50 protein-coding genes, 1 other RNA gene and 1 pseudogene (2 of these 52 only partly in view) are annotated in these 57,164 nt (G+C 73.1%); 20 read left to right on the top strand and 32 right to left on the bottom strand.

All coding sequences use genetic code 11. The features are described 5' to 3' along the window. Window positions 1-170, top strand: the end of a protein-coding gene (locus tag GA0070618_RS18710) for a SigE family RNA polymerase sigma factor (protein WP_088982785.1). It extends 370 nt beyond the left edge of the window; 170 of the gene's 540 nt are visible here — the last part of the coding sequence; its start codon lies off the left edge, out of view; it ends in the stop codon at window positions 168-170. Next, a complete protein-coding gene (locus GA0070618_RS18705; RefSeq protein ID WP_088982784.1) occupies window positions 167-1,495 on the top strand; it encodes a hypothetical protein in 1,329 nt (442 codons plus the stop codon). The genes GA0070618_RS18710 and GA0070618_RS18705 overlap by 4 nt, the downstream gene beginning before the upstream one ends. On the opposite strand, the gene GA0070618_RS18700 is transcribed toward GA0070618_RS18705, so the two are convergent. Next, window positions 1,492-1,887, bottom strand: coding sequence for an RDD family protein (locus GA0070618_RS18700; RefSeq protein ID WP_088982783.1), 396 nt, complete (start codon window positions 1,885-1,887; stop codon window positions 1,492-1,494). The two genes, GA0070618_RS18705 and GA0070618_RS18700, sit on opposite strands and share 4 nt — an antisense overlap. 259 nt (window positions 1,888-2,146) lie before the next feature. Here GA0070618_RS18700 and glnA (GA0070618_RS18695) point away from each other — a divergent pair, with 259 nt between their 5' ends. Beyond that, a complete protein-coding gene (gene glnA, locus GA0070618_RS18695) occupies window positions 2,147-3,571 on the top strand; it encodes a type I glutamate--ammonia ligase (RefSeq protein ID WP_088982782.1) in 1,425 nt (474 codons plus the stop codon). A 92-nt stretch (window positions 3,572-3,663) separates the two neighbouring features. Here the strand turns inward: glnA (GA0070618_RS18695) and mptB are convergent, their stop codons facing one another. The 4 genes from mptB to GA0070618_RS18675 form a co-directional block, all read right to left on the bottom strand. Next, window positions 3,664-5,193, bottom strand: a complete 1,530-nt coding sequence (gene mptB / locus GA0070618_RS18690; protein ID WP_143740197.1) for a polyprenol phosphomannose-dependent alpha 1,6 mannosyltransferase MptB — start codon at window positions 5,191-5,193, stop codon at window positions 3,664-3,666. Window positions 5,194-5,262: 69 nt separating this feature from the next. Further along, a complete protein-coding gene (locus tag GA0070618_RS18685) occupies window positions 5,263-6,945 on the bottom strand; it encodes a hypothetical protein (RefSeq protein WP_231931367.1) in 1,683 nt (560 codons plus the stop codon). Next, window positions 6,938-9,919: a bifunctional [glutamine synthetase] adenylyltransferase/[glutamine synthetase]-adenylyl-L-tyrosine phosphorylase gene (locus GA0070618_RS18680; RefSeq protein WP_088982781.1), complete on the bottom strand. Its 2,982-nt coding sequence runs from the start codon at window positions 9,917-9,919 to the stop codon at window positions 6,938-6,940. Before GA0070618_RS18680 ends, GA0070618_RS18685 begins: the two co-directional genes overlap by 8 nt. A 4-nt stretch (window positions 9,920-9,923) precedes the next feature. Beyond that, complete coding sequence (locus GA0070618_RS18675; protein WP_231931366.1) at window positions 9,924-10,691, bottom strand: type 1 glutamine amidotransferase; 768 nt, start codon at window positions 10,689-10,691, stop codon at window positions 9,924-9,926. A gap of 178 nt (window positions 10,692-10,869) precedes the next feature. Between GA0070618_RS18675 and GA0070618_RS18670 the strand changes: the two genes are divergently transcribed. Together GA0070618_RS18670 and GA0070618_RS18665 are read left to right on the top strand one after the other, a co-directional pair. Further along, window positions 10,870-11,745 carry a S66 peptidase family protein gene (locus tag GA0070618_RS18670; protein ID WP_088982779.1) on the top strand — a complete coding sequence of 292 codons (876 nt, stop codon included), beginning with the start codon at window positions 10,870-10,872 and terminating at the stop codon, window positions 11,743-11,745. Window positions 11,746-11,909: 164 nt separating this feature from the next. Continuing rightward, on the top strand, window positions 11,910-12,347 hold the full coding sequence (locus tag GA0070618_RS18665) for a hypothetical protein (protein WP_088982778.1): 438 nt from the start codon (window positions 11,910-11,912) through the stop codon (window positions 12,345-12,347). Window positions 12,348-12,383: 36 nt separating this feature from the next. Here GA0070618_RS18665 and GA0070618_RS18660 read toward each other — a convergent pair whose 3' ends face one another. From GA0070618_RS18660 to glnA (GA0070618_RS18650), 3 genes are all read right to left on the bottom strand, one after another. Continuing rightward, complete coding sequence (locus GA0070618_RS18660; RefSeq protein WP_143740192.1) at window positions 12,384-15,833, bottom strand: NACHT domain-containing protein; 3,450 nt, start codon at window positions 15,831-15,833, stop codon at window positions 12,384-12,386. A 199-nt stretch (window positions 15,834-16,032) separates the two neighbouring features. After that, window positions 16,033-16,458 (bottom strand): DUF350 domain-containing protein, encoded by a 426-nt coding sequence (locus tag GA0070618_RS18655; protein WP_088982776.1) that lies wholly within the window; start codon window positions 16,456-16,458, stop codon window positions 16,033-16,035. Window positions 16,459-16,536: 78 nt separating this feature from the next. Beyond that, window positions 16,537-17,886 carry a type I glutamate--ammonia ligase gene (gene glnA, locus GA0070618_RS18650; protein WP_088982775.1) on the bottom strand — a complete coding sequence of 450 codons (1,350 nt, stop codon included), beginning with the start codon at window positions 17,884-17,886 and terminating at the stop codon, window positions 16,537-16,539. Window positions 17,887-18,108: 222 nt separating this feature from the next. Here glnA (GA0070618_RS18650) and GA0070618_RS18645 point away from each other — a divergent pair, with 222 nt between their 5' ends. Continuing rightward, the gene (locus GA0070618_RS18645; protein ID WP_088982774.1) at window positions 18,109-19,872 is read left to right on the top strand and encodes an NAD+ synthase; all 1,764 of its coding nucleotides are present in this window, start codon (window positions 18,109-18,111) and stop codon (window positions 19,870-19,872) included. Window positions 19,873-20,108: 236 nt separating this feature from the next. Continuing rightward, the gene (gene panB / locus GA0070618_RS18640; RefSeq protein ID WP_088982773.1) at window positions 20,109-20,984 is read left to right on the top strand and encodes a 3-methyl-2-oxobutanoate hydroxymethyltransferase; all 876 of its coding nucleotides are present in this window, start codon (window positions 20,109-20,111) and stop codon (window positions 20,982-20,984) included. 91 nt (window positions 20,985-21,075) lie between these two features. Here panB and npdG read toward each other — a convergent pair whose 3' ends face one another. Both npdG and GA0070618_RS18630 read right to left on the bottom strand, forming a co-directional pair. After that, complete coding sequence (npdG, locus tag GA0070618_RS18635; RefSeq protein WP_088982772.1) at window positions 21,076-21,774, bottom strand: NADPH-dependent F420 reductase; 699 nt, start codon at window positions 21,772-21,774, stop codon at window positions 21,076-21,078. A 68-nt stretch (window positions 21,775-21,842) separates the two neighbouring features. Continuing rightward, window positions 21,843-23,267 (bottom strand): RNB domain-containing ribonuclease, encoded by a 1,425-nt coding sequence (locus GA0070618_RS18630; protein WP_088985645.1) that lies wholly within the window; start codon window positions 23,265-23,267, stop codon window positions 21,843-21,845. 147 nt (window positions 23,268-23,414) lie between these two features. On the opposite strand from GA0070618_RS18630, the gene GA0070618_RS33530 reads away from it, so the two are divergent. From GA0070618_RS33530 to GA0070618_RS18600, 5 genes are all read left to right on the top strand, one after another. After that, a complete protein-coding gene (locus tag GA0070618_RS33530; RefSeq protein WP_157748958.1) occupies window positions 23,415-24,845 on the top strand; it encodes a hypothetical protein in 1,431 nt (476 codons plus the stop codon). A gap of 305 nt (window positions 24,846-25,150) precedes the next feature. Continuing rightward, the gene (locus tag GA0070618_RS18615; RefSeq protein ID WP_088982769.1) at window positions 25,151-25,522 is read left to right on the top strand and encodes a hypothetical protein; all 372 of its coding nucleotides are present in this window, start codon (window positions 25,151-25,153) and stop codon (window positions 25,520-25,522) included. After that, window positions 25,519-26,001: a roadblock/LC7 domain-containing protein gene (locus GA0070618_RS18610; protein WP_088982768.1), complete on the top strand. Its 483-nt coding sequence runs from the start codon at window positions 25,519-25,521 to the stop codon at window positions 25,999-26,001. The genes GA0070618_RS18615 and GA0070618_RS18610 overlap by 4 nt, the downstream gene beginning before the upstream one ends. Window positions 26,002-26,225: 224 nt before the next feature. Then, a complete protein-coding gene (locus GA0070618_RS18605) occupies window positions 26,226-27,173 on the top strand; it encodes a TauD/TfdA family dioxygenase (protein WP_088982767.1) in 948 nt (315 codons plus the stop codon). Next, on the top strand, window positions 27,170-27,688 hold the full coding sequence (locus GA0070618_RS18600; protein WP_088982766.1) for an OsmC family protein: 519 nt from the start codon (window positions 27,170-27,172) through the stop codon (window positions 27,686-27,688). Before GA0070618_RS18605 ends, GA0070618_RS18600 begins: the two co-directional genes overlap by 4 nt. A gap of 67 nt (window positions 27,689-27,755) precedes the next feature. Here GA0070618_RS18600 and GA0070618_RS18595 read toward each other — a convergent pair whose 3' ends face one another. Continuing rightward, on the bottom strand, window positions 27,756-28,232 hold the full coding sequence (locus GA0070618_RS18595) for a DUF6194 family protein (protein ID WP_088982765.1): 477 nt from the start codon (window positions 28,230-28,232) through the stop codon (window positions 27,756-27,758). Between the two features lie 101 nt (window positions 28,233-28,333). Next, the gene (locus GA0070618_RS18590; RefSeq protein ID WP_231931365.1) at window positions 28,334-28,786 is read right to left on the bottom strand and encodes a winged helix-turn-helix transcriptional regulator; all 453 of its coding nucleotides are present in this window, start codon (window positions 28,784-28,786) and stop codon (window positions 28,334-28,336) included. Between the two features lie 142 nt (window positions 28,787-28,928). Here GA0070618_RS18590 and GA0070618_RS18585 point away from each other — a divergent pair, with 142 nt between their 5' ends. Then, window positions 28,929-29,528, top strand: a complete 600-nt coding sequence (locus GA0070618_RS18585; RefSeq protein WP_088985644.1) for a dihydrofolate reductase family protein — start codon at window positions 28,929-28,931, stop codon at window positions 29,526-29,528. Between the two features lie 172 nt (window positions 29,529-29,700). Continuing rightward, a pseudogene (locus GA0070618_RS18580) lies at window positions 29,701-30,092 on the top strand (hypothetical protein). Window positions 30,093-30,171: 79 nt separating this feature from the next. On the opposite strand, the gene GA0070618_RS34735 reads toward GA0070618_RS18580, so the two are convergent. Next, window positions 30,172-30,867 (bottom strand): immunity 51 family protein, encoded by a 696-nt coding sequence (locus tag GA0070618_RS34735; protein ID WP_231931364.1) that lies wholly within the window; start codon window positions 30,865-30,867, stop codon window positions 30,172-30,174. Window positions 30,868-31,273: 406 nt separating this feature from the next. Between GA0070618_RS34735 and GA0070618_RS18570 the strand changes: the two genes are divergently transcribed. Continuing rightward, window positions 31,274-31,771: a YcxB family protein gene (locus GA0070618_RS18570; protein ID WP_088982763.1), complete on the top strand. Its 498-nt coding sequence runs from the start codon at window positions 31,274-31,276 to the stop codon at window positions 31,769-31,771. Between the two features lie 158 nt (window positions 31,772-31,929). Here GA0070618_RS18570 and GA0070618_RS18565 read toward each other — a convergent pair whose 3' ends face one another. From GA0070618_RS18565 to GA0070618_RS18555, 3 genes are read right to left on the bottom strand one after another with little or no spacing between them, the layout of a single operon-like run. Continuing rightward, on the bottom strand, window positions 31,930-32,820 hold the full coding sequence (locus GA0070618_RS18565) for a phosphotransferase family protein (RefSeq protein ID WP_231931363.1): 891 nt from the start codon (window positions 32,818-32,820) through the stop codon (window positions 31,930-31,932). A 56-nt stretch (window positions 32,821-32,876) separates the two neighbouring features. Beyond that, window positions 32,877-34,103 carry a helix-turn-helix domain-containing protein gene (locus GA0070618_RS18560; protein ID WP_231931362.1) on the bottom strand — a complete coding sequence of 409 codons (1,227 nt, stop codon included), beginning with the start codon at window positions 34,101-34,103 and terminating at the stop codon, window positions 32,877-32,879. Continuing rightward, window positions 34,100-34,243: a hypothetical protein gene (locus GA0070618_RS18555; RefSeq protein WP_231931361.1), complete on the bottom strand. Its 144-nt coding sequence runs from the start codon at window positions 34,241-34,243 to the stop codon at window positions 34,100-34,102. The genes GA0070618_RS18560 and GA0070618_RS18555 overlap by 4 nt, the downstream gene beginning before the upstream one ends. Before the next feature lie 222 nt (window positions 34,244-34,465). Here GA0070618_RS18555 and GA0070618_RS18550 point away from each other — a divergent pair, with 222 nt between their 5' ends. From GA0070618_RS18550 to GA0070618_RS18545, 3 genes are all read left to right on the top strand, one after another. Next, on the top strand, window positions 34,466-35,260 hold the full coding sequence (locus tag GA0070618_RS18550; protein ID WP_088982760.1) for a GntR family transcriptional regulator: 795 nt from the start codon (window positions 34,466-34,468) through the stop codon (window positions 35,258-35,260). A gap of 263 nt (window positions 35,261-35,523) precedes the next feature. Then, a complete protein-coding gene (locus GA0070618_RS33525) occupies window positions 35,524-35,694 on the top strand; it encodes a hypothetical protein (RefSeq protein WP_157748957.1) in 171 nt (56 codons plus the stop codon). A 334-nt stretch (window positions 35,695-36,028) separates the two neighbouring features. Next, the gene (locus GA0070618_RS18545; protein WP_088982759.1) at window positions 36,029-36,373 is read left to right on the top strand and encodes a hypothetical protein; all 345 of its coding nucleotides are present in this window, start codon (window positions 36,029-36,031) and stop codon (window positions 36,371-36,373) included. A gap of 158 nt (window positions 36,374-36,531) precedes the next feature. On the opposite strand, the gene rnpB is transcribed toward GA0070618_RS18545, so the two are convergent. Together rnpB and GA0070618_RS18535 are read right to left on the bottom strand one after the other, a co-directional pair. Beyond that, window positions 36,532-36,950, bottom strand: an RNA gene (rnpB, locus tag GA0070618_RS18540) — RNase P RNA component class A. A gap of 109 nt (window positions 36,951-37,059) precedes the next feature. After that, window positions 37,060-38,520 (bottom strand): hypothetical protein, encoded by a 1,461-nt coding sequence (locus GA0070618_RS18535; RefSeq protein ID WP_088982758.1) that lies wholly within the window; start codon window positions 38,518-38,520, stop codon window positions 37,060-37,062. 103 nt (window positions 38,521-38,623) lie between these two features. Here GA0070618_RS18535 and GA0070618_RS18530 point away from each other — a divergent pair, with 103 nt between their 5' ends. Next, entirely contained in the window at window positions 38,624-39,385 is a 762-nt protein-coding gene (locus tag GA0070618_RS18530) for a sulfite exporter TauE/SafE family protein (RefSeq protein WP_088982757.1), read from the top strand. A 37-nt stretch (window positions 39,386-39,422) separates the two neighbouring features. Here the strand turns inward: GA0070618_RS18530 and GA0070618_RS18525 are convergent, their stop codons facing one another. The 12 genes from GA0070618_RS18525 to GA0070618_RS18470 form a co-directional block, all read right to left on the bottom strand. Beyond that, a complete protein-coding gene (locus GA0070618_RS18525; RefSeq protein WP_088982756.1) occupies window positions 39,423-40,919 on the bottom strand; it encodes a phospholipase D-like domain-containing protein in 1,497 nt (498 codons plus the stop codon). Beyond that, a complete protein-coding gene (locus GA0070618_RS18520) occupies window positions 40,912-42,084 on the bottom strand; it encodes a hypothetical protein (protein WP_088982755.1) in 1,173 nt (390 codons plus the stop codon). The genes GA0070618_RS18525 and GA0070618_RS18520 overlap by 8 nt, the downstream gene beginning before the upstream one ends. Then, on the bottom strand, window positions 42,081-45,341 hold the full coding sequence (locus GA0070618_RS18515) for an AAA domain-containing protein (protein ID WP_088982754.1): 3,261 nt from the start codon (window positions 45,339-45,341) through the stop codon (window positions 42,081-42,083). Before GA0070618_RS18515 ends, GA0070618_RS18520 begins: the two co-directional genes overlap by 4 nt. Continuing rightward, the gene (locus tag GA0070618_RS18510) at window positions 45,338-46,789 is read right to left on the bottom strand and encodes a TIGR02710 family CRISPR-associated CARF protein (RefSeq protein WP_088982753.1); all 1,452 of its coding nucleotides are present in this window, start codon (window positions 46,787-46,789) and stop codon (window positions 45,338-45,340) included. Before GA0070618_RS18510 ends, GA0070618_RS18515 begins: the two co-directional genes overlap by 4 nt. Before the next feature lie 224 nt (window positions 46,790-47,013). Beyond that, window positions 47,014-48,669, bottom strand: a complete 1,656-nt coding sequence (mctP, locus tag GA0070618_RS18505) for a monocarboxylate uptake permease MctP (protein ID WP_088982752.1) — start codon at window positions 48,667-48,669, stop codon at window positions 47,014-47,016. Window positions 48,670-48,727: 58 nt separating this feature from the next. After that, window positions 48,728-48,988 (bottom strand): DUF3311 domain-containing protein, encoded by a 261-nt coding sequence (locus tag GA0070618_RS18500; RefSeq protein WP_088982751.1) that lies wholly within the window; start codon window positions 48,986-48,988, stop codon window positions 48,728-48,730. Between the two features lie 269 nt (window positions 48,989-49,257). After that, on the bottom strand, window positions 49,258-50,472 hold the full coding sequence (locus GA0070618_RS18495; protein WP_088982750.1) for a bifunctional RNase H/acid phosphatase: 1,215 nt from the start codon (window positions 50,470-50,472) through the stop codon (window positions 49,258-49,260). Further along, entirely contained in the window at window positions 50,469-51,206 is a 738-nt protein-coding gene (locus tag GA0070618_RS18490) for a zinc ribbon domain-containing protein (protein WP_088982749.1), read from the bottom strand. The genes GA0070618_RS18495 and GA0070618_RS18490 overlap by 4 nt, the downstream gene beginning before the upstream one ends. After that, window positions 51,203-52,186, bottom strand: a complete 984-nt coding sequence (locus tag GA0070618_RS18485) for a Nif3-like dinuclear metal center hexameric protein (RefSeq protein WP_088982748.1) — start codon at window positions 52,184-52,186, stop codon at window positions 51,203-51,205. Before GA0070618_RS18485 ends, GA0070618_RS18490 begins: the two co-directional genes overlap by 4 nt. Before the next feature lie 221 nt (window positions 52,187-52,407). Continuing rightward, window positions 52,408-52,962 carry a M23 family metallopeptidase gene (locus GA0070618_RS18480; protein ID WP_197701555.1) on the bottom strand — a complete coding sequence of 185 codons (555 nt, stop codon included), beginning with the start codon at window positions 52,960-52,962 and terminating at the stop codon, window positions 52,408-52,410. 138 nt (window positions 52,963-53,100) lie between these two features. Further along, window positions 53,101-53,676, bottom strand: a complete 576-nt coding sequence (locus GA0070618_RS18475; RefSeq protein WP_088982747.1) for a flavoprotein — start codon at window positions 53,674-53,676, stop codon at window positions 53,101-53,103. Continuing rightward, window positions 53,673-54,902, bottom strand: a complete 1,230-nt coding sequence (locus GA0070618_RS18470) for a helix-turn-helix domain-containing protein (protein WP_088982746.1) — start codon at window positions 54,900-54,902, stop codon at window positions 53,673-53,675. The genes GA0070618_RS18475 and GA0070618_RS18470 overlap by 4 nt, the downstream gene beginning before the upstream one ends. A gap of 223 nt (window positions 54,903-55,125) precedes the next feature. On the opposite strand from GA0070618_RS18470, the gene GA0070618_RS18465 reads away from it, so the two are divergent. Next, a complete protein-coding gene (locus tag GA0070618_RS18465; protein ID WP_088982745.1) occupies window positions 55,126-55,794 on the top strand; it encodes a bifunctional DNA primase/polymerase in 669 nt (222 codons plus the stop codon). Window positions 55,795-56,035: 241 nt separating this feature from the next. Here GA0070618_RS18465 and GA0070618_RS18460 read toward each other — a convergent pair whose 3' ends face one another. Both GA0070618_RS18460 and GA0070618_RS18455 read right to left on the bottom strand, forming a co-directional pair. Further along, window positions 56,036-56,755, bottom strand: a complete 720-nt coding sequence (locus GA0070618_RS18460) for an FAD:protein FMN transferase (protein WP_088985640.1) — start codon at window positions 56,753-56,755, stop codon at window positions 56,036-56,038. A 145-nt stretch (window positions 56,756-56,900) separates the two neighbouring features. Then, window positions 56,901-57,164 carry the 3' portion of an FMN-binding protein gene (locus tag GA0070618_RS18455; RefSeq protein WP_088982744.1) on the bottom strand. It continues 336 nt past the right edge of the window, so the window shows 264 of its 600 coding nt (coding positions 337-600); the start codon falls outside the window, past its right edge; its stop codon occupies window positions 56,901-56,903.

Genomic DNA, 57,164 nt, shown 5'->3' with positions numbered 1-57,164 from the left:
CCGTCGTACTGCGGTACCTCGACGACCTCTCCGAGGCGGAGACCGCCCAGGTCATGCGCTGCTCGGTGGGCGCGGTGAAGAGCCACACCGCGCGTGGGCTGGCCAAGTTGCGGAACGCGGTGCCGGACAGCTTTTCCCTCTCTCCGCAGACAATCAGGAGTACGCGATGACGAACGATCCTGACCAGGACGTCGTACGGCGGGCCCTGGCCCTGACCGCCGGGGCGGTCCGTCCACCCGCCGACCTGCTGGACCGGGCGCGGCGCGCCGGTCGACGCCGGGTCCGCCGGCACCGGGCGCTGGCCGGGGCGCTGGCGGTCCTGCTCCTGGCCGGTGGCCTCTCCGTCGCCGGGTACGCGAGCCGGCCGCCCACGGTGACGACGCCGCCTGCGGCGACCATCGGCGAACGACTGCTGGGCGGGCCCACCCGGGGCGACCTCGCCGACCACGCCGACTACCTGCGCACGGTGACCGACCTGCACGAACGTGCCCGGCACGACACGCCGCTGCGCGGACTGGGGGTGACCCGGAAGCCCGCCGGTCCGGCACACGTCACCTGGGCCGGGACGACCATGTCCGGGCGGGCGGCGGTGGTCGCCCAACGGATGCGGCTGGCGGAGGGTGACCGGGTGGTGCTGGTGACGTTCGTCGGCACCGGGGTGGACGGCCGGCCGGAGAAGGTGGGCGCCGACTTCTACGGTTCCGGTGACCGCACCGGCGGGCAGAGCGTGGCGTTCCTGGTCGGCCCGGAACGGTCCACGCTGGTGGTGCTCGACGTGGGAATCGAGGTGGAGTACTCGCTGAACCGTACGTACACCGCCGACAAGGTGACCCGCGAGTACTGGCAGCCGGTGCGGTTCACCGACGGGGTCGCGCTGATCACCACCATCGGGCCGCAACGGAACCGCTGGACGGTGGCGGTCCGGGAGCGCGCCGGTGCGTACCTGGGCATCGGGAACCTGACCGACCCCGAGGAAACCACCCCGCAGCAGGGCTGGCTGGGGTGGCGTCGCCCGGCGGACGCCGACCACCCGGCTGCCGAGCCGGCATACCTGGTGCTCGGTGAACGCAAGGGGACGGTCGACCTGCCGGACATCGCCGAGAGTCGCCGGATGTTGGCAAAGGCGCTCGGTGAACACGAACCGCAGTCCCCTCCCTGGTTGGGGATGGACTGGATCGCGGTGGGCCGGACCTCGGCCGGGGCGGACCTCGTCGCCGGAGACCTGCGAATGGGCACCGATCCGGTGCGTACGCTGGTGCGCCTGCATCAGCCCGGTACGGCTCCGGTGGTCGTGGTGGGCCCGGTGGTGGATCCGGCGGGGCCGGTGGTCGTCCGGCTCCCGGACCGCCGGGGGTGGCTGGTCGTGCGGCCCGGGGCCACGCTGAGCTGGTCCGACGGGCGCGGCGACTGGCAACCGGCCGGGCGGGACGGGGCGGTGCTGCCCGCCGGGGCGACGCAGGTCCGGGTGGGTACGGTCCCCGTCCGGCTCGGCTAGGCCGGGCGAGGGGCCGGGGCGATCACCGAGCCGGCGAGGCGGTCGTGGACGCCCCGGCGCTTGTCATCCATGATCAGGGCCGGCACGACCAGGGCGAGCAGCAGGCCGCGCAGCAGCGCCCGGCCGATGCCGATCCGGCCCCCGTCGGTCCAGGACAGGCAGCGGATCCGGGTGACGTACATGCCCGGGGTCTGGGCGAAGAGGCCGAGGAAGAAGGCGTACTCGACGACCAGCACCAGCACCGGGGCCCAGCCGTCGGTCAGCGGGTCGGCGAAGAAGTTCGACACCAGCAGGCAGAGCACCCAGTCGATCACCAGCGCGCCGAAGCGGCGGCCCAGACCGGGCGGGGTGAAGTCGGGGTCGGTGGCGGGCGGCACCGGGCGGTGGGACATGCTCACAGCAGCCAAGGCTAGTCGGGGCGGAAACCCGGGCGACGGGGACGTCGATCGGCGTTACCGGACGGCCCGGGTGGGTATCGTCCGATCGGGGACAAGAAACGGCTCGACGGCGCGCCACACCGACCCTCACCGGCACGAAAGAGCAGCCAGAGCGGGTCGTAACACGGCAGAAACAGTAAGGACATGGCCGAGCAACCCCCCGGCCATAGCGTCGCCAAGCAGCCAGCCACCCGTGGACGTGCCAGGAGGACGTGTGTTCGCCAATCCCGAGGAACTCCTGCGATACCTCAAGAACGAGGACGTGAAGTTCGTCGACGTACGGTTCTGTGACCTGCCCGGCGTGATGCAGCACTTCAACCTGCCGGTCGAGTCCGTGGACGACGCATTCTTCACCGAGGGCCTCGCCTTCGACGGGTCGTCGATCCGGGGCTTCCAGGCGATCCACGAGTCGGACATGCTCCTGCTCCCGGACGTCGCGACCGCCTTCATCGACCCCTTCCGCGTGCAGAAGACCCTCGCGCTGAACTTCTTCATCCACGACCCGTTCACCCGTGAGGCGTACTCCCGGGACCCGCGTAACGTGGCGAAGAAGGCCGAGGCGTACCTCGCGGCGAGCGGCATCGCCGACACCGCGTACTTCGGCGCCGAGGCGGAGTTCTACATCTTCGACTCGATCCGCCACGAGACCTCCGCGCACCAGTCGTTCTACTACATCGACTCGATCGAGGGCGCGTGGAACACCGGCCGCGAGGAGGCCGGTGGCAACCGTGGCTACAAGACCGCGTACAAGGGTGGCTACTTCCCGGTGCCGCCGGTCGACCACTACGCCGACCTGCGGGACAGCATCGTGCGCCGGCTGGTCGACAGCGGCTTCACCGTGGAGCGCTCGCACCACGAGGTGGGCACCGCCGGCCAGTCCGAGATCAACTACCGGTTCTCCACCCTGCTGCACGCCGCCGACCAGCTCCAGCTCTTCAAGTACATCGTGAAGAACGAGGCCTGGGCCAACGGCAAGACCGCGACCTTCATGCCGAAGCCGCTCTTCGGCGACAACGGCTCCGGCATGCACACCCACCAGAGCCTCTGGCTGAACGGCGAGCCGCTGTTCTACGACGAGACCGGCTACGCCGGACTGTCGGACACCGCCCGCTGGTACATCGGCGGTCTGCTGCACCACGCGCCGTCGCTGCTGGCCTTCACCAACCCGACGGTCAACTCGTACCGCCGGCTGGTGCCGGGCTTCGAGGCCCCGGTCAACCTGGTCTACTCGCAGCGCAACCGCTCCGCCTGCACCCGGATCCCGGTCACCGGCAGCAACCCGAAGGCCAAGCGGGTCGAGTTCCGCGTGCCGGACCCGTCGGCCAACGTCTACCTCGCCTTCTCGGCGATGATGATGGCCGGCCTGGACGGCATCAAGAGCAAGATCGAGCCGCCGGCGCCGATCGACAAGGACCTGTACGACCTGCCGCCGGAGGAGTGGGGCGACGTCAAGCAGGTCCCGGGCTCGCTGCCCGAGGTGCTCGACGCCCTTGAGGCCGACCACGACTACCTGCTCGACGGCGGGGTCTTCACCCCGGACCTGATCTCCACCTGGGTGGAGTGGAAGCGGGCCAACGAGGTCGACCCGGTGCGCCTGCGCCCGACCCCGCACGAGTTCGCCATGTACTTCGACTGCTGACGCGGTCGACAGCTCGTCGTGGAAGCCCCCGGGAGTGCTCCCGGGGGCTTTCCCGTACACCGGGCGGCGGGGTGCGTCGGCCGTCGCGGGCCTCAGGAGGTGGTTGCAGGGGACCCCTGCTCATCAAAAAGCGGTAACAGGGGTCCCCTGCTACCACCAGAAGAGCGGGTGGCGCGCACGGCCAGCCAGAGCACCAGGACGGTCATCAGGATCGCACCGGGGGCCTTGGTGAAGCGGGCCAGGTTGGTGCCGTCGGGCAGGGTGAGGAAGGACGCCACCGCGCAGGGCAGCAGGAACCAGGTCGTCCGGGTGGCAGCCACCGCCAGCACCGCCAACGGCCAGACGGCGTACCAGGGGTGGAAGACCGGGGCGAGGGCGACCGTGGCGGCCAGGGCCAGTCCGGCGCCGGCGAGCGCCACGCGGGGCCGGGCGGCGGCCAGCCGGGCCACCCGCTGCCGGACGCCGTTGAGTCGGCGCAGGCCCTGCCAGGCGCGGAGCCAGACCACGACCAGCAGCACCGCGAGCAGCACCACCGCGACCGCCCGGACCACCGGCACCGCGTTCGGGTCCCGGCCGAGCAGCCCGCCGGCGTAGTCGACGGTGAACCCCACGGCGGTCGGTGGGGACGTCCACTGCTCGGAGTCGCCACTGCGGGTCAGCCCGCCGATCCAACCGAATCCGAGCCCGGAGGCCGCCGACGTGGCCAGCAGGGCGGTCACCGCACCGGCGACCACCCAGAGCCCGTCGCGCAGCAGCGCCCGGAAGGTGACGATGCCCGCCACTGCGGCCAGGGCCGCGAACGGCAGCACCACCAACGCGGTGACCTTCACCGCCACGGCCAGCCCGAGCAGCGCCCCGCCGAACAGCAGGCGGGGCCGCTGCCCGGGGTGCCGGACCACCAGCAGCAGCCCGGCCAGCAGCAGGCCGACCATCACCGCGTCGTTGTGTGCCCCGGCGACCAGGTGCACGCCGACCAGTGGGCAGGCCAGCACCAGCCAGACCGCCCGCCGCGCGGGCACCCCGGCGGCGCGGGCCAGCCCCGGCAGGCAGGCGGCGGCGAGGAGCACCCCGAGCACGGCGACCACCCGCAGCAGCGCGACGGTGCCGAGCAGCGAGCCGCCGAGCGCGGCGGCGGCCCCGGCGAGCAGCACGAAGACCGGCCCGTACGGGGCGGCGGTGTCCCGCCAGATCGGGGAGATCGCGTCCAGCCAGGGGCAACCGGCGGCGGCCACCCCGCCGGCGTACGGGTCGCCGCCGGAGGCGTACACCCAGCCCTGGCAGGCGTACGAGTAGACGTCGCGACTTCCGGTCGGCACGGTGACCAGCAGCGGCAGCGTCCACAACCCGGCGGTGAGGTACGCCCAGCGCGTCGACGGGACGGCGTGCCGGGCCGCCCACCAGGCCCCGACCAGTCCGGCGGTGCCGGCCAGCCAGGCGGTGAGCAGCACCGGGCCGTGCTCGCCGCGCCAGATGGAGACCGGGTTGACCCCACCGGTGAACTCCGGGAAGACCCCGCCGAGCCAGGAGGCGACGGCCAGCAGCACGGCGCCGGCGAGCCCGCCCCAGCGCACCAGCCGCAGCCGCCCGGCACCGGGCGGGACGGTACCGCGAGCGGCGGACAGGCCGGTACCCCGACCGGTGGACAGGTGGTCGGCGGATGCGCCGTCCCCGTCCTCGGTGCTCGGCGTCACTCAGCATCCTCCCCGGGGGCGCAGTGAACTGGTCAGCCGGTACTCCCCCGCACCGTCGACCCGGACCGTGACCCAGTCGTCCGGACCTCGGGCAAAACAGCCGTCCGGCCCCTCCAGGCTGAGCCACCGGGACCACCGGACGCGGACCAGCAGGTCACCGGCGTCCGCCGGGGCGGTGAACCGCACCTGGCCCGGGTCGGAGGCGACCAGCCGGCCGGGGGCGGCCACCAGCGGCGTCGGGTCGGTGACCGCGTAGAGCCGCCAGGTGTCGTCGCGCCACACCTCGGTCAGGTACGGCAGCCCGCCGGCGACCAGGTCGGCCTCCTCCCGGGCCCAGCGGTCCGGCACGCTGTCCGAGGCGAACGCGACGTACTGCACGGCGGTGTGACGCAGCCACTCGGCGTACGTGTCGGCGTCCAGGCCGGTGCGGTAGAACAGCGCGTTGCGGTCGGTGTCGACCTGCCGTTCCCAGCCCCGGGCCAGGGGCACGGTCGACGGCAGGTACGCCGACTCCCAGTGGTCGCGCAGCGGCACCACCTCGACCCGGCCGACCGGGGCGCGGCGGGCCAGTTCGTCGGCGAGCGGCCGGTAGAAGGCGGCGGACGACTCGGGCGAACCGGCCCGTCCCAGGTCGGAGGTCATCACCGGGTTCTGCCACCACACGGTGGCGGCGAGCAGCGCGGCCAGCCACCCGGTGGGCAGCGTCGCGTAGCCGGCCAGCGCGGGCAGCGCGAAGAGCATCGGCAGCCGCAGCGCGTTCGACCCGATCGGGGTGGGCAGGTAGTACGCGGCGACCAGCAGCAACACGGCCAGCGCGGCCCCGGTCCGCAGCACCCGGCGTCGCCGGGGCAGCACCGCGAACACCAGCACGGCCAGCGCCACGTTGATCCGCATCGACTCGGCGGTGTACGGCTGGGTGCCGCCGTTGCCGAAGAGCACCGCCATCGGGGCGAGCGCGACGGCCGGCGCGAAGCAGAGCGTCAGCGCCTCGCCGAGAGGCCGGTCGATCCGCCAGCCGCCGGGCAACGGCCGCCCCGGACCGGTGCCGGGCCGCAGGGCGGCCAGCAGCAGCGCCGCGCCGGCCACGCCGGTGAAGAGTCCGGCCACCGGGCTGGCCCAGGTGGCGAGGGCGGCGAGCAGCGCGGCCAGGGTGAGTCGCAGCGGGCGGGACGGCCGGTCGGCGGAGACCGCGACCAGGGCGGCCAGCCCGAGGGCCAGCCCGACGGCGAAGGTGATCCGCCCACTGGCCAGGTTGCCGACCAGCACCACCGCGCCGAGCAGCCCGGCCAGCAGTGGTCGCCGGGCCCGGTGCCGGACGAACAGCCAGCCGAGCGCGGCGGCGGAGGCCACGGCGGCGACCGCGCCGACCACCCGCACCCCGAACAGGGCGCCGAGTCCGGCGGTGAACAGGCTGTAGCCGAACTGGTGGACCCCGCCGTACCAGCCGAGGTCGACGGGCGCGAAGCCGTGCCGGTCGACGAAGTCGGCGCGGGCGACCTGGGCGGCCAGGTCGGTGCCCAGCGGCGGGGCGAGCAGGAACACCACCGCGAGCAGCAGTCCGGCCCCGGTGACCAGCAGCGGGACCGGCAGCCGGGGGCCGGAGGCCGGTGCGGTCGACGTCCGGGGGGCGGCGACACGGGCGGAGGACGCCGTGGCTGTCGGGTGCGGCACCGGCTCAGGCATCGAGGACGTGTTCCATGGCGGTGCGGCAGCGCCGGGCGGTGCGGAGGTACTCGTCGAGGAACTCGCCCGGGTCGTCCGCGCCGAGCAGTTGCACGACCCCGGCCAGTTCCACGCCGTGCCGGGGCAGCTGGTCGCCGTCCCGGCCCCGGACCAGCATCAGCGCGTTGCGGACCTGCGCGGCCGTCGTCCAGCCGGCGGCCATCGCGGCGGCGTCGGCCGGGTCGACCAGTCCGGCGTCGCGGGCGGCGGCCAGCGCCCCGAGGGTACGCGTGCCGCGCAGTTCCGGATGCCGGCCGGCGTACCGGAGCTGGAGCAGTTGCACCGCCCACTCGACGTCGGCGAGCCCGCCCCGACCGAGCTTGGTGTGGGTGGCCGGGTCCGCGCCCCGGGGCAGCCGTTCGGTCTCCACCCGGGCCTTGATGCGCCGGATCTCGACGACCTGTTCCCGGGTGAGCCCGTCGGCCGGGTGACGCACCGGCTCGATCATCTCCTCGAACTCGCCGCCGAGGTCGGCGTCGCCGCAGACGAACCGGGCCCGCAGCAGCGCCTGCGCCTCCCAGACCCGCGACCAGCGGGCGTAGTACTGGGCGTAGGCGGCGAGGCTGCGGACCAGCGGGCCCTGCCGCCCCTCCGGGCGCAGGTCGGCGTCCACCCCGAGGGCCGGGTCGGGCGCGGGCATGCCGAGCAGCCGCCGCAGTTCCTCGGCGATGCCGCGCGCGGCGGCGCTGGCGGCGCTCTCCTGCACCCCGGGCGGGGCGTCGTAGACGAAGAGGACGTCGGCGTCGGAGAGATAGTTCGACTCGTACCCGCCGAGGCGACCCATGCCGATCACCGCGAACCGGAGTCCGGGCACGTCCGGCCGGGCGGCCCGGGCAATGCGCAGCGCGGCGGCGAGGGTGGCGTCGGTGACCGCGGCCAGGGCCGCGCCGACGGCGCTGACGTCCGGCGGGGTCTGCCGGGCCGCCTTCGGGGCGAGCGAGCCGGCCCGGCTGAGCACGTCGGCGCAGGCGAGCCGGACCAGTTCGCGGCGACGCAGCGCGCGGACCGCGCGGGTGGCCTCCACCGGGTCGGTGTGCCGGGCCGCCGCCGCGGTGAAGCCCTCGCAGAGCACCTCGCGGGGGCGCGGGGTCAGCTCGCTCTCCTCGGCCAGCAGCCGCAGCGCCTCCGGTTCCCGGGAGAGCAGGTCGGTGGCGTACCGGGACAGCGACAGCACCCGGGCCAGCCGGCGGGCCACCGGGCCCTCGTCGCGCAGCACCCGCAGGTACCACGGGGTGCTGCCGAGTTTGTCGGAGACCTGGCGGTAGTTGAGCAGCCCCCGGTCCGGTTCCGGGGCGTCGGCGAATTCGCTGAGCAGCACCGGCAGCAGGGTGCGCTGGATGGCGGCGGTGCGACTCACCCCGCCGGTGAGGGCCTGGAGGTGGCGTAGCGCCCCGGCCGGGTCGGCGAAGCCGAGGATCTCCAGCCGGTTCCGGGCGGCCTCCGGGGTCAGCCGCAGTCCGTCGGCGGGGACCCGGGCCACCGACTCCAGCAGCGGCCGGTAGAGCAGCTTGGCGTGCAGCCGGCGTACCTCGGTGGCGTGGGTGACCCAGTCGGCGCGGAACGCCTCGACGGCGCTGCGTCCCGGCGTGGCGGTGTAGTCGAGCGCGGCGGCGAGCCAGCGCAGCCCGGCCGGTTCGGCCGGCACGGTGTGGGTGCGGCGCAGGCCCTGGAGCTGGAGACGGTGTTCGACGCCGCGCAGGAAGCGGTACCCGCGCAGCAGCCCCTCGCCGTCGGCGCGGCCCACGTAGCCGCCGGCGACCAGCGCGCGCAGCGCCGGGATGGTGCCCGGTTCGCGCAGCGACTCGTCGCCCCGGCCGTGCACCAGTTGCAGCAGCTGCACGGCGAACTCGATGTCCCGCAGCCCGCCCGGACCGCGCTTGATCTCGCGTTCCAGTTCCTTCGGCGGGATGTTCTCGATGATCTTGCGACGCATCGCGCGGACGTCGGAGACCGCCTCCGGGCGTTCGGCGGCCCGCCACAGCAGCGGGGCGAGCTGGTCGATCCACTCCTGCGCCAGGGCCAGGTCACCGGCGGCCGGGCGGGCCTTCAGCAGTGCCTGGAACTCCCAGGTGCGCGCCCAGCGGCGGTAGTAGGCGAGGTGGCTGCCGAGGGTCCGCACCAGCGGCCCCCGGTTGCCCTCGGGGCGCAGCGCGGCGTCCACCGGCCAGGCGACCAGTCCGCAGACGTGGATCAGCCGGGTGGCGATGGTGGTGGCGACGGTCAGGTCGGCGTCGTCGTCGGCCACGAAGATCACGTCGACGTCGGAGACGTAGTTCAGCTCGCCGCCGCCGCATTTGCCCATCGCCACCACGGCCAGGCGGGGCACCGGCGTGCCCTCGGCCAGTTCGCCGACCGCGATGTCGTAGGCGGCGGTGAGGGTGGCGTCGGCGAGCGCGGAGAGCGCCGCCATGGTCTGTTCCAGGGCCCGACCGCCGGTCAGGTCGGCCGCCGCGATCCCCAGCAGGGCCAGCCGGTACGCCGCGCGCAGCGCCGGGATCGGTTTGCCCTCGCCGAGCGGGCCGAGCCGCCCGTCGGCGGTGGGGGCGAGCCCGTCGCCGGCGGTGGCGAGGACCCGCCAGTGGTCCGGGTTGGCGACGAGGTGGTCGCCGAGCGCCGAGGACGCGCCCAGCACCGCGACCAGCCGGCGACGCAGCCCCGGGTCGGCGTGCAGCGCGGCCAGCAGGGCCGGCTCCTCGGCGGTCCGCCGTTCGGCCTCGACGATCCGGTGCAGCTGGCGCAGGGCCAGGTCCGGGTCGGCGGCCCGGGACAGCGCGGTCAGCAGTTCGGTGGCCGGCGCGTCGGCCGGTTCCTGCGACTCGGGCCGCCAGAGGCCGAGGCCGTCCGGGCCGAGCAGGTCGGCGGCGCGCACGCTCCCGTCGTCGCCGCTGCCGAATCCGTACCGGGCGAGGCGGTTGGTCCTGGTGGATCTGGTCATGCGCTCAGTGCCCGAGCAGGGGCAGGGTGGGCCGGGGCGGTTCGTCACCCAGCTCGCCGAGGGCCAGCGCGGCGAAGCGGGCGGCGAAGGGCTGCCAGACCTCCTCGATGTCGGCCATCACCGCGTCGCAGGCGGCCACCACCACCTCCGGGTCGTAGCCCAGCTGGGCCAGCAGCGCCGAGTCGGCGGCCCAGGTGGCGATCATGGCGGTGTCGCACTCGATGTGGAACTGGAAGCCCCAGGCCCGGTCGCCCATCCGGAACGCCTGGTGCGGGTAGCGGGTGGAGGCGGCCAGCAGCGTCGCGCCCCGGGGCAGCTCGGTGATCTCGTCGACGTGCCACTGGATCACGTCGGGGATCAGCGGCACGTACCGGAAGAGCGGGTCGGCCTCGGCGGCGTCCCGCTTGCCGACCACGCACGGGCCGACCTCGGGGCCGGACGGGCTGCGCACCACCTCGCCGGCGTGCGCGGTGGCGAGGAGCTGGCCGCCGAGGCAGATGCCGAGGGTGGGCACCCGGTGGCGTACCGCCTTGCGCAGCAGCCCCTCCAGGGCCGGGAACCAGGGCGCGCCGGGTGTGCCGTCCGACCCCGGGTACGGCTGCTGTTCGCCGCCGAGCACCACCAGGGCGGCGTACCCGTCGAGGTCGGCGGGGAGGTCGTCACCGGCGTACGGGCGCAGGACCCGCAGCTCCAGCCCCGCCTCGGTCAGCCACTCCCCCAGGCGTCGGGGGTCGTCGGTCGGGTCGTTCTCGATCACCAGCGCGGTTGCCACGACGTCGAGGCTATCGGGTGGCCCGTGCCGCGCCGGACAGGCTCCGTCGCCGTGGCACACGTCCGCTCCGTCCGGCTGTGCCGACCGGCGACACGGTCGCGGGCTAGGCTCTGCCGCTGTGAGCCGTACCCCCGACGACGTGGTCCGCCCGCCCGCCCTGCGCCCCGGCGACACGGTCATGCTGGTGTCGCCGTCCGGGCCGACCCGGCCGGAGCGGCTGGCCCGGGGCGTCGAGCTGCTCACCGGCTGGGGGCTGCGCCCGGTGCCGGCCCCGAACGCCTACGCCCGACACGGTTACCTGGCCGGCGCCGACGAACTGCGGGCCGCCGACCTGAACGCCGCGTTCGCCGACCCCGAGGTCCGTGGGGTGATCTGCACCCGAGGCGGGTACGGCGCGCAGCGTGTGGTGGACGCGATCGACATGGCCGCCGTGCGCCGGGACCCGAAGGTGGTGGCCGGGTTCTCCGACATCACCGCGCTCCAGCTCGCGCTCTGGCGGGGCGCCCGGCTGGCCGGGGTGCACGGGCCCGGGGCGGCCTGGCGGGACGAACGCACCCCGCTGCGCTCGGCCGAGTCGCTGCACGCCGCGCTGACCACCACCGAGCCGGTCACCGTGGCCGCCGACCCGGCCGAGGAGACCTTTCCGGTCCGCGTGCCGGGGCGGGCCACCGGGACGCTGCTCGGCGGGAACCTCTGCCTGGTCGTCGCCTCGCTCGGCACCCGGGACATGCCGGACCTGATCGGGGCGGTCCTGCTGGTCGAGGACGTGCAGGAGCCGCCGTACAAGGTGGACCGGATGCTCACCCAGCTCCGCCGGGCCGGGGCGTTGGACGGCCTCGCCGGGGTGGCGGTCGGCCAGTTCACCGACTGTGCCGACGGCTGGGACACCAGCGTGGCCGACGTCCTGACCGACCGCCTCGGCGACCTGGGCGTCCCGGTGCTGGGCGGGCTGCCGATCGGCCACGGTCCCGGTCAGCTCACCGTCCCGGTCGGCACCTCCGCCACCCTTGACGCCGAGACCGGCACCCTGACCGTCGCCCCCGCCGTCCGCTGAGCCTCGCTCCCGCTGCCCGAGTGTCCGCTTTCCGGCTCGGCGTCGGATTCGCCGGGAACCGGTCCCGCAACTCTCAGCGGAATGACAGGCTCGCCACGGGTGACCCCCAGCAATTCCGGTCACCGTCGTCGAGTCCAGGTCACACCCGAGCAGCAGGAGGAAGCATGGCCAGGAAACACCTGATCGCCGGGCTCGCGGCAGCCGGCGTACTCGGGCTGGGGGTGGCCGCGCCGGCGGTCGCCTTCGCCGAGAACGGCGAGACCACGCCGAGCCCTCGTGCCACCACCAGCGAGGACAGGGGCACCCAACGGGCCGACCGGCAGAACGCGTTCGCCGAGGCGCTCGCCGAGGAGTTGGGCGTGCCCACCGACAAGGTGACCGCCGCCCTGGAGAAGGTGCGCGAGGAGCGTAAGGGCGACCGCCCGGAGCGTGGCGGGTGGCGCGGTGGCGACGCCGCCGACCGGCAGGCCGCGCTGAAGGAGCGGCTGGCCAAGGCCGTCAAGGACGGCAAGCTCACCCAGGAACAGGCCGACGCGATCACCGCGGCGATCGAGGCCGGGGTGTTCCCCGGCGGCCACCGGGGCGACCGTCCCGGCCGCTGACCCGCCAGGCGGTGACGCCGCCGTCCGTTCCCCGCGTCAGCGGGGAACGGACGGCGGCTCGCCGGTGTGCGACTCCGCGTCCCGCCCGGTTCCCGACTCCGCCTGTCGCCTGCGTCGCGGACCCGGTGGTCCGTCGGTCCGGCTCCCGCTCCCCGTGAGGAGGGACTCCAGTACCCACGGCCACGTCACGGCGGGCATGACGGCGTCCGGTACCGCCAGTCGGCGCAGTCGTTCGACCAGGTCGGGACGGGCCTTCGCGAGCCACGGCGTCAGTCGGACGACCTCCGACTCCGCATACCGGTAACTCCGGCGGTTCAGCTCGGTAAGCCGCACGTGCGCCTCGGCCAGCAGCATCTCGAACTGCGGATTGATGTCGACCGGCATCCGGTCGGGCAACGTGTCGAGCAGGCCGGCCAGGATCTCGTCAGCCTCCGGGTCACGGCCGAGGAAGGCCAGGCAGCAGCGGACGAAGGAACAACCGCTGACGACGTCCCAGCCCTCGACACGTCCGAGGTAACCGAGCACCCGCGCCGCGTCGCGCGGCAGGATCACCGGGTCCGTCGCGAGCCGGTCGAGCAGGAGGGTCACCAGTCGGGTTCGCTCCCGGACGGGCACGGCCATCGCGGCGTCCACCACCGACAGGTAGCGCTCCTCCTGGCCGACCCGTTCTCCTCCGGACAACGGTCCCACCCACATCCGGAGCAGGACGTGCAGCGCCGACCGCCAGCCGGACCGACCGTGGACGACCAGCTCGGGCGGTACCGGGGCGTCCTCCAACAACGGCTCCAGTGCGTGCAGGATGAGAGCCTCGTTGCCCGTCCAGCACTCGAAGTGGGCCCGCTGCCCGATGGGCAGGCCCTGCACACCGAGGTAACCCGCCCCGTTGCGGTTGCGGTCGGCGTCCAGCCGAAACGTCCAGACGAGATCCACCGGCTGCCAGTCCGGGGTGGCGAGCCGGAGGCGGAAATCGCGCTGGACAGGGCTGACGACGTGCCGATCGAGGGCGATCGCGCCGAGCAGGCCCTGGTACTCGCTCTGGGAGAGCTGTGACCGCCAGAGCTGGGTCTGCGGTCGCCAACGGTAGCTGGGGTCCTCCGGGTCCGGCAGGAGGTCACTGCCCCAGATCTCATCGGCCACGCAGATGCTCAGCACGAGCAGGTTCGCGCTGTACACGGCGTCCCGCGCCGGCACCGGAAGCGGCCGGGGCGTGTACTGCTCGAAACGGCGGGGTGGACGCGGGTCGGGCACGGCCCGGAAGAGCCGGAGCAGCACGTCGGTCGCGTCCGCCCGGCGGTCGGTGTCCCACGACTGGAGCAGTTCGGTGAGGAAGGCGACGACCGGCGCGCGGTCGGTGAGCGTGGCGAAGGAGAGCAGCGCGGCCAGCGGATCGTCGTCGACGTCCGGCCGTAGGCTGCTGGCGGCAGCGACGGCGGTCAGGTCGCGCAGGACCAGGGCGGCCGTCCGGGCGATCAGGAACTCACCGAAGGTGGCGTGCAGGAACTCGTACGTCGCCACCCGCCGGTCGTTCCGGGTGGCCTGGGACCGGTGCACGAAGAAGAATCGCCCGAGCACAACCTCGGCGGCGCGCAGCGGCGCCCGCAGGTCGCTGCCGCCACGCGACGTCGGCGGTCCCCCCAGGAAGGGCAGCGCGGCGAGGTCCGCCTCCAGGTCGTCCTCCGTGACCCACTGGACGCCCCGGTTGAACATGCCGAACGCCACCACCGCGAGCCGGCGCAGTTCCTCCTCGGTGGCCCGGTCCCGCTCCCGTTCGGTGAGCCCCGGTCGGTGCTTCTCCACCTCGCGCCGGGCGAAGCTGCGCAGCAACCGCTCGTACAGCTCGCCCCGCCGCAGCCCACCGGCGGCGCGCAGGTCGTGGCCGGCGGCGGCGTAGAGCGCGAGCATCAGCAACAGCAGCGGCTGCTCGGCCAGTTCCCGGTGGGCGAGCACCGCCTCCGGTGCCAACGGCTCGACGCCGAGCGGGCCGAACCGCTCGGCGTTGACCCGGTTCCAGGTCGCCACCCAGCGGCGTACCCGGGGCTCGTCGAACGGTTCCAGCCGCAGCGCGACCGTCTCCGGTGGCGGGGTGGCCCGGTCGGCGACGCTGGTGCGGGTGGTGACCAGCACCGCCACCGGCCGGCCCAGCTCGGCCTCCCGACGCTGGAAGCGGGCGACCCGCAGCAGGTAGTCGGTCTGGGTCACGCCGGTGGCCTGGAGCAGCTCGTCGAAGCCGTCGAGGAGCACCACCGGCAGCGCGTCCCCGGCGGAGCGGACCAGCGCCGGCCAGTCCAGCCGTTCCCCGGTGTCGTACCGGATCGCCTGTTCGATCTGGTCCTGGAGGTCCGCCTCGACGGTCACCTCGCGCAGCGGCACCCGGACCGTCAGGAAGTCGGCCGGCGGGAGCTGGGCAGCGAGCACCCGGGTCAGCACGGACTTGCCGGAACCGGGCTGGCCGAGCACCAGCAGCGGCGCCCGGGTGGCGACCGGCGAGGTCAGGTGGCCGGTCAGGATGTCCGCCAGGTCGTCCCGGACGTCCTGGCGGGCCCACCACTCCTCGTCGCTGGGCCGGGCCGCCCCCTGGCCCAGGACCGCCACCCGGCACCGGGGCGGCACGTACGCCTCGCCGAGCAGGGGCACCCGGAGGCCGTCCGGGGCCTCCGCCGACTCGACGATCGGCCGGTCGAGTTTCGCCCTGTGGGCCCGGGCCAGGGCGACCCGACGGTCGTCCGGCAGCCGGCCGGTGGAGATCCCGGCGAGCACTCGGTGCAGCTCCCCGAGCCCGGCGGCGAGCTGCCGCACCTCGTCCCGGGTGGCCTGGTGCTCGTGCAGCCCCGCCCAGTACGCCACCTCGGGGAAGTCCGTCGCCAACGCGGTGAGCAGGTCCCGGTGCCGCGCCACCGCCTCGGCCGGCAGGCGGCCCACCAGGTCCTGGAAGGCCTGCTGCGCCGGGGCGGGCAGCCGCTCCCAGGCGGCCAGACCGGTCACATGCTCGACCAGGCGGGTGCCGAGTTCCTGGTAGTGCTCGCCGAGCGCCCGGCGCAGTTCGGCGTAGGGCAGGTGGGCGCCGGGCGTCCGGTCCGCCACCGTGAACATCTGCGCGACGACCGTCTTGAGCTGCCCGGCGCCGCCGCCGGCCAGGGCGAGCTGCTCGGCCTTGTCGATCGCCAGGTCGGCGAAGGCGAACGGCAGGTCTGCCTCGTCCAGCACCTCGAAGAAGGCGGTCACCGCGATGACCGCGTGCGCCGCCTCCAACCGTTGCGTCCGGCCGTACCGGGACAGGCCGGAGCGCTGCTCGGAGAGCTGCCGCAGCAGGTCCCGGCCGAGCCGGACGAGTTCGCCCTTGGCGTCGAAGAGACTCAGCAGCGCCGGCACCGGTCCCGCGCCGGCGAGCAACGTCCACCCCGCCAGCCGGTCGAACGCCTCGACGAACCGACTCCGTTCCCCGCCGAGCAGGCGTACAGCGTCGGCGTAGGTGAGCACATCCGGCACGACGTCCCTCCCCTGACTCTCCGCCACCAGCATGCCGGACCCACGCGTCCGGTCGGTCGCGACAGCCCGGAATCTTGGACAGTTACCGTCCGAATAGAACGGTAACTGTCCAAGATTCGCGGGTGTGCGGAGTGACGACGACGGCGTCGGCGGGGTGCGGTGGCCGGGTGGGGCCGGGCGGGTGGGCCGGGCGGGTGGGTCAGGCGATGCAGGCGCAGACGATCAGCGCGGCTCCGAAGTGGGTGGCCGCGCTGACCTTGCCCGCCGGGTGCGGCTCGTCGGCGCAGATGATCTCACCGAGCTTGCCCGGGGTCAGCAGGTCGAGCACGAAGAACGCCAGTGCCATGATGACCAGGCCGACCAGCCCGAAGACCGCCGTCGAGGCGAGCCCCTTGGCGAAGTCGTCGTAGCTGGTGAAGATCGCGGTGAACACGATCGCGGCGATACCGAGCTGGTTCGCGGCGAGCAGCAACGCGGCGTTGGCGTTGCGCCGGACCCAGATGAGATCCCGGAGCTTGCCGGGGGTGAGCACGTCGACCAGGCCGAAGCCGGCCGCCATCAACACGACACCGACGATTCCGAACACGATGCTCTGCATCGCTCCGGTGAAGAGGTCCTCCAGCACCGACTGCCTCCCACAAGGTGTGCCGGTCAGGGGACGCCGGCAACGTGGTCGAGACGATAGCGGCAGGCCGCAACCGGGTCAGAGGGAGAGGTAGCGTTGCCGCTCGTAGGGGGTGACCTCGCGGCGGTACTGCTCCCACTCGGCGCGCTTGTTCCGGAGGAAGAAGTCGAAGACGTGCTCGCCGAGCACCTCGGCGACCAACTCCGAACCGGACATCACGTCGATCGCCTCGGCGAGGTTCTCCGGCAGCGACTCGTAGCCCATCGCCCGGCGCTCGGCGCTGGACAGCGACCAGACGTCGTCCTCGGCCCCGGCCGGCAGCTCGTAGCCCTCCTCGATGCCCTTGAGCCCGGCGCCGAGCATCACCGCGAAGGCGAGGTACGGGTTGGTCGCCGAGTCCAGCGAACGGACCTCGACCCGGGCCGAGTTCGGCTTGCCGTAGGCGGGGACGCGGACCAGCGCGGAACGGTTGAGGTGCCCCCAGCAGACGTACGCCGGGCTCTCGGTGATCCGGTCCGGCAGCGCCTGCGGGAAGAGCCGCTTGTACGAGTTGACCCACTGGTTGGTGACCGCGGTGTACTCGCGGGCGTGGGTGAGCAGCCCCGCGATGAAGGACTTCGCCACCTTGGAGAGCTTCATCGGGTCTTCCGCGTCGTGGAAGACGTTGCGCTCCCCCTCGAACAGCGACAGGTGGGTGTGCATGCCGCTGCCCGGCTGGTCGGTGAAGGGCTTCGGCATGAAGCTGGCCTGCACGCCGGTGGAGAGCGCCACCTCCTTGACCACGTGCCGGAAGGTCATGATGTTGTCGGCGGTGGTCAGCGCGTCGGCGTACCGCAGGTCGATCTCCTGCTGGCCGGGGGCGACCTCGTGGTGGCTGAACTCCACCGAGATGCCGATGCGCTCCAGCGCGAGCACCGCCTGCCGGCGGAAGTCCCGGGCCACCGCGTGGGTGGTGTGCTCGAAGTAGCCGCCGGTGTCCACCGGGACCGGCACCGAGCCGTCCTGGGGGCCGTTCTCCAGCAGGAAGAACTCGATCTCGGGGTGGGTGTAGAAGGTGAAGCCCCGGTCGGCGGCCTTGGAGAGCATCCGGCGCAGCACGTGCCGGGGATCGGCCCAGGACGGGCTGCCGTCGGGCAGGAGGATGTCGCAGAACATCCGGGCGCTCTCGCCGCTGACCCCGCCTTCGAAGGGGAAGACCTGGAAGGTGGTCGGGTCGGGCATGGCCACCATGTCGGACTCGAAGACCCGGGCGAAGCCCTCGATCGCCGAGCCGTCGAAGCCGATGCCCTCCTCGAAGGCGGCCTCCAGCTCGGCGGGCGCGACGGAGACGCTTTTGAGCGTGCCGAGCACGTCGGTGAACCACAACCGGACGAAACGGATGTCCCGCTCCTCCAGCGTACGGAGGACGAACTCCTGCTGACGGTCCACTTCCACCCCTCGCACGTCGCACGCCCGTCGTCGGACTACCCGGGACGGCCTGACCGACCAGTGTTCACCGGCCTCGTTACGCCGACGTTACGCGACCGCCGGGCGCGACGTCCCGGGTGTCCCACCGCGCTGCGCCGCCGCGGACGCGTCCGCCGCCGGGCTGCACGCCCCACCCGGGCCGCCCGCCGCGCCGGCTCCGGCCGGCTCAGGCAAGATGAGGACATGCCCACCCTGCGCCTCGCTCTCGCCCAGGTCAACCCGACGGTCGGCGATCTGGCCGGCAACGCCGAGCTGGTCCGCCGGTGGACCCGCCGGGCGGCGGACGCCGGTGCCCGGCTCGTCGCCTTCCCGGAGATGGTGCTGACCGGCTACCCGGTCGAGGACCTGGTCTTCCGTCGCTCGTTCGTGGCCGCGTCCCGGGCCGCGCTGCACTCCCTCGCCGCCGACCTGGCCGCCGACGGTCTCGGTGACCTGCCGGTCGTGGTCGGCTACCTGGACGCCGACGGGCCGCCGCAGGTCAGCGCGGACGCCGAACCGGGCCGGGGGGCACGCAACGCCGCCGCGGTGCTGCACGCCGGCACGGTGGTGGCCACCTACTTCAAGCACCACCTGCCCAACTACGGCGTCTTCGACGAGGACCGCTACTTCGTCGGCGGGGACACGCTCACCGTGGTCCGGGTCGACGGCGTGGACGTGGCGCTGACCATCTGCGAGGACCTCTGGCAGGCCGGCGGGCCGTTCGCGGTGGCCCGCCGGGCCGGGGTGGGACTGGTGGTCACCATCAACGGCTCGCCGTACGAGCTGAACAAGGACGACATCCGGCTGCCGCTGGTCGGCCGCCGGGCCGTCGAGGCCGGCGCGGCCATCGCCTACGTGAACATGGTCGGCGGCCAGGACGAGCTGGTCTTCGAGGGCGACTCGATGGTGGTGGCCGCCGACGGCACGCTGCTCGCCCGCGCCCCGCAGTTCGTCGAGCACCTGATGGTGCACGACCTCGACCTGCCGGCCGCGCCGGAGTCCGGCACGCCGGAGTCCGGGGAGCTGGCCGACGGGATGCGGATCGCCCGCACCCGGATCAACGACGCCGGCCCCGCGCCCGCCGGACCGCCGGCCGTCGGTGGGCTCGTCGAGCCGGCCGCCGACGAGGCCGAGGTGTGGCAGGCCCTGGTGCTGGGGTTGCGCGACTACGTCGACAAGAACAAGTTCCCCTCGGTGGTGCTCGGGCTCTCCGGCGGCATCGACTCGGCGGTGGTGGCGGCCCTCGCGGTCGACGCGCTCGGCCCGCAGCGGGTGGTCGGGGTCTCCCTGCCCAGCCAGCACTCCTCCGAACACTCCCGGGAGGACGCGGCGGAGCTGGCCAAGCGGACCGGGCTGGACTACCGCATCGAGCCGATCCAGCCGATGGTGGACACCTTCCTGGCGAACATGTCGCTCTCCGGGGTGAGCGTGGAGAACCTCCAGGCCCGGGTCCGTGGGGTGATCCTCATGGCCCTGTCGAACCAGGAGGGGCACCTGGTCCTGACCACCGGCAACAAGAGCGAGCTGGCGGTCGGCTACTCCACCCTCTACGGCGACTCGGTGGGCGGCTACAACCCGGTCAAGGACGTCTGGAAGACGCTGATCTGGCGGCTGGCGAAGTGGCGCAACGCCGACGCGGCCCGCCGGGGCGAGACCCCGCCGATCCCGGAGAACTCGATCGGCAAGCCGCCGAGCGCCGAGCTGAGCCCCGGCCAGCTCGACAGCGACACCCTGCCCGACTACACGGTGCTCGACCCGATCCTGATCGGTTACGTCGACGGCGACCTGGGCCGGGACGGCCTGGTCGAGGCGGGACACGACCCGGCGATGATCGACCGGGTGCTGCGGATGGTGGATACCGCCGAGTACAAGCGCCGGCAGTCCGCGCCGGGCACGAAGATCTCCATGAAGGCGTTCGGCCGGGACCGGCGACTGCCGATCACGAACCGGTGGCGCGAGCACGGCTGAGCGGCCGGCGTCGGGGCCGGAGCGGCCCGCTCCGGCCGGTCGCAGGGCCGGGCTGCCGGTGCCGGCCGAGGCGGCACGGCCAGTGCGGCGATCCTGCGGGCGTGGATGCCCGCCGGGTGGCTCGCCCCACGGGCTGTGAATTCCTCCACTGCGCTCTGCCGGGCCGCCCTCGGGCGGTGCGACGATGCGGGTGGCCCGGGGACCGCGAGGGCGGCCTCGAGGCGAGAGGAGCGGACATGTCCGATGTAGTGAGCGGCGCCGTGCCCACCGGCGACCCCGGTCCCCACGAGGTGACGGCGCTCTACGGCGGGCCGGCGACCCGGCGGGTACGCACCCGGGACCTGCTGGCCGCCAAGGAGCGCGGCGAGCGGTGGCCGATGCTGACCGCGTACGACCAGTACACCGCCGCGATCTTCGACCAGGCGGGCATCCCGGTGCTGCTGGTCGGCGACTCGGCCGCGAACAACGTCTTCGGCCACGAGACCACCCTGCCGGTCACCGTCGACGAGATGCTGTCCCTGGTCCGGGCGGTGGTCCGGGCCACCCGGACCACCCTGGTCGTGGCCGACCTGCCCTTCGGCTCGTACGAGGAGGGGCCGACGCAGGCGCTGCGCACGGCGGTGCGTTTCATGAAGGAGGGCGGCTGCCACGCGGTGAAGCTGGAGGGCGGCCGACGCTGCGCCCCCCAGATCGAGGCGATCACCGGGGCGGGTATCCCGGTGATGGCGCACGTCGGTTTCACCCCGCAGCGGGAGCACACCATCGGCGGGTACCGGGTGCAGGGCCGCGGCGAGGCCGCCGAGGAGGTGCTGGCCGACGCGCGGGCGGTGGCCGAGGCGGGCGCCTTCGCGGTGGTGCTGGAGATGGTGCCCGGTGAGGTCGCCAAGCGGGTGACCGGTGCGCTGACCATCCCGACCGTCGGCATCGGCGCCGGTCCGGAGACCGACGCGCAGGTGCTGGTCTGGCAGGACATGGCCGGTCTGCGCGGCGGGAAGGCCCCCCGGTTCGTCAAGCGCTACGCCGACCTGGCCGGCGTCCTGACCGACGCGACGCGCCGCTTCGCCGACGAGGTCCGCGGCGGGGAGTTCCCGGCCGCCGAGCACACCTTCTGAGGTACGGGTCGGGCCGGGTGCCTCCCGGCCCGACCCCGGGCGGGTCGCGGTGACGGTGGTTCAGGGCCGCCGGGTGGCCGGCGGCACCGGCTCACAGGTCGGTGACCCGGATGCCGGCGTGCGCCTTGTACCGCTTGTTGATGGCGATCAGGTTGGCGGTGAACGCCTCGATCTGGTGGGCGTTGCGCAGCCGGCCGGCGTAGATGCCCCGCATGCCGGGGATCCGGGCGGCCAGCGCGGCGACCACGGCGGCGGCGTCCCGGTCCTCGGTGCAGACGAGCACGTCGAGCTGGATCCGGTCGACCTCCGGGTCGGCCAGCAGGGGCGCGCTGACGTGGTTGAACGCGGCGCACACCCGGGACTCGGGCAGCAGCGCGGCGGCCTGCTGGACGGCGCTGCCCTCCTCGACGGTCAGCGCGTACGGGCCCTGCTTGTCGAAGCCGAGCGGGTTCACGCAGTCGACGACGATCTTGCCGGCGAGCGGTCCGGCCAGGGCGGCGACGGTGGCGGCGTGCCCGTCCCAGGGCACCGCCACGATCACCACGTCGCTGCGCCGGGCCACCTCCTCGTTGCCGGCCCCGGTGACGGTGGCGTCGGCGGCCACGCCGGGCAACGACGCGATCTCCCGTGCGGCCTCCTCGGCGCGCTCGGCGGACCGGGAGCCGATCAGCACGGTCTGCCCGGCCCGGGCGAACCGGTAGGCGAGCCCCCGTCCCTGGTCGCCGGTGCCGCCGATGATGCCCACGGTCAGCCCGGACACGTCGGGCAGTGCGCTCGCGTCGTATGCCATGGGCTCATCCTCGCAAACGGTCCCCCACGGGCGGCAGAGCCTTCAGCGGTGAGAAACTCCGCAGCCGGTCAGGCACGGGCGAAGGTCACCCGGCGGGTGGTCGGATCGGCGGTGACCAGGCGGACGGTGACCCGTTCGCCCAGCGGCAGCTCACCGGTGCAGCGGGCCCGCACGGGCGGCGAGTCCAACGCCACCGTTCCGCCGGGCTGCCGGCCTCCACGGGTGACGGGGGCGTCCACGTCCAGCACCGCCGCCTCGAACGTCTCCCCCACCCGGTCGGCGAGCAGCACCGCCTCGGCCAGTTCGACCGCGCCCCGGGTGGCCGCCCCGGCGGTCCGGTCGGTGGTCGCCATCGTCCCGGGCAGCCTCGGCAGCGCCGCCCGCGCCCACTCCGGCACCGGCCGGTCCTCGTACAGGGCGAGGCAGACCTCGGTGGCGTACCGGTCGGCGAGCCTCCGCAACGGCGCGGTGACGTGGGCGTACGCGGCCCCCACCCCGCCGTGCCCCGGCTCGGCCGGCACCTCGCCGTCGAAGGCCGTGTACGCGGCCCCGCGCATCAGCTCGGCGGCCTGGTCGACGAAGGCCGCCGCCCGGGGCTGGGCCGGGTCGAGCCGGGCGATGACGTCGCCGACCGGCATCCCGTCCGGCCAGTCCACCCCGAGCGGGGCGGCGGCGGCCCGCAGCCGCGCCACCGCCTCCGGTTTCGCGGCGGGCATCGTCCGCAGCAGTCCGATCCGGCCGGCGAGCATGAGGTCGGCGGCGGCCATCCCGGTCAGCAGCGAGATCTGCGCGTTGTGGTCCTCCATCGGCACCGGTCCGCGCAGCACCAGCCGCCAGCCGTCGCCATCGGGTTCCACGTCCTGCTCGGGCAGGGGCAGGTTGACCGCCCCGCGCCGCAGTCCCCGCGCGGTCAGCAGGGCGCCCAGTTCCGGCAGGAGGGCGATGGGCTCGGCCAGCCGACCGGCGTCGGCGTCGGCCTGCACGCCCCGGTAGTCGAGTTTGGCGCGGCTGCGGACCCGGGCCCGTTCCAGGTGCACGCCGACGGTGGCCGCGTCGGCGTCCAGGTCGATGGTCCAGAGCACGGCCGCCCGCTCGACGTCAGGCAGCAGGCTCGCCGCCTGCTCGCTGAGGGTCTCCGGGTGCAGCGGCACGTTGCCGTCGGGCAGGTAGACGGTCTGCCCACGTCGCCAGGTCTCCGCCTCCAGCGGCCCGCCGGGGCGGACGTGGGTGGCGACGTCGGCGATGGCGTAGCGCACCCGGTAGCCGCCGCCCGGTCGCCGGGTCAGGCACATCGCCTGGTCCAGGTCCCGGGAGGTGGCCGGGTCGAGGGTGACCAGCGGGACGTCGGTCCGGTCGGTGAGCGCCGGCAGGGGACGCGCCGCCGCCGCGTCTGCCTCCTGCTGCGCTTCGGGTGGGAAGCGGTCGGGCAACCCCAGTTCCCGCCGGAGCGCGCCGAAGTCGATGCGGGGTGCCAGTACGCGTCGGATGACCACGGCACCCATCCTGGCAGCGCACGGGCGGTTCCGCTCGGGAGGCGGCACCGCCCCCGCCCGGTGGACGGGGCCGCTGTGCCTACCCGGGGCGGTCGGCCGGAGCGGGGGACGGGACGGTGTGCGTACCCGGGTCAGTCGGCCGGACCGGTGGCCCTGCGGACACGGGCCGGGGCGGCGCCCGCCGGCTTGACCGTCGACCGCCCTGCGGCCACCTTCCGGCCAGCGGTCTTGCGGGCCGAGGTGGTCCGCTTCGTGGTGGCGGTCGACGTGCTGGTCCGGGCCTCCCGCCGGGCGGCGGCCGACGCGGCGGCGGTGCGGGTCGGAGCCTGCTTCGCCGTCGACGTGGTGGACGCCGGTCGCCGCGAGGTGGCCGTGCGGACCGGAGCCTGGGTGGCCGCCGTCGCCTTCCGGACCGCCGGGCGGGTCGCCGTCGTCGCCTTCCGCGCCGTAGTGGAGGCGGTGCGCTTCGCGGTGGTCGCCTTGCGGCCGGTCTCGGCGGCGCGGCCGGTCACGGCCGAGACGGTCCGCTTGGCCGCCGTGGCGGTCTTCTTCACCGCCGTGGCCTTCTTCGCCGCGCCGGTAGCGGTCCGCTTCGCCGCCGTGGTCGTCTTCGTCGCCGCCGTCTTCCTCGGCGCGCTCGTCTTCTTCGCCGCCGCCGTCTTCTTCGGGGCGCTCGCCTTCTTCGCCACCGTCGTCTTCTTCGGCGCGGTTGCCTTCTTCGCCGTGCCTGCCTTCTTCGGCGCGGTGGTGGCGGTCCGCTTCGCCGCCGCCGTGGCCGGCGGGGCGGTCGGAACCGCCTTCGTGGTCCCCCCGGTGGCGGCCTTCCGCGCCGTGCCGGCCCCGGTGGCGGCGCTCCTGCGCGCCGACGTACCGGCGCTCCTGTCGGCGGTGTCCGTGCCGGCCGCTCTCCGGTCGGCGGCCCGCGAGCCGGCGGATGTCGTACCGCCCGTGGTCTTCCGGGCCGGACCCGGAGCGGTGACGTTCGTGCGGTTCGCGTTGGCGACGGCACCGGCGGGCGCCTGCCGGGCGACCGGGCCGGTCCGCCGGGCGGTGGTGGCACGGGTCGCCGTCACCCCGCCCGCCGTGCCACGGCGGGCCGCCGTGGTGGACTTCCGGACCGGGGTCGTGCTGCTGGCACCGGTGTTCCGCTCCGCCGCGGCGGTCTTCTTGGCGGTGGTACGGGCGGTGGCCGGGCGGGTGGCGGCGCTGCGTGCGTCGGCCATCTCGTCTCCCTCCTCGGGGACATGCGCTCGCGAGGCTCCGTCCGGAGCCCGGAGTTCCTCGACGCGGGGTGTCCCGCGTCGTTCATCTGTCCTCCCCGGTCCAACGGGCGTCCTCGGCCTCCCACGCCTCGTTCCGCTCCTGCACCCTCTCCAGGGCGTTCTCGGCGTCGGCTGCCGACGGATACGGACCGAGCACGAACTTGGCCGGGCACTTGTCGGCCTCGGTCTCGACCCGATGGTGTCGCAGGCACCAGTAGTAGCTTCCGCGTCCGCTGTCACTCATGACATCACTGTGCACCCGGGCGTCACCGGCCGCCACCGGATCATGCGTAGCCGCCGACGTCATCCACAGTAGACGTGCTCGCGCCGGCAGGAGGCGAAACGGCGAAGAACACCGCCACGGCGCCCCGGTCGGGTCACCCGACCGCCCCCTAACAGACGCCCACGCGCCGGAGCCATCCACCGGACGGCAGGTTCTCGCTGGTAAGTGGTGTGCTCCGGACGGCTGGTCGAATGGTTGGGGCGTTGTCGGGGTGCGCTGACCTGGGCAATGTGCAAGCCTCGTGGCAACGTTCCACAAGGCGTTGCGCCGACCCGGGCATCCTTCCCTGGCACCGTACCTGTCGGCAGCGGCGCCATCTCGCTGACTGGGGGAAGTCCGTGGCGAACCTTGACGTCGCCCTGAAGAACGCGATGCAGATCGAGGGCGCCATCGGTGTCGCCCTGGTGGACTACACCAGCGGAATGACGCTCGGCGTCGCGGGGGGCACTGCCGAGCTGGACCTGACGGTCGCCGCAGCCGGCAACACCGACGTGGTCCGCGCCAAGATGCGCACCATCGAGATGCTGAAGCTCAACGACGAGATCGAGGACGTCCTCATCACGCTCGGCACGCAGTACCACGTGATCCGGCCGTTGACCGGCCGCCACGGCAAGGGTCTGTTCCTCTACCTGATGCTGAGCAAGAGCCGGGCCAACCTGGCGCTCGCCCGGCACCAGTTGCGCAACATCGAGGAGAGCCTGGAGTTGTGAACGTCCCCGTCCCGGGCGAGACAGCCCTTCCCCGCCGGGTCCGGCCGGCCGGCCCCCCGCCACCGCCGGAACGTCACGTCCCGTCGTTGGCCGGCAGCCGGTCCCTGCCGTACGCGGCGATCAACACCGAACTGGCCGAGCTGCGGCTCCAGATCCCGGGTGTGACCGGTTGCGTCCTGGGCGGGGTCGACGGGCTGCTCATCACCCACACCATGCCCGACGGGTCGAGTCCGGACGACCTGGCCGCACTCGCCGCCAGCACCTTCGGTCTGGGCCGGCAGGTCGGTCTGAGCCTCCGGCAGGGACCGTTCCGGCAGTCGACCGTCCGCAACGCCACCGGCTACCTCAGCGTCTACGCGGTCGACAGTCAGGCGCTGCTCGCCGTGGTCGGCGAGGACGCGGTCAACGTGGCCCGGCTGCACCTGCACGCCCCCGGGGTGGCCGAGCGCCTCGCCGTCCTGCTCACCGCTGCGCGCTGAGTCGGCCCGTCCCGCGTCACCGTCGCCCCCGCGCCCTCCGCCGTCACGCCCCCGCGCCCCGGCCGCCGTCACGGCCACGCACCCGTCCGTGCGGTGCCGGCGGCGGGCGGGCCGTCGACCCGCCCGTTACGCCCTCGGCAGACCGGATCCGCCACGGTCCGGCGCAGCCCCATGATGGGAGCTGTGCCGGTCGGCTCCGGGCGGACCGGCGGGGAGGTGACGTGATGACGGTGACCGAGGTGTCCCATCCGGCGGACTGGCACGGCGAGCGGATGGCCCACGACGACCGGTGGCACCGGACCCTGACCGATGCCCACCGGGCCGAGCTGCTGGCCGCCGCCGAGGCGGCCCACCGGGCGGGAACTCCCCTGGCGGAGCTGACGCCGGAGGTGTTTCCGCTGCCCACCCTCGGTCCTCTGCTCGCCCGGCTGGGTGCCGAGGTGACCGGCGGGAGCGGCGTCGGCCTGCTGCGTGGGGTGCCGGTCGCCGGGCTCGCCGAGGACCGGTGCGAGATCCTGGCGGTGGGGCTCGCCAGCCACGTCGGTGACCTCGTGCCGCAGTTGTCACAGCGGGTGCCGCTGGTGCACGTGCGCGACGAGGGCGCCGACCCGGCCCGGTCGACGACCCGCAGTTTCCAGCACCGTCGACAGGTGGGTTTCCACGCCGACCCGACGGACGTCGTGGCCCTGCTCTGCGTCCGGCCGGCACGGGCTGGTGGGCTCAGCACCGTCGTCAGCGCGGTGGCCGTCCACAACGAGATCGTGCGCACCCGGCCGGACCTGGCAGCCGTGCTCTACCAGCCGTGGTGGTTCGACCGCCGTACCGGCGACGGTCCGGAGAGCTTCCACCAGCAGCCGATCTACGCTCGTGCCGACGGGGGCGCGCTGGTCTGCCACTACGGGCCGGACTACATCCGGTCGGCCCGGCGGGGCGCCCACGTACCACCGCTGAGCCCGACCCAGGTCGAGGCGATGACCGTGCTCGACCAGCTCACCCACTCTCCCCGCTTCGTGCTCACCATGGACCTGCGCCCGGGGGACATGCAGTTCCTCGACAACCGGGTGGTGCTGCACAGCCGCACCGCCTACGAGGACGACCCCGACCCGGCCCTGCGCCGCGACCTGATCCGGCTCTGGCTGGACACGGGCCGGGCCGGCAGAATCGCGGCATGACGAGGCTGCACGAGTACGAGACGGTGGTCAGCTGGACCGGCAACCGGGGCACCGGCACCAGCGGCTACCGCGACTACGGCCGCGACCACGAGGTGACCGCCGACGGCCCGGCGGCCATCGCCGGCAGCGCCGATCCCGCGTTCCGGGGCGACCCGGGCCGGTGGAACCCGGAACAGCTGCTGGTCGCCGCGCTCGCGCAGTGCCACATGCTGTCGTACCTGGCGCTCTGCTCCCGGCAGGGCGTGGTCGTCACCGGGTACGTCGACCGGGCGCGCGGCACCATGGCGCAGCAGGGCGACGGCGGGCGCTTCACCTCGGTGGTGCTGCGGCCGGTCGTCCGGGTCGCCGCGACCGCGATGCGGACCAGGGCGCTCGCCCTGCACGAGGAAGCGCATGCCGTCTGTTTTATCGCCAACTCGGTGAGCTTCCCGGTCAGCCACGAGCCGACCGTCGTCGCCGACGACACGCCGGAGCCGCCCGGACCCACCGGTCAGGACCTCCGGCTCCCGGCCTGACCCGGGCTCGGACGTCCCACCTGATCGGGCTCCGGCCCCGTACCGGCCGGATCGGTTTCCGGACCGCTCAGCCGGTCGGGCGGCGGTACCGGGCGGCGGCCCGGGCGTGCGCCCCGGTGAGCAGGTCCCGGAGCTGCCCGGCGGTGGCCGAGGCGGGATTGAGTACCGAGATCCAACCCTGCGTCGCGTAGACCGGGTGGGGCAGCACCCGGTCGAGGGCGGCGTAGTCGTGGTCGCCCTGGTGCTCCGCCTGCGCGGCCGGCGGGTAGCCGAACAGGCCCTCGAAGACCTGCCGGCCGACGGCCACGTTCACCCGGAAAACGCCGTCCCGGTCGAGGTCCGAAGCGGTGTCGAAGCCCGGGTAGTCCTTCACCACGATCGTGGCGAACGGCATCCGACGGTCGGCGGGCAGGATCCGTTCGGGGTTGTAGTAGAAGAAGTGGTCCCCCCACGCCACCTCGGGGGCGCCCGTTTCCGGGCCGGCGGTGTGCAGCTCGACACCGGGCAGTGCGCCGACGAAGGCGACGACATCCTCTTCGCGCATCGGATCAGTATGGCGGGACCACACCCGCGGTCACGGTCGGGCTCCGCCCGCGAGGTGCCGGGCGGACTCGCCCCGGCACGCGGGCGAACGCCGCGGCGATCTCAGTCCCGGGCCAGCTCGGCCTCGTACGCCGCGCGCAACTCGGCGAACACCGACCCGGCGCCGGGCGGCCGGGGAACACCGAGGTGCTGTTCCCGGAGTTCGTCCATGAACCGGTCCCACAGCTCCGGGCCGCCGCGCTCCAGCAACTCCGCCCGGACGGCCAGCTCCCGGCTGACCGGCAGGTGGCGCCGGCCCCACGCGCCGAGATGCGCCAGTACGGGTACGAGCTGGATGGCGGGTTCGGTGAGTGAGTAGACGACCTTCTGCCGGTGGGTGGGATCGGGTGAACGGGAGACCAGACCGTGCGCGACGAGCCGGTGCAGCCGGTCGGCGAGGATGTTCGACGCGATCCCCTCCTGGGAGCCGGTCAGCAGCTCGCGGAAGTGCCGGCGGTTGCCGAACATCATGTCCCGGACGATCACGAGCGACCAGCGGTCGCCAAGGACCTCCACCGCAAGGTTGATCGGACAGCCCGAACGGCGCTCCGCCACGTCGAAACCCCTCCGCCACGACAAACTGATTGCATTCTACAAGCGGACACGTTAGCGTGCGACTGGTTGCACAATGCAATCGGTCACCGGAACGGAGAGCACCATGCCCCCACGGGTCGTCTGCGACATCTCCATCTCCGCCGACGGCTACGCCGCCGGCCCGAACCAGACGGCCGAGAAGCCGTTCGGCGACGGACCGGTCGACCAGTTGCACGCGTGGATGTTCGACACCCCCGACGAGAACCGGGCCGAGGTGGACCGGATCACAGAGGCCGGCGCGTACGTCATGGGCCGCAACATGTTCGGCCCGGTACGCGGCGAGTGGGACCTGAGCTGGACCGGCTGGTGGGGTGAGGAACCGCCCTACCACCGGCCGGTGTACGTGCTCACCCACCACGCCCGCGCCCCACTGACCATGCAGGGCGGCACCACGTTCTTCTTCGTCACCGAGGGCATCCACGCCGCCCTCGACCAGGCCCGCGCGGCAGCGGGCGATCTCGACGTCGCCATCGCCGGAGGCGCGTCCACCGTCAACCAGTACCTGACCGCCGGGCTCCTCGACGAGTTGCGCACCCACATCGCCCCGGTCACCCTCGGCGCCGGTGAACGCCTCTTCGACGGCGTACCGCCCCTGCGTCTCGAACTGGTCGAGGCCCGGGCCGCCACCCTCGTCACACACGTCACCTACCGGCCACGACGCTGAGCCCGGCCTCCCGGCCGGCACGACAGTGCCGTACACGCTGGGTGTGGACGGCGCGGACGCGGACGCCGTGTCCGTCCTCGGCCCGCCCCGGGAGGCACCGAATGCGGTGGTGCCGCTGGTCGATGTGTCGGTACCGTTCGGCCCCGGCAGGGTTCCGAGTGGCGAGGTCGACATGAGCAGCGGTGACGGTACGACGGTCCTGTGGCGCCCCACCGGGCCGCAGGAGCTGGCCCTCGTCCGCGATTCCGGCTGGCGGCGCTGGCCGCCGCGCCTGCCGGACCAGCCGATCTTCTATCCGGTCCTGAACGAGGACTACGCGATCACGATCGCCCGGGACTGGAACGTGCCGGCCTCCGGTTCCGGTTACGTCACCCGGTTCCGGGTCGACTCCGACTTCCTCCGCCGCTACCCGCCCGGCAGGTCGGTGGGCGGTCCATCCTGGAACTGTGGGTACCGGCCGAGGAACTCGACGAGTTCAATCAGCACATCGTCGGGCTGATCGAGGTCGTCCACGAGTTCCACCAACCCGCCACCACGGTTCACCGTACCGATCAGAGTGGGTGACCCGGCTGGGCGGTCGCACGGACCGGCCGCCCCGCCCGGGTCGTCCGGGAAGAGCCGGCGTCGACGGGCGACGAGGGGTCTAGTCGTCGAACTCGAACCCGTTCGCCTCGGCCTCCGCGATCAATCGCCGCATCCGCTCGCCGTCCGTCGCGACCGCAGCCATCCGGACGGCAAGCTCCTCCAGCGCGCTCCGGTCGACGCCGTAGGCGCAGAACATCCCGCCCTCGGGGTCGTAGGAGAACCGGCCTTCGAGCGCCGGGGCCTCGGTGCTGACGAGGACCTGCGCGACGCCTTCCCAGAAGTACCCGTTGGGCTCGTGGCCGAGTTCCTCGACCAGTCCGTCGACCGCGGTGGTCCCCGCGTCCAGCAACAACGAGTACTTCCCCGGGGTCGTCTCGATCAGTCTGAGCGGAGTCACCGGACGATCCTGGCACCCTTGGTGGAGGGCGACAAGCACCACCGCCACGGACGACCGCCGGCCCGCGCCACACGGACCGGCGATCGTCAGGTGGACCGCCGTCAGGAGCCGCCCCCGGTCAAGCGCCCGTAACGCCTGGGTGAGGGCGACGGCTGCGCGGGCGGTGAGGCGGGCATCGCCGGAGGCGGTGGTCATGGCCCGGTCGGCGGCCAGCCAGGCGAGGTGGGGATCGCCGAGCTTGACCATGGTCTGGGCGGTGAGCCGTTGCACGCGCACCAGGAGCGGGCAGGTGAGCGCTGGTGCGGTGTGGTGGGCGTGGCGGGCGGCGGTGAGCAGGCCGGGCAGGACGCGCAGCACCTGTTGGTGGTGGGCGTGCCGGTAGGCGGTCTCGGCGTACCGGAGCTGCCGGTCGAGTTCGGTGACGCTCGGCGGCCAGTCCCGGCCGGCGGGGTGTCGTGGCCGGCGAGAGCTTCCCGGACGGCTTCGACGGTGGTGGTGGTGGTGGTGCCACCGGCAGCCGGGGCACGTCGGGTGTTACAGCCGAGCAGCACCGCCGGGGTGACGCCGAGGGCGGGAGCGACGGATTCGATCATCGGGAGCCGGTCGAGTCGCCGCACCCCCCGTTCTCCCGGAGCACAGCGTCACGTGCGGTGAGTGGATCGACTCAGCCGAGCGTCGACGTCGGTGGCCACCCGATGTGCACTCCCGGCTCGGGCGGGAGTCAGTCGCTGCTCGGAGCGGGTGTGGGCACTATCGTGCTGGCGTGCACATCCGTTTCGACGTCCCGGCCGATCCCGACTATCCGGGCCGCGTGGCCGCCGCGCTCAGCAGGGTCCGGCTGCGTAGGTACGGCCAGGCCGGCGCGGTGCTGGCGGCGGTCGGGGCGATCGGGTTCGCCGCCTCGCGGGTATTCGGGTGGGGCGGCCAACTCTTACCGCTGTGGATACCGATGCTCGTGGGTGGCGTGTTGGCGATGCTGTACGGGCCTTGGGCACGGTGGCGGGCCCAGCGACGCTCCGGTCGCTACGCGGTCGAGGGTTCCTACGACATCACCGACGACAACATCATGATGCGCAGCGGCTCGGAGTCCGGCGGTATCGCCTGGGACGGCGTCGACCAGGTGCGGGACACCCCCGAATTCTGGATCGTGTACGTCCGCCGGGTCCCGGCGACCGTTATCCCACGTGGCCTGATGTCCGTCGAGGACGCCGAGACGCTGCGGGCCTTCATGGCCGAACGTGGGCTGCTCCAGCCTCGGTGAACGCGTCTCGTTAGCCGCCGAGCCCGTGATGCCCGGCTGGCCGCCTGTTCACAGGCTCCCGCCTGTGCGAGCTCTCCTTGCGGCAGTCGGCGCGATTCTGGTGCTTGGCGCGGCGGCGGTGGCCGGGGTGCGCTGGACCACGGCCAGCCCGGTCGAGGTTACCGAGCCGCCGTTTTCCGGAGTTCGCTCAGCCAGTCGATGCCGAGCCGGTGGCCGTCGGGGAACTGGTCGTCGCGATCCCAACGCCACGTAGTGATCATCGCCAGTACGAGGGTCCGGCAATCCCGAAGCAGGCGGTGATCGACGCCCGGGTAGTGGTCTCCGACCTCGTCGGGCGCATGGGCCAGGTCGAACTCGACCGGCCCCCGGCAGCACGTCTCGAAGTCGACGAAGAGCAGGCCGGACCGGGTCGAGAGCAGATTGCCCGGGTGAGGTTCGCCGTGCAGGACCTGTTCGGGCCGACCGCTGTCGCCGACCGCCCGGCGCAGACGGTCCAATGCGCCGGCGAGGAAGAGCCGGTCCGCGTCGGCCAGCTTCGGCGTCCGGTCGTGGTCGGCCACGAGGGCCTGGGCCTCGGAAACCCGGTCGGTAAAGTGCGGAGTGGGCAGGTCGAGCTCGCGCATTCCGGCGTGCAGACGTTCGAGCGCTCTGGCGTAGTCCGCAGGCGGGATCGCTTGATCAGGCACCGGCTCGTAGTAGGTCCAGAGCGTGACCACGTGGTCGCCCCGGACGAAGACCCCGGGCGTTTTCAGCGCGGCCACCGGGCTCCCGACCTCGAACAGTCGCTGCACGATGTCCACTTCGAGCTGGGCGCACTGGTGCGCCGCCGGTGCCACCCGGGCCAGCACGTCGCAGGGCAGCAGACGCAGGGTGAGCCTGTTCGAGTCGTGCAACACGACGGCGTCGTAGGCGGTCAGGCCGAGCGACGAGGCGATCGAGATGGCAGCCCGTGTCGCCCGCTGGGCCGCAGACGCCTGCATCGGAGCACCGTAACTCAGCGTTTCCGGCGCAGCAGCCGTGTTTCGGCCTCCCCCGCCTCCGAGGTCCACGGCCTCCCGGCCGCGGGTACGCCGTCGGCCGGCGTCCCTTTCCCCGGGTGGGTCGGTCAGTCCCGGGGCGGGCGGGTCAGGCCGATGGTGGCGGCGAGGCGGGTCAGGTCGGCGGGGGTGCGGCCGGTGCCGACAAGCGTGGTGAGCAGGGTGTGGGCGACGGGCTGGAGGCGTACCTCGGCGGGGGCGATCCGGTCGGCGGTGAGCAGGGCCCGGCCGGCGGCGGGGTGGTCGCCGGTGTCGAGGTGGGCGCGGGCCATGTCGATCAGATGGGCGGCCCGGTGTTCGGCGGGCAACCCGGGCCAGCCGTTGTCGCGGGTGGCCAGGTGGTGCAGGGCGACGGCGGTGGGGTGGTCGCCGAGACGGGCGGCGGCCAGCGCGCGGGCCAGGTCGACGGTGACGGGCGCGAAGCCGTCGTCGTCGTGGTGGCCCCGGGCCTCGTGGGTGACGGCGAGGTGGTGCGCGCGGTCGGCGTACTCCTGGCAGGTGGTGGTGTCGCCGCAGGTGGCGGCGGCGATGGCCGCTTCGACGAGCAGCGTCCCGGTCAGGGCCAGGTCGTCGGCCGGTAGCTCGCGGTGAGGGGCCAGGTCGAGCGGGCGTACGGCGGCGGTGGCGACGAGCAGCGCGAGCCGTGGACGGTCGAGGGCGCGCAGCGCCTGGGCGAGCGCGACGGCGGCGTGCCCGGCCCGGCGGGGGTCGCCTGCGGCGGCAGTCATGGCCCGGTCGGCGGCGAGCCAGGCCAGATGCGGATCACCGAGCTTGACCAGGGTCTGCGCGGCGAGCCGGTGCACGCGCACCAGAAGCGGGTCGGCGAGGGTCGACGCGGTGCGGTGGGCGTGGCGGGTGGCGGTGAGCAGGCCGGGCAGCACCCGTAGCGTCTGCCGGTGGTGGGCGTGCCGGTAGGCGGTCTCGGCGTACCGGAGCTGCCGGTCCAGCTCGGTGACGGTCGGCGGCCAGTCCCGGCCGGCGGGGGCGTCATGGTCGGCGAGGGCTTCCCGGACGGCTTCGACGGCGGCGGCGGTGCCACCGGCAGCCGGGGCGCGGCGGGCGCTACGGCCGAGCAGCACGGCCGGGGTCACGCCGAGCGCGGCGGCCACGGCCTCGATCATGGGGAGGCGGTCGAGGCGGCGGACGCCCCGTTCGACCTTGTCGACCCAGCTCTTCGACCGGCCGACGCGGTCGGCGAAGACCTGCTGGTTCATGCCCCGACGGGTGCGGAGCTGAGCGATCCGCCGGCCGATGGGCAGCTCACGGCGGTTGTCGCGGGGCGGCGGGACGCTCACCGGCGCACCCCTCGGTGCAGGCGCTCCGTGGACTGCCCGCAGCGCGGACACCACCGGGACTTGACCCGGAACGCAAGCAGTCCGAGCAGGAAGCCCGGCACCAGCCCACCGAGCACGATCGACACAATCACCTCGGACACCACGAACACACCCACCTTCTGAACAGGACCACCCCACATCGGTATGGGTGGCGGAACGACGACTGAGCGCCTCAACAAGCGGCAAGTTAGCGCACTCACATGCCGTTAAACCAAGATCAAGTGCACTAACTTGCGGATAATGGAGAAGGACGTTGTTTGCCGTGCCCGGTGGATGATGGTCGACTTGAGGCCAGTGACCGCGTCGACTCGGAGGGGCCACCGATGACCGACAAGGAACCGCCCAGCTACCAGCGCGTCGTGGACGATCTGCGCTCGCGGATCCTCGCCGGTGAACTCGCTCCCGGCGACAAGCTCCCCACCGAGCGGGAACTCCAACAGCGGTGGGGCTTCTCCACCACGGTCGTCAAGAACGCGCTCGCCCTGCTGCGCAGTGAAGGGCTCATCGAGGGCCGGCGCGGCTCCGGCAACTACGTACGCGACCGGACCCGGCTGGTGCGGCGAGCGCACTCCCGGGACATGCGTAACCGGCTCGGCAGCACGTCGCCGTTCGCTCGGGACAGCGAAGCCGCCGGTGCGCGCCCGAACTGGGAGGCGGGCAGCCGGAAGATCCCCGCCCCGCCGCAGGTTGCCGCCCGTCTGGGCATCCCGCCCGGCGACCCGGTAATGCACACCCGCTACCGGTACCTGGCGGACGGCGCCCCGATACAGCTCGCCGACTCGTACGAGCCGTTGGCCGTCACCGGCGGCACGCGGGTGGAGCATCCCGAGCGGGGGCCGGTCGTCGGCGTCGTCGCCCGAATGGACTTCATCGGCGTGACCATCGACCGGTTCACCGAGGAGGTCACCACCCGCCCGGCGCTGCCCGAGGAGGTCGACGCCCTCGCCCTGGACCGGCGCGGCGGCCGGTGGGTGATCGCCGTCGAACGCACCTACTACGCCGGGCGGACCGCCGTCGAAACCGCCGACATCGTCTTCCCCGGCGATCGATACCGCCTGGTGTACGAAGTCCCCGTCGACCCGTGGACGCCACCGGCCGGCGAGCCCCAGGCAGACTGACCTCGGTCCAGGGCAGATTCTCCGGGAGCCGTGCAGGTCCGGTCGACGCCACCGCTCAGCCGGCCCGGCACGCCGATGGCCTACAGCCGCCTTTGACCCCGACCGTGCGCCGCAGCCCTTGGCACCCATCTGGCGGACGAGGGCGGAGTAGCGTCCGTCACGCGGGGCGGCAGACCGTCAGCCCTGGTCCCTTGTCTCGGCTCGCCAGCACCGCCTACCCGCTGGCCGATACTGGCATCAACGCGGGCAGGAGGAGGACAGACGTGCGTGAACAGGCCGACCGCCTCACGCTGATTGATCGCTGGCACCATTTTGTATTGAACCAACCGGTACTTGTGCATCCTGGCGAAACGATCTGGCGCGAAGACGACCACCTCTTGGTGCAGCGACTCGACGGGCGAGTGGAGGCCTATCCCGGTGCCATGAACCGCTGAAGGTGCCGGGAGACTTGAGGTAGATCGGTCCATACACGGGCCAGAAGCCGAGACCACCGGCGGTCAGCAACGGGCACGAGAGGGCAGCACGCCACCGCGACCAGCCAGGCGTCCCGGGCGATCAGGACAGCCGGGAGCGATCTTCCAAGCTGAAGCTCCGGAACCCAGAGCAGGCCGTCTCCAGGCCGTCAGACCGACTTCTTCCGTTCCTTGCCGTCCGGACCGCGGCACCAACTCCACCGCCAGTAACGTACCCGGTCCCCTCCCTCACGTCACCTACCGCCAATGAGGGCCAGGCGCGGCCCGGTGCCCTTCCCGCCCTACCCTGACGCGCATGACCGACAGCGTGGAGGCGAGTGGATCTGGGTGCACCAGCAGTTGGGTCCTCACCGCGAACGTCCGCCCACTGGTCGAGTCACTAGCAGCCCTGATCGACTACGAGGCCGACGACTGGGACCGGGACGCCATCGAGGCAGGACTGAGCCGTACCGACGCCGAAGACCCACAAGGGTGGTACGACTACCCACTCATCGGAACCGCCACGCTCCGTCTGGAACTGGCGAACGACCGCGGCTCCATCGTCACGATGGTTCAGGTACACCACCCGCCCGACCAACTACTGACAGGCCGCATCGAAACCATCATGTCGATGCTCGCCCGCTACCAGGTCATCGCCTAACGATCCCGAGCCACCGCGCCGCAAGATCAGGGCGTCTCCAGGGCGTCAGGGCGTCGTCAGGGCGTCAAACGCTGGCCAATCTTGACCGAGGACGACTATCGACACCCGGACATAGAAACAGCTCAGAGCCTTGATCAAAGCTCTGAGCTGGTGGGCGACGGACGAGTCGACCTGTACGCCGGATTCTGTTCGCGACGCGTACCCCGTCACCGGGGTCCGCATCGGCGGCGGCCATCCATCTCGGCCTACCGTCGCCGGCAGGCTCTTGCGGCCTACCCGCAGACTCGGGCGGGCCGCCCTCAAACGTCTGCGCAGGCCACCGTCCTCGCGGTCGGCGGCCCTCTTGGCCTTGCTCCGGGTGGGGTTTACCGAGCCATCCCGGTCACCCGGGATGCTGGTGGGCTCTTACCCCACCGTTTCACCCTTACCGCGCCCTGTGGGCGCGGCGGTCTGTTTTCTGTGGCACTGTCCCGCGGGTCGCCCCGGGTTGCCGTTAACAACCACCCTGCCCTGTGGAGTCCGGACGTTCCTCGGCGGCGGGCGCCTGGCCCGCCGACGCGACCGCCCGGTCGACTCGTCCGTCGCGCTCATCATCCTAACGACGCGACGGCCGCGACTATTGCCGACCCGTTCCGCAGGCGTCGCGACCGGGCGAACGACGCCGAACCGCGAGCCAGCACGAACAATCACCGGGGCGGATTGTCCGGTACGGCCCGGAGCAGGGACACCCCCTCGACCTCCCGCCACGGGCGGTAGTGCTCGGCGAGGATCCGCTCGACCTGCCCGGTGGGATCGACCCGCGCCGGGGCGTTGTTGAGCATCACCACCCGGGGGCGGTTCGGCCCGTCGAGCATCGTCCGGAGCCGCGGCAGCGCGTCCGGGATCTTCTCGATCGGCTTGCCCCACAGGTACGGGTAGTCGGTGCGCCGGTCGGCGAGGAAGTAGATGTTCGCCTGCGACACCAGCACGAATATCTGGTCCTCGGGACGGGTCCCGGCCCGGATCACCGCCGCGATCCGGGCGTCGCGCCGGGCCGCCTCGGCGTACGGGACGGCTCGGTCGCGTTGCGCGGGGCTGGCCGGGACCAGCGCCACCAGCCAGGCGACCTGGGGCAGCAGCACGGCTCCGAAGGCGGCGGCGCGCACACCGGGGCGGCGCGCTCCGACGGTGGTGACGGCGACGGCGGCGAGCACGGTCAACGGGGGCAGGAGCTGGACCCAGTAGTGCGGCCAGTACGAGCCGCCGAGGTTGACCCCGACCAGGCCACCGGCGAGCCAGGCGGCCACGGTCGCGGCCGTCGTCCGGTGTTGGCGTACCGCCCAGAGGCCGATGGTGGCCGCCACTGTGAGGGCGGCGAGTTCCGGCGCGACCGTGTGGAGGCTGTGCAGGAGGGCGGTGCCGCGGTCGTCGACGCCGGTGTTCGTGCCACCGAGCGCGGCCACCTGGTAGCCGACGAGCGCGTGCCAGTACCGCGACCAGCCGATTGTCGCGCCGTGTAGGGCGCAGAGTCCGACCGGCAGGGCGGCTCCGGCCAGGAGGATGGCGTACCCGCGACGGTGGCGTCCGGTGGTGACGGCGAGGACGGCCAGCGCGGCGGTGAAGCCGTCGAGCCCGGAGGGTTTCATGGTGACCGCTCCCCCGGCGGCGATGCCGGCGACGACCAGCCAGGCCCGGGTGTGGTACCGCCGCCAGAGCAGTGCGGCGGTGACCGCGAGGGCGGCCGGGACGCTGGCGAGCAGTTCACCGTTGAGGGTGAAGCCCTCGATCCGGGGGGCCACGCCCACGACCGCGTAGAGCGCCGCCGCGACGGTGCCGGTGCGCCGGCCGGCGAGCAGCCAGCCGGTCAGGCCGACCAGCACGGTGATCATCGCACCGGCGGCGACCGCGCCGACCCGGATGGCACCGCCGTCGGGGTCGAGGCCGAGCAGCAGTCGGTACGTCAGGAGTAGTCCCTGCGGCCGGTCGAGCCATGCCTCGCGGTACAGCGGCACGCCGCGCGCCCATTCCCGGGCGACGTGGGCGCATCCACCCTCGTCCATGGAGAGGCCGGTGCGGGCGAACGGCAGCCGGAGCAGGGCGGCGAGAACGGCGCAGGTCAGGATGGCACCGGCGGCACGACGGGTCTCCCGTGGTCGGGGCTGGGCCATGTGCGGCTCTTCCCTTTTCCCCGGCGCGCAAGCGTGCCGCCTCGGGGTGGCCGCGCGGGTGGGGTGTGCGTCCGGGCGGTGTCCTGGGTAGCCTCGGGTCGCCATGGATCTCTCCGACGCCGCGTTGCTGCTCGTCGCCGGTCTCGCCGCGGGCACGGTCAACGCGGTGGCCGGCGGCGGTTCCCTGATCACCTTTCCCGCGTTGATCGCGGTGGGGCTGCCCCCGGTGGCGGCGAACGTGAGCAACTCGGTGGCGGTGTGCCCCGGCTACCTGGCGAGCGTGGCGGGGAGCTGGCGGGACCTGCCGCCCCGACGGGCGGTGCTGGCGCTGCTGCCCACCGCCCTGGTCGGTACGACGATCGGGGCGCTCCTGCTGCTCAACACGCCTGCGCGGGCGTTCGAGCTGGTCGTGCCCTTCCTGGTGCTCGGGGCGACGGCGGTGCTGGCGTTCCAGGATCCGCTGCGCCGGCTGGTCGGTCATCCGCGCGACCTGGGTGCACGCCGCCGGGTGGTCACGCTCCAGGTGATGGTCCTGCTCGGCACGGTGTACGGGGGTTACTTCGGGGCCGCGCTCGGGGTGATGCTGATCGCCGGGCTGGCCCTGGTGCTGGACGAGACGCTGGCCCGGGTGGCGGCGCTGAAGAACATGCTCTCGGCGGTGGTCGGGCTGACCACGGTGGGGATCTTTGCCGCTTTCGGGCCGCTGAACTGGGCCGCCGTGGCGGTGGTCGCCCCGGCGACGCTGGTGGGCGGGTACGTGGGCGCACGGCTGGTCCGCCGGTTGCCGCCGGTGGTGCTGAAGTCCCTGATCGTGGTCTTCGGCACGGTGATCGGCGGCTACCTGTTGCACCGCGCGCTGCGCTGAGCCGGCCGCTACCCGCCCGCAGCGGACGGACGGCCGGTCAGGCCCGGACGAGGACGGCCGGGCAGACGCCCCGCCGGGTGCCGCTGCCCTCGCCGCGGAGCCCGTACCAGCGGTTCATCCGGTCCAGTGCCGGTTCGTCGGCACGCGTGACGCGAAGCCGCCGGGTCGGGCCGTTCAGGGTGAAGACCCGGTCGGCGGCGTGCAGCCGCAGCACGCCGTCGTCCGTCCAGAGCACCGGGCCCCACTCGACCGCCTCGGTCAGGGTGCGCCAGTCGGCGTCGGAGGCGGCCACCGTGATCCGGGCACGGCCCCGCCACCTGGTCTGCCAGGCGGCACGCAGTCCGGCGTCGAGGGCGCGACCGGTGGGTTGCGGCTCGAACCGCCGGTCGGCGTGCGCCATGGCGTGCAGCAGATACCGCCGGGCCTCGGTGAGCACCGGCCGGTGGTCGAGTCGGACGCCGACCTCCACCCCGTCGTAGAGGCCGTGCGAGGCGTCCAGGTTCGCCGAGAACAGCGCACCGTGCCGACCGTCCGCGACAACCCCCTTGGCGTGGGTGTACGAGTCGGCGTGGATGCGGACGCCGGCCTCGGCGAGGGCCGCGGTGTCGCGGCGGTGGTCGGCGATGTTGTTGCGGGCCCGCACCAGCAGCCGGACGTCCACGCCGTGCTCCCGGATCGCGCGGCGCAGCGGGTCGAGCAGCATCTCCGGGCGGTCCCGGACGCCCACCAGCCCGAACGTGGCGAGCAGCAGTTCGTGCCGGGCCCGGCCGATCACGTCGTGCAAGGTGGTGAGAATGCCGTGTTCGTTGCCGTCGGTCCAGACGACCCCGTGCGGTCCGGTGCTCGGTGTGACAATCACCGGCGCGTCGACCGGCGCCCGCTGCCGTAGGGCGTACTCGGTGCCGGGAGTCACCTCCCAGGTGCAGCCGGCGAACCACATCCGGGTGAAGAACCGGGCCAGCCGTCGCACCTCCACGGCGTCGGTGAGCACCACGCCGCTCTCCCCCGTGGCCGCCCGCTCGGGCCGGTCCGCGAGGGCGCTGGTCTCCAGGTTGGCGCTGCTGACCAGGGCCCTTTCGTCGTCGACGACGAGGAACTTGGCGTGGCACTGCTCGTGGCCGCGCAACGCGATGCCGCGCCGGGTGAGGCTGTCGAACTGCTTCTTCTGCACGGCCACGTCGTCGGCGTCGAGGTCGTCGAGTTCGGCCAGCCCACGGCGCAGGGTGCTCTCGTTCCACGAGGTCACCACGTACACCCCGCCGCGCAGCCGCTCGACCGCGTCGACCAGCGCGTCGATGATCCGGCGGTCCCCGATCCGGAAGCTGGCCAGGAAGATCTTCCGGCGGGCCGACCGGATGAGCTCCACGGCCGCCTGCCGGATCGACTCGGCGGAGCCCCGGTAGGTGAAGTGATGCCGGTAGTGCCGGTCGGCGGGTGGGGCGGCGACGAACGGCTCGTCCGGCGCCGACACCGGGAGAAAGAACCCCGAGGGCGTACGGACCCGACCGAGGTCGATTCTGGTGCGCTCAGTCATGGCTGAAGTCCTCCGCCTCCCGCAGGGCGTACACGATCGGTTGGAAGCCCAGTTGCCAGGCCCGGTCGCGGACCGCCGGGGTGTTCGGCAGTCGCGCCGGGTCGCCGTCGTCCTCGGCGACGGACGTCAGTGACCGGTCGAGGGCGACCAGGGCTTTCGCCTGGCTGTCGCCCGGAGCCAGGTCGATGGTCAGCTCGGCGACCAGGTCCGTCGCGGTGGCCGTGACGGCCAGCGGCAGCGCCAGGTTGCGACCCTGGCCGGCGAGGAGCTCGGCGTTGGAGCCGTCGATCGTGTACCGCCACCGGCCGAGCCCGACCTGCTCGACGTGCGGGAGCCGGACGTGGTTCCTGCCGGTCACCTCTCGCCAGAGCCGGGCCTGCACATCCCGGTAGGTCAGGTTCGCCACGGTGTCGATCCAGTACCGGGCGAGGCCGTCCGCACCGGTCAGCTCCGCGACAACCGGGTCGCCCCGCTCCCCGGGGATGGTCACCACCGGTACCGGACGATCACCGTCCAGGCGTAGCGCGCCGGCACAGCGGTACGCGGGGCAGACACCGTCGACGTCCACCGGCGTCGTTCCCGGGCCCGGGTCGTCCGGCCGGAGGAGATCCTGGCCGACCCCGTGGACCGTCCGGGCGGCCAGCCGCTCCCCGAGCAACTCGGTGAGGTCCCGATCACGGAGTTCCGCCGGAACGGGGGCGTTCCCGACCGGGCGGGCCCGCACCTGTTCGACCTGTTCCAGCCAGGAGTTCTTCGGATCGAGGGCGAGCAGGTCACCGGTGCGGGGCAGGAGGACCAGGTCGTACCGGACGGTCCGGTACTCGTGGACCACCTGTTCCGTGGCGAGTTGCTCGGCCATCGGCCGCCACACGGCGTAGCCGGAGTCGTCCGGTATCAGCGCGTTGGACTGCACGAGCCGACGTGCACCGGCGGCCAGAAGGTTTCCGGGCAGACCGGTGATCTCGGTGAACTCGGCCGGGTCCGCCCGTCCGGTGGTGAGCGCCAGTTCCACCGTGAACCGTTCCAGCGGCGTCATGTCGACGGCGGTACGCCGCACCAGCGGCACCGAGCGCCACCAGCGCAGCGGCAGCAGCACCTCGGGCAGCTCCATCGCCGTGCCGGCACGCCGGTGGCCGGCGTGCGCGGCCACCTCGAAGCGGATCACCGGGGACTGCGGACGAGTTCGGCGTCCGCGCCATTGTCGAGCACGTCGAACAGGTTGGCGTAGAACGCCTCCGCCTTCGGCACCCCGTTGAGGCTGCGCAGGGTGGGGGCGTGGCCGACCAGCACCAGCCCCCGTCGGGCGCGGGTGCACGCGACGTTGAGTCGGCGAACATCCTGCAACCACCGGCCGTAGCGGGGTGACGGGGTTCCCCGGCCCAGGTGGGTCCGGACGAAGGAGAGGAACACCAGGTCGCTCTCCTGACCCTGGATCTTGTCGATGGCGTCGACCACCTGGAACCGGAGCAGCCGGAAGTCCGGGTAACGGGGTCCGCCGAGCGCGGCCCGGACCGCCGCCGCCTGGGCCCGGTAGAAGGTCAGCACGCTGGTGGAGACGGGCTCGCCGCCGGATCGGGCCAGTCGCTGCTCCCAGGATCGGCACATGTTCCTTACGGTTTCCACCTCGAGGTCGTTGACGAAGCCGCTGCCTTCCTGCCGGTCCCGGGCCCGCTGTCCGTACGGGGAGGTGTCCGCGAAGACGATCGGGGTACGGGTCGGCCCGTACCGCAGCGGGGGCACGGCGGCCGGGCGGGGGGTGAGGTACGCGCCGCCGTACACCGGTTGCCGAACCAGTTCGGCGATCGGCTCGATCATCCGGCGTTGGGTCCGCAGTGCCTGGCGCAGGTGTGCCGGCATGCGGCCGACGATCCGCTCGAAGAGACTCTGGACCAGGTGCTCGCGCATGGCGGTGAGGAGGGTGCGCTCCGGGTCTGCGCCACCCGAGCGCAACCGTCGACGCGTCGCGTGGAAGTCGGCGCGGTAGTGCTCGCGCCACGTGCCCTGGCGGCGGAGCAGTTCGGCGGTGCGTCGCACGTTGTCGGTACGGAACTGGTGCAGCTCCTCGTCCTCGACCCACAGGGCGCCGAGGTGGTCCACCGCCGTGTCCAGGTCGCGGTGGTCGTCGCGTTCGACGGCCGAGAGCACGGCGAGGGCGTGCAGGTGGTGCTCGTCGGTGGACTCCACGTAGGGCGGCAGCTGGTGCTCGTCGCCGACGAGGATCCATCGGCGCGCCCGGACCGCGCCGATGAGGAACTCGCTGTCGGTGACCCGGCTCGCCTCGTCCACGATGAGCGTGTCGAAGTCGATGTCGTCGAGGCTCCGGCCCAGACCGGTGGTGGTGCAGCAGACCAGGTTCGCCGAGCGGACCACGTCGGCGCCGAACTCGCCGAGCAGCCCGTCGGCGCTCCCGTCGGTCAGGCCGGAAAGTTCGAACCAGCGTCGTTCCAGGCCGATGCGGTGTTCGCACCGGGTCACCCCGGCGACCAGGTCGGCGTGCCGCCGTTCCAACTCGGCGACGTCGATCCGGTCCGGGTCGTACCCGGTCGCGGTGGTCAGTGCGGCGGTAGCGGCGGTCAGCACGCCGGCGGCGGTCTCCCGGGCGGCCCGGTGCTCGGCGACGGCGGCCTGATGCGCCGGCTCTCCCTCGGCCCGCTCGGTGGTCAGGCGCGTCAGGTCGGCCCGTGCCCGGGCCATCCGGTCAGACCACTTCCGATGCCCGGCGGTCAGTCGTCGGTGTTCCTCGACGGCCGCGTCCATCGCGGTCAGGAGTTCGCTCAGGGCGTTGTGGACACCGAACACCTCCATCAGGCGGTACCAGAACACCAGCGGTAACGGTATTTCGTCGAGTTCGGTCCGCAGTCGCTCGACGTCGGCGGTGGCCTGCGGCAGGCGCGCGTCGAGCCGGGCCAGTTCCCGGTCGGCGCGGGCGACGTTCTGCTCGGCGTCGCCCAGTCGTCCGGTGAGGTCCTGCTGCCACGTCCGGTACCGCCGCACCGCTGCGGCGAGCCGCTCCTCGGCGCCGGCCAGGTCCCTACGGGCGGCCAGGTACACGTCGACCGCCTCGGCCCGGCGGCGCAGCCCGTCCGCCTCCGCCCGCCACCGGGCCGCCCGGGAGGCGGCTGGCCGGCGGCCCCGGCGCAGGTAGGTGTCGGCGACCCGCTCGGGCAGGAAGCGGCGCAGGTCCTCGCGTACCCGGCCGGGGTCCCAGGAGACGCGCATGGCGAGTACGCCCGGCTGGTCGCCCACCCGGCGGAGCACCTCGTCGACCGCGACGTGCATCGGCGCGAGCAGCAGGACCCGCTCACCCCGGGCGACGCACTGCCGGACCACCTCGGTGATCACCCTGGTCTTGCCGGTGCCGGGTGGCCCCTGGACCACGAAGGCGTGCGGCGTCCCGACCGCCCCGGTCACGGCGGCCCGCTGCTCGGTGTCGAGCTCGTCGTCGAACCACCGCCAGACCGTCGGTGCCACTGGCGCCGGCAGCCGGGCCGGCTGGCACAGTAGCTGGGCCAGATGCGTCCAGTCGCCCTCGACCTCCTCGTCCAGGAACGTCAGCAACGCGTCGGCGTGCCGCTTCATCGCGAAGCGGGCCTCCTGACGCACCCGCACGGACGAACCGGCCGGCACCTCGCGCTGCGGCGCGGAGACGGCGAGCTGCCGTCCCTCGACGGTCTGGATCCGCAGCCTCCGGAGAATCGTCCCGGCGTGGTGGAGGTCGACCCCGCTGCCCTCCCGGAAACCATCCGTGCGCGGCAGGTCGATCCACAGGACCGTGCCGTCGCCGTTGTCACCCGTATCCCGGGCCACGCCCTCGCCCTCGACCCGCTCCTCCAACTCGCTGCGTTGCCTGAGTAGTTTCAGCAGCAGGCGCAGTGGCTGGTAGCGACGGTGCGCCAGCCCCCGGAGCGTGGCGTACGTCCGGGTCTGCTCCACTACCTGGCGCAGGCCGCTGCGGGCCCGGTCGACCGCCGCCCGACGTCGCCGGGCCGCCGCCAACGCCTCCTGGTACGCCCGGAGCACCTCCTCGGGCGAGCAGGGCGTCCAGGTCTCCTCGCGGACGAACCTCACCCCCGACGGTCGTACGGCGACCGCCCGGCTCAGGCCACCGGCCAACTTCACGTTGGTGACCAGCGTGATCGCCTCGCCCGCCATACGGCTTGGACGCTCCTGCACGAAGACGTGGTACCGGGAGCCGGAGATCACGTAGTACCTGTTCCCGTCCCGGCCGTGGCGTTCCTCCATCCGGAGGCCGGCGGCCAGGTCGGCGGCGACGTCGTCCTGGTCGACCGTACCCACCCAGGGAAAGTTCCCGGCCCAGGAGAGCACGACCACGTGGCGTTCCAGGCCGACCGGGTCGAAGAGTCCCGGGTTACTGGCCCGGCTGTGTTCGTCGACCCACTCCGACGGGATCCCCAGGGTCACCGGTCCACTCGCAGGAAGCGCAGCTCGGCCAGGAGTCCGGAGAGGTCACCGCCGTCGCCGTGCCGCGCCCAGTACGCGGTCAGCAGCTCGGCGGCCTCCTTTCGCAGTTCGTCGGTGTCCGAGGCGGAGATCGCCGTGGTGCCGTGCGCCAGGACCGACTTGTTCCGGGCCCTCGTCCGGTCCTGGAGTCGCCGCAACCGGACGAGGTCCGGTGCACCGGAGGAGTCGGTGAAGCCGGCGGCGGTCATCATGTCGTCCGCCTCGGCGACCAGGAGCTGCGCCGCCGCGAAGAGCGTCAGCTTCGCCGGCGGACCCTGCGTCGGTCCGCTGCCCAGTGCCCGACCCAGGTCCTGGTACCGCCGTCTCAACCGGTCGGGCGCGTCGATCAGGGCGTAGTCGCAGCCGTCCGGGTCGAAGCCCGGGTACCGCGCCCGCAGCCGGCTGGTCAGGCACGCCTCGATCGTGCGGTAGAAGAGCAGGGCGGCGAAGTCGTGCCGGCTCACCTGCTGGTAGTGCCGTCCGAGCAGGTAGAAGCACACCACGAAGGCGGTCGGCTCGCCGGCGGCCAACCGCTCGGCGAAGGCGAGTTGGGCGTGCAACGTCGCGGTCAGCTGCGGTGACACCTCGCGCTGCACGGCCGGCAGGCTGTCGCGTACCCCGGCCACCGCCGCCGGCAGGGACGGCAGGTCCAGGTCGCACCAGGTGCGGTAGAGCTCGGCGACGGAGCGCATCAGGCGGGCCCGCCCCGGCACGGCCACCCGCTCGCAGATCTCCGCGTAGCGCTGGCGGGCCGCCTCGTACGCCCCGGACCGGAAGGTCTCCAACGCCCGCTGCATCTCCTGGTCGCCGAAGAGCGTGGTGGGGTTGTCCAGCGTGATCAGCCGGTCTTCGCCCGGCAGCGGCTTGCGGGTGACCGGGTCGTAGCGGTTCTCCACGTACGTCAGCCGCAGGCTGAGTTGCCAGGCCGCCAGGGCCGCCGCCGCGCTCATCACCTTCCGCCCGCCGGTGATGTCGATGACCGCGTCCCGGCCGTCCCGCCCGCCGAGCCACTTGGAGATCTTCGCGTACATGTCGAGCGGATCGCTCGGGTCGACGGTCTCGTGCTGGAACGTCTCGAAGTCGAGCCGGCCGCTCATCACCAGGTGCCGACCGATCAGGTTGACGCTCTCCGCCGCGTCCTTGGACCGCAGCACCAGCAGACGACGCGGCTGGAGCAGTTCGAACGCCAGCACGGTGGGGGTGGCCGCGAACCCGCAGAGACTGATCAGCAGGTCGACCCGACGGGTCGGCAGCACGCTCGCCGCGCGGGCCCGCTGCACGGCGTCGTCGAGCAGGTGGTCCAGGTAGAAGCGGGTGGCCTGGAGCGCGGCACTGCCCTCGCCGTACCGTTCGTCACCGCGTTGGATCCGGGACATCCGCGCGACGCGGTCTACAAAGGACGTGCCCATGGAGGCACCCTACCCACCCCCGGGCACCGGGCCCAGCACTGAACGTCGACGTGCGCGGGACGCGCGCAGTTCCGATCGCCGGAGGTCGCAGGGGTGCGCGGGGGTGCGCCGGGGGCGCGGGGGGGCGCGGGGGGGTGGTTGCAGGACGCGCGGGGGTGCGCGGGGGTGGTTGCAGGGGTCCCCTGTTACCGCTTTTTGATGAGGAGGGGACCCCTGCAGGCACCTCAGGCGACCGGTTCCGGGGCGCTGTCGGCGTCCCGATTCGGGCCGGGGGTGACGCGGGGGTCGCCCTCGTCGGCGAAGTAGTCGTCGGGCGTGGTGCCGTCGCTGCCCTCAGGCACCCGGGCGGCCCGCAGGAGCAGGGTGACGATCGCCGCGACCAGCAGGTTTACCAGCACCGCCACGATACCGACGTAGATCGTCTTCTTGGTGTCGACGCCGAAGTCGGCCAGCGGGAAGGCCGAGCCGCCGAAGTGCTTGCGGCCGGTGGCCGCGTTGGGGATCTGGTAGAGCATCCACATGCCGAGCCCCATGCCGGCGGCCCAGCCGGCGATCAGCGCGCCCCGGTGGAACCAGCGGGTGTAGAGCCCGAGCGCCACGGCTGGCAGCGTCTGGAGGATGATCACGCCGCCGATGAGTTGCAGGTCGATGGAGAACTGCGGGTCGAGGAAGACGATGCAGGCGACCGCGCCGACCTTCACCACCAGCGAGGTGATCTTGGAGACGTTCGCCTCCTGGGCCGGGGTGGCGTCCCGCTTCAGATACTCCTTGTAGATGTTGCGGGTGAACAGGTTCGCCGCCGCGATCGACATGATCGCCGCCGGCACCAGGGCGCCGATGCCGATGGCCGCGTACGCCACCCCGGCGAACCAGTCCGGGAACTGCTGGTCGAACAGGACCGGCACGACGGTGTTGCTGTCGACCGTGCCCTCCTTCGCGCCCGGCAGCGGGGTCACCTGCGCCGCGATGGCCATGTAGCCGAGTAGCGCGATCAGCCCGAGCAGCAGACTGTACGCGGGCAGCGCGGACATGTTCCGCTTGATCACGTCACGGTTCCGGCTGGCCAGCACGCCGGTCAGGCTGTGCGGGTAGAGGAACAGCGCCAGCGCCGAGCCGAACGCCAGGGTGACGTACTGGAGCTGGTTGTTGGCGTTGAGCAGGATGCCGTCGTTCGGGTTCTCCGAGGCGGCGAACTTGGCGTCCGCGGCGTCGAAGATCTCCCCCCAACCACCCAGCTTGTACGGCAGGTAGAGCACCGCCACCAGGATGACGATGTAGATCAGGGTGTCCTTGACGAAGGCGATCAGCGCGGGCGCGCGCAGCCCGGACTGGTACGTGTAGGCGGCGAGGATGGCGAACGCCACGATGATCGGCAGGTGCCGGGCCAGGGTGCTCTCCCCGGTCACGCCCATCGTCTTGAGCACCGCCTCGATGCCGACCAACTGCAACGCGATGTACGGCATGGTGGCGACGATGCCGGTGATCGCGACGAGCAGGGCGAGCACCGGGGAGTCGAAACGCCGGCGGACGAAGTCGGCCGGCGTGACGAAGCCGTGCCGGTGCGACACCGACCAGAGCCGGACCAGCACCAGGAACACCATCGGGTAGATGACGATGGTGTACGGCACGGCGAAGAACCCGGCCGCGCCCGCTCCGAAGATCAGCGCCGGCACCGCCACGAAGGTGTACGCCGTGTAGAGGTCCCCGCCGACCAGGAACCAGGTGATCCAGCCGCCGAAGCTGCGTCCGCCCAGCCCCCACTCGTCCAGGTGGGCCATGTCCTTCGGCGCCCGCCACCGGGCAGCGACGAAGCCCATCGCGCTGACCAGCAGGAACAGCACCGTGAAGACGATGATCTCGGTGAGGTGGTCACGCCACATCACTGCACCACCTCCGCTCGCGACTGCGGGGCTCGCAGACCCGGCTCACTCCTCGCGCTCACCGGCCACCCCGCTTCTTGGTCATCTGGTAGACCAGCGTGGTGGTGGCGACGCCGAGCAGGATGTACGCCAGCTGGAGCCAGTAGAAGCGCGGGAAGCCGAAGATCCGGGGCGAGTCGCCGTTGAACAGGACGGGGATCAGCGGTACCACGATCGGGACGAAGAGCAGCCAGTTCCACGGGCTGTGGTCCTTCGCCCGGGAACGTACCGTGGTCGGCCGCCGCGTCGGGGTCGGCGGCTCCGGTTCGGTCGCGGCCATGGGCCCACCTCCGGAAGGTCGTAGTGCACACAGACGGCCCGGAGGTTATCGATGTTGTGACCGCCGTCACTCATGACAGCGGGTTACTGCGCTCAGCGGTGTGCCGGCTGCGCTGAGCGGCACATCACCGCACACCCCGCAGATCGGACTCCCATCCGGGTCGGCGCGCCCCGCTCGGCGCGTCGGGTGGTTGCAGGGGTCCCCTGCTCGGCAAAAAGCGGTAACAGGGGACCCCTGCTACCACCTCACCCCCGGAGTCGGCAGCCGGGTCAGGCGAGGTGGGCGGTGTCGTTGACGGAGCGGACGGCGACCCCGCCGTCGGCCCAGACGTCGAGCACCGATACCCCGGCCGGGTCGAGGTAGAGCCGGTGCAGGAAGGCGTCCCCGGCGGCGAGCGCGTCCCGCAGCAGGATCTTGATCGGGGAGACGTGCGAGACCACCACCACGGTCTCCCCCGGGTACGCGTCGAGCAGACCGCGCAACGCCCGGCGCACCCGGACGGTCACGTCGGTGAACGACTCCCCGTCCGGCGGGGCCACCGCGGTGGAGGCGAGCCAGGCGTCCAACTCGCCGGGCCACTCCTTGCGCACCTCGGCGAAGGTGCGCCCCTCCCAGGCCCCGAAGTCGCACTCGACCAGGTCGTCGGAGGTGCGCAGCGGGACGCCACCGAGCGCGACGGCGATCGGTCGGGCGGTGGCCGTACACCGGGACAGGGGTGAGCTGACCACGGCCGCGACGGTCGGCGCGAGCGCGGCCACCCGGGCGGCGGTGGCCCGGGCCTGGTCCCGCCCCCGCTCGGACAGCGGCACGTCGCCCCGGCCGGAGTAGCGACGCTGCGCCGTCCACTCGGTCTGGCCGTGCCGGACCAGGACCAGCCGGGTCGCCTCGCTGGTGCCGCGCGGCTCCCAGGAGGAGGGCGCGGTAGCCGGGTCGGTGCCGGTGGTGGCCTTCGTGGCGGCGCGGGCGGCGGCCTCCCGCGCGGCGGCCCGGGCCGGCGAGTCCGGGGCGGCCACCTCGCGCGGCGGCTCGACGGTGCGGGGCGTGGTCGTGGCGGGGGCGGCCGGCGCCCGGCCGGCGGCGGCGTCCATCGCGGCGTTGGCCAGGGCGTCGGCGTGCCGGTTGCGCTCCCGGGGGATCCAGGTGAAGGTCACCGCCGCGAAGCGCCGGACCAGCACGGCGGCCTCGGCGGCCAGCGGACGCAGCCCCGGGTTCTTGATCTGCCAGCGTCCGCACATCTGCTCGACGACCAGCTTGGAGTCCATCCGCGCCTCGACCCGGGTCGCGCCGAGTTCGGCAGCGGCGGTCAGGCCGGCGATGAGTCCCCGGTACTCGGCGACGTTGTTGGTGGCGGTACCGATCGCCTCGGAGCGTTCGGCCAGCACCTCGCCGGTGTCCGCGTCGCGGACCACGGCGCCGTAGCCGGCCGGGCCCGGGTTGCCCCGGGAGCCCCCGTCGGCCTCGACGACCACCGCGGCCAGGCTCACAGCCCGGATTCGTTCGTACGGACCATGATCCGGCGGCAGTCCTCGCAGCGGACCACCTCGTCCGGGGCGGCCTTGGCGATCCGGGCCCGGTCGGCTCCGGAGAGGTCGAGCCGGCAGCCGCCGCAGCGTCCACCGCGCAGCAGGGCCGCGCCCAGCCCGGTCGACTCGCGGATCTTGTCGTAGAGCGTGACCAGGTCGGTCGGGAGGTCGGCGGCGAGCGGCTGCCGGGTGGAGCGCTTGAACTCCTCCTCCTTGGCGATCTCGGCCAGGCTCTCGTCGCGCCGCCGCTCGGTCTCCGCGCGCTTCTCACGCGCCTCCCCCAGGCGCTGCTCGATTCCGTCGAGGACGGCCTGCGCGGTCTCCCGCTGCTCCATCAGCTCCAGTTCGGCGTCCTCCAGGTCGCTCTGCCGCCGGTTGAGGGAGGTCAGCTCGTGCTGGAGCGCCTCCAGCTCGCGGGCCGGGCCGGTGCCGGCGGCGAGCCGGTCCTCGTTGCGGCGCTTGCGGGTGCGGACCTGGTCGACGTCCTTCTCCAGCCGGGCGATGTCCCGGTCGAGGTCGTCCACCGCCACCTGGGCGCGGACCCGCTGGTCCTCCAGGGTGGACAGCTCCCGGGCGAGGGCCTCCAGTTCGGCGCGTTCGGGCAGGGTGCGCCGGCGGTGGGCGAGCTGGGCGAGGGCGGTGTCGATCGCCTGGAGGTCGAGCAGGCGGCGCTGGACTGCCGGTTCAGCCTTCACGGTCGGGGCTCCTTGTCGTCCACGGCGGGGTGGGGGTCGTCCTGGGCGGGTGCGGTACGGCCCCGGGTGGTCGCGGTGGCACCGGGGGCGGGGGTGTGGTTCTCCTGCGGGGTGGCCGGCGACGCCGGCCCGGTGGACGGCGGGCTCGCGGCGTGCACGCTCCACGGGTCGGTGTCCAGGTCGGACACGTACGTCTCGACGCCCAACGTCGCGCGCAGGTGCGCGGCCAGGTCGTCCAGCCAGGGGCGCTCGGTGGCCCAGTGCGCGGCGTCCAGCAGCGCGGGTCCGCCCTCGGCGAGGTGCTCGCCGGCCGGGTGGTGCCGCAGGTCGGCGGTGAGGAACGCGTCCACCCCGGCGGCGGTGGCGTCGGCGAGGAACCCGTCGCCCGAGCCGCCGCTGACCGCGACGGTGCGGATCACGCGGGACGGGTCCCCGGCGGCCCGCACCCCCCAGGCCGTCGGTGGCAGCACGTCGGCGGCGTGCCGGGTCAGCTCGGCGAGCGTCATCGGGTGCGGCAGCTCGCCGATCCGGCCGATGCCGCGTCCCTCGCCGTGCGCCGGGCTGCCCGGCGCGGGCGGGTGCAGCGGGCGGAGCCCGGTCAGGCCGAGCCGGGCCGCGAGCGCGTCGGAGACCCCCGGGTTCGCCACGTCGGCGTTGGTGTGGGCCACGTGCAGCGCCACGTCGGCGCGGATGAGCTGGTGCACGATGCGGCCCTTGTACGTCGTGGGCGCGACCGAGGAGACTCCGCGCAGCAGCAGCGGGTGGTGCGCGACGATCATGTTCGCCCCGACCGTGAGGGCCTCGGCGACGGTCTCCGGGACCACGTCGACCACGCAGGCGACCCGACGAACGACGGTGGTGGGCTCACCGAGCACCAGCCCCACCCGATCCCACTGTTCAGCCCAGGCGGGTGGGTAGCGCCGTTCCAGCACGGCCACCACGTCGGCGACCGTCGGTGGTGGGGATCCGGTTGTGCTCACGGCGGGCCAGCTTACCGGCGTCGGCCCGACGGGGGCGCGACCCGGCTCGGGACACGTCGCGTCCGGGCCGCGACGGAGCGCACCGGGCGCGTCGCCCTGCTCGTGGGGGAGGGTGGCGGTGCCGGATGAGCAGGGGTCCCCTGCTACCCAGAAAGCGGTAGCAGGGGACCCCTGCAAACAACCCCGGGGCAACCGGGCCGGCCGGCCCGGCGCACGACGGATCAGGCGTAGTAGTTCACGCTCACCGGCCGGGTGCCGGTCCACGGCACCCAGCCCTGGAGGGCGGCCGAGATCCCCACCCGGGTGCTGCAGTTGATCACCTGGAAGTGCAGGTGCGGCGCGGTGGACGCCCCGGTGCTGCCCACATAGCCCACGATCCGGCCCTGCGGGACCCAGTCGCCGGGCCAGTAGAAGGACTGGTTCAGGTGCGCGTAGTGGGTGCACGTGCCGTTCGAGTGCCGGATGATCACCTCGATGCCGTTCTGCCAGTACGGCGACCAGTCCGAGTAGACGATGGTGCCGGCCTGCGAGGCGGAGACCTCGTAGTACGCCGGGAGAGCGAAGTCCCAGGCGTACCGGTTGTAGGCGTCGGTGTGCGAGAACGACCCACCCGGCCCCTGTGTCACCAGGTACGACTCGCCCGCCGGGTACGGCAGCTCGTAGTAGTAGTTCGCGGCCGAGGCCGGCGTGGCCCCGGTCAGGGTGAGCGCGGCGGCGGTCACCACCGCGCTCACCACGGCGACCACCCTGCGTAGCACCTTCGATGCGTTCTTCACGCTCTCCCCACTTCCCTACGGCTGACAGAGATTCAGGCCCGTCGTTGACGATGCTTCCGGCATCCAAGCAAGCGACCCGAGTTTGATCAATGCCAGGCGCGTCGGATAGGGGTTACGCAAACCGGCCGACCTCGACGGCTACCTGGTGGGGCAGGCCGGGGCGGAGAGCGCGTCCAGGGCCAACTGCCAGGGGAAGGTGTGCAGGTACCGCTCACCGGTGCCCGGCGCGTGCAGGGGGTAGACGTCGTCGCCGAAGAGCACCGTGACACCCCACTCCCGCAGCCGGTCCAGGGCCGCCCGGAAGGCGGGGTGGGTCGCCATCGCGTTGTTGGTGAAGGGCACCGCCACGATCGGCACGCCGAGACCCTGCGCCTCCACCAGCAGGCCGAGCGCGAGCGTGTCGGTGATCCCGGCCGCCCACTTGTTGACCGTGTTGACGGTGGCCGGGCAGACCACCATCGCGTCCGCCGGTGGCAGGACGTCCGGGTCCTGCGGCTGCTTGTAGCTGGTGCGGACCGGGTGACCGGTCAGCCGGGCCAGCGCCGGCGCGTCGACGAACTTCGCCCCGTCCGGTGTGGCGACCAGGCACACGTCCCAGCCGTCCCGTTGGGCCAGCTCGACCAGGCGGCCGACCCGGCCGGCCAGTGGCGAACCACAGACGATCACGTACAGCACCTGCCGGCGGTCGCGCGCCGGGGGGACGACCGCGTTCATATTCCGACTCCCATGTGCTCAGCCAACTCCGCGATCGGCGAAGACGGCGCACCCCGTGTGCGACGCAGGATGTCGGACATCACCTCGTGGGCGATCGGACGGCAGCGGATCTCGGACGACGCGAGCCGGTCGCCCTTCAGCAACATCTCCCCGGCGCTGGCCACGTCGCCGATCTGGGCGAAGCCCCGGGCGATGTCGAGCATGTGGTGGGCCCGCCGTTCCGGCAGCAGCCCGTTGAACGCGGGCAGCTCGATGGAGTGGTGGGTCTCCACGGCCCGACCGCCGTCGCCCAGTTCGACGGCGGCGGCGGCCCGGTGCAGCTTCAGGTTGGTCGGCCCGAAACAGGTCCAGTAGTGGTTGTGGTCCCCGCCGAGCCGGTTGGCGGCCTCCTGCGCGCCGTCGAGCAGGTCGTCCACGGTGGCGGAGTCGCCGTCCCGGGCGGCGGCCATCGCGCCCTGGAGCAGCAGCATCCCGTAGACCGAGAGGTGCTCCGGGGTCACGTCGTGGCCGCCGCCGGGGGCGAGCCGGTTGGCGATCCGCAGGTTCAGCTCCAGCGCGGAGCGGGCCCGCCCCATGGCGAGCAGCGCGTTGCCCACCCGGGTGGTGGCGATCCCGGCGAGGAGCGGATCGTCGGCGCGCTGGGAGACCGCCAGCGCCCGGTCGGCGGCGAGCCAGGCCAGCTCGCACTCGCCGAGTTTGCGCAGCACGGACGAGGTGACCTGGTAGACCTGCCCCAGCAGGTGGGCGGCCTCCCGCCCCTGGTCGTCGCCGCCGTACGCGGCGTCGGCGGCCTGGGCGTCACGCAGCAGCTTCGGCAGCGCCCGGGTCAGCATGCCGTACCGGCCGTACTGGTAGGTGAGCCAGGCGTGGTTGACCGCCTTGCGCATGTCGCCGAGCATCGGCGGGTACGGCGCCGCGTCGAAGTACGCGCTGAGCGCGTCGTACCGCTCCAGCGCGGCCCGGATCTGGTCGACCTCGACCTGGTCGATGCAGTGCAACGCGTCGCTACGCCGTTCCGGGTCCCGACCGACCAGCAGTTGCACGTCGATTTCGAGGATGTCGGCGATCTCGTAGAGGACGGAGAACTTGTCGAGCCGGCGCACCCCTCGCTCGATCTTGTCGACCCAGCTCTTGGACTTGCCCAACCGATCGGCGAACACCTGTTGCGACATCTTGCGCCGCCCACGCCAGTAGGCCACCCGTCGCCCGATCGGTAACTCGTCCATTCCCGCTCCTTCCACGCCCGGCATCCTCCGGGAGTCCCACCACAGGCGACAAACGTCAGTCTGTTTTGTCCTGATCGCACACGCTGTGCGGCACTCGTCCGGCTGAACCCCATAGCTTTCGTGCAACTTGCATTTCGCCTGTCGCAACGAGCACCGGTGACGGCAGTGACGGGGCTCGACGCCCGACGTGACCGGAACGTGACACCCGAGAGGAGCACACACCATGTGGGGGACCGTCGGACCGCACGTCGTCCATCTGTCGCCGCTGGAACGGGTGCGGCTGCGCCGGATCGCGGTCCGGTACGCGATGCACGGCTGGGAGGTCACTCCCGGCGCGTGCCTCGCCCGCAGCCGCTTCGTCTGTGGCCGGGCCGGCTGCCCGACCGTGGGCGCTCACCCCGCCCTGGAGAACTGGGAACTCGCCGCCAGCACCGACCCGGCCCGGGTGGCGACCTGGTGGCGCAGCCGCCCGCACGGGGTGCTGCTCCCCACCGGGCGGGCCTTCGACGTGCTGGAGATGCCCTCGTACCTGGGTCGGCACGTGCTCGACGCGATCTCCGACCACCCCGCCGACCGGGCCCGTGGTCCGGTCGCGGTCACCCCCTCCGGTCGCTGGATGTTCCTGGTCCGCCCCGGCGACCCGCTCCGGCCCGAGTTGGACCACTGCTTCCACGTCGTCCGGCACGGGGTCGGCTCGTGGATCCCCGCCCCGCCGACCCGGCTGCCGGAGGGACCGGTGCGCTGGGCCCTCGCGCCGGAACAGGCCCGCTGGCGGCTGCCTGACTCGTACCTCGTGCAGAAGGTGATGGTGGACGCGTTGCGGGCCACCGGCGTCGCCCTGACCGCCGATCTGCTCCCCGGCCAACTCCCGCTCCCCCGTCGCGGCTTCTGACCCCGCCACGTCCCGTTGGGGCGGCGCATCGTTGTTCCCGGTGGGGGCGCGGTCGCGCCCCGATCGGGGGAACGATGTCCATCGACGATCCGGCCCGCCGAGCCGAGGGGGCCGAGCCACCACCGCACCGCCGCCGGCCGTACCGCCGGGTCGGCACGAGACCAGCCGGCTCCCGCCCGGGCCGCCCGCGCCCGCTCGGCAGCCGCCCCGCCGGCAGCCACCGCCCACCCCGCTGACGTGGTCAGGCGACGGGCAGACGCGGGGAGCGTAGACACCGGCCGCTGTCGGTGACCACCGCGTGTTCGTGCCCGTCCAGCCGGCCGAGCCAGCCCGCTCCGGCCGAGCCCATCGCGACCGCCGCCGTGGCGTACGCGTCGGCCACACCGAGATCCCGGCCGACCACGGTCACCGAGCGCAGGCCCCGGGCCGGCTCGCCGCGTCGCGGGTCGACCACGTGGTGTCCCCGCTCGTAGACCCCGGAGGTGGCGACCGCCAGGTCGGTGCCGGTGAGCACGAGGAAGGTGGCGCTGCGGTCCCACGGGTGCTGGAGACCGACCCGCCAGGGCCGACCGGCCGGGGAGAGGCCGCGTACCCGGACGTCCCCACCGGCGTTGAGGCAGTGGTTGGCCGCCCCGGCGGCGAGCAGCCGGTCCGAGGCGACCTGCGCCGCCCAGCCCTTGACGTAACCGGACGGGTCGAAGCGCCCGGTGGCGTACGCGTCGAACCAGCCGTCCGTCGCCCCCCAGAGATCCGCGCAGCGTTCCAGCACCAGCCGCAGGTCGGGGGACGCCTCGGAGAGCAGCACCTCGCCCCGGTCGAAACGGCTCACCTCGCTGTCGGCCCGGTACGTGCTGAACCGGGCGTCGACCTCGCGCAGCCAGCCGAACACCTCGTCGGCCAGGTCGTCGAGGACGGTCCGGGGCAGGTCGTCGGCGAGGTCCAGGCTGATCGGCGTGCCCATGACCTGCTCGACCCGGCGCAGGCCGGGGCGGGTGGGCACGGCAGCCGGACCGGGGCGGATGGGCACGGCGGCCGGGCCAGGGCGGAACGGCACGGCGGCCGGGCCGGGGCGGATGGCCGGCGGGGCGGTACGCGACGCGGCCATGTCAGCGCCGCGCGGCGTCGATGGCGGCCTGCAACGACTGCTGGTACGCGTCGCTGGTCGCGGTGGCCCCGGAGACGGTGTCCAGGTCGGCGTCCTGCCGGCGCACCACCTCCCCGTCGGTGCCGCTGTACCGGTTGTTGACCGAGGAACTGCGCCGGTCGGACTCGGCGGTCTCCTCGGGCAGTTCCAGCGCGACCACGTCGACGATCCGGTCACCGGTGAGAGTGATCCGCACCTGCACGTTGCCGTACTCGTTGCCGACCAC

It is taken from the genome of Micromonospora echinospora (genome assembly GCF_900091495.1).
GTDB lineage: Bacteria > Actinomycetota > Actinomycetes > Mycobacteriales > Micromonosporaceae > Micromonospora > Micromonospora echinospora.
This window is presented reverse-complemented; position numbering and strand designations above follow the sequence as displayed.

Excerpts from the sequence above, each read along its gene's own strand:
- GA0070618_RS18705 (WP_088982784.1), top strand. The coding sequence starts at position 167 with ATGACGAACGATCCTGACCAGGACGTCGTACGGCGGGCCCTGGCCCTG.
- GA0070618_RS18700 (WP_088982783.1), bottom strand. The coding sequence starts at position 1,887 with ATGTCCCACCGCCCGGTGCCGCCCGCCACCGACCCCGACTTCACCCCG.
- GA0070618_RS18685 (WP_231931367.1), bottom strand. The coding sequence starts at position 6,945 with ATGCCTGAGCCGGTGCCGCACCCGACAGCCACGGCGTCCTCCGCCCGT.
- GA0070618_RS18680 (WP_088982781.1), bottom strand. The coding sequence starts at position 9,919 with ATGACCAGATCCACCAGGACCAACCGCCTCGCCCGGTACGGATTCGGC.
- GA0070618_RS18670 (WP_088982779.1), top strand. The coding sequence starts at position 10,870 with ATGCTGGTGTCGCCGTCCGGGCCGACCCGGCCGGAGCGGCTGGCCCGG.
- GA0070618_RS18665 (WP_088982778.1), top strand. The coding sequence starts at position 11,910 with ATGGCCAGGAAACACCTGATCGCCGGGCTCGCGGCAGCCGGCGTACTC.
- GA0070618_RS18645 (WP_088982774.1), top strand. The coding sequence starts at position 18,109 with ATGCCCACCCTGCGCCTCGCTCTCGCCCAGGTCAACCCGACGGTCGGC.
- panB (WP_088982773.1), top strand. The coding sequence starts at position 20,109 with ATGTCCGATGTAGTGAGCGGCGCCGTGCCCACCGGCGACCCCGGTCCC.
- npdG (WP_088982772.1), bottom strand. The coding sequence starts at position 21,774 with ATGGCATACGACGCGAGCGCACTGCCCGACGTGTCCGGGCTGACCGTG.
- GA0070618_RS18605 (WP_088982767.1), top strand. The coding sequence starts at position 26,226 with ATGACGGTGACCGAGGTGTCCCATCCGGCGGACTGGCACGGCGAGCGG.
- GA0070618_RS18600 (WP_088982766.1), top strand. The coding sequence starts at position 27,170 with ATGACGAGGCTGCACGAGTACGAGACGGTGGTCAGCTGGACCGGCAAC.
- GA0070618_RS18595 (WP_088982765.1), bottom strand. The coding sequence starts at position 28,232 with ATGCGCGAAGAGGATGTCGTCGCCTTCGTCGGCGCACTGCCCGGTGTC.
- GA0070618_RS18585 (WP_088985644.1), top strand. The coding sequence starts at position 28,929 with ATGCCCCCACGGGTCGTCTGCGACATCTCCATCTCCGCCGACGGCTAC.
- GA0070618_RS18550 (WP_088982760.1), top strand. The coding sequence starts at position 34,466 with ATGACCGACAAGGAACCGCCCAGCTACCAGCGCGTCGTGGACGATCTG.
- GA0070618_RS18545 (WP_088982759.1), top strand. The coding sequence starts at position 36,029 with ATGACCGACAGCGTGGAGGCGAGTGGATCTGGGTGCACCAGCAGTTGG.
- GA0070618_RS18535 (WP_088982758.1), bottom strand. The coding sequence starts at position 38,520 with ATGGCCCAGCCCCGACCACGGGAGACCCGTCGTGCCGCCGGTGCCATC.
- GA0070618_RS18530 (WP_088982757.1), top strand. The coding sequence starts at position 38,624 with ATGGATCTCTCCGACGCCGCGTTGCTGCTCGTCGCCGGTCTCGCCGCG.
- GA0070618_RS18525 (WP_088982756.1), bottom strand. The coding sequence starts at position 40,919 with ATGACTGAGCGCACCAGAATCGACCTCGGTCGGGTCCGTACGCCCTCG.
- GA0070618_RS18510 (WP_088982753.1), bottom strand. The coding sequence starts at position 46,789 with ATGGGCACGTCCTTTGTAGACCGCGTCGCGCGGATGTCCCGGATCCAA.
- mctP (WP_088982752.1), bottom strand. The coding sequence starts at position 48,669 with ATGTGGCGTGACCACCTCACCGAGATCATCGTCTTCACGGTGCTGTTC.
- GA0070618_RS18500 (WP_088982751.1), bottom strand. The coding sequence starts at position 48,988 with ATGGCCGCGACCGAACCGGAGCCGCCGACCCCGACGCGGCGGCCGACC.
- GA0070618_RS18475 (WP_088982747.1), bottom strand. The coding sequence starts at position 53,676 with ATGAACGCGGTCGTCCCCCCGGCGCGCGACCGCCGGCAGGTGCTGTAC.
- GA0070618_RS18470 (WP_088982746.1), bottom strand. The coding sequence starts at position 54,902 with ATGGACGAGTTACCGATCGGGCGACGGGTGGCCTACTGGCGTGGGCGG.
- GA0070618_RS18465 (WP_088982745.1), top strand. The coding sequence starts at position 55,126 with ATGTGGGGGACCGTCGGACCGCACGTCGTCCATCTGTCGCCGCTGGAA.
- GA0070618_RS18460 (WP_088985640.1), bottom strand. The coding sequence starts at position 56,755 with ATGGGCACGCCGATCAGCCTGGACCTCGCCGACGACCTGCCCCGGACC.